This window comes from Plectonema cf. radiosum LEGE 06105 (assembly GCF_015207665.1).
GTDB lineage: Bacteria > Cyanobacteriota > Cyanobacteriia > Cyanobacteriales > Nostocaceae > Rivularia > Rivularia radiosa_A.
In genome coordinates this window covers 1-51,823 of sequence record NZ_JADEWL010000033.1, presented here as the reverse complement: position 1 = coordinate 51,823, position 51,823 = coordinate 1, and the positions used below count along the sequence as shown (strand labels likewise).

Annotated in this window: 44 protein-coding genes; 30 read left to right on the top strand and 14 right to left on the bottom strand. The window is 39.0% G+C overall.

Going from position 1 to position 51,823, the window contains the following annotated elements; all coding sequences use genetic code 11:
• Positions 1-134: 134 nt before the first annotated feature.
• From hflX to gshB, 3 genes are all read left to right on the top strand, one after another.
• Positions 135-1,886, top strand: a complete 1,752-nt coding sequence (gene hflX / locus IQ247_RS12545) for a GTPase HflX (RefSeq protein ID WP_193920413.1) — start codon at positions 135-137, stop codon at positions 1,884-1,886.
• 482 nt (positions 1,887-2,368) lie between these two features.
• Positions 2,369-2,626 carry a glutaredoxin 3 gene (gene grxC, locus IQ247_RS12540; protein WP_193920411.1) on the top strand — a complete coding sequence of 86 codons (258 nt, stop codon included), beginning with the start codon at positions 2,369-2,371 and terminating at the stop codon, positions 2,624-2,626.
• Positions 2,627-2,884: 258 nt separating this feature from the next.
• Entirely contained in the window at positions 2,885-3,859 is a 975-nt protein-coding gene (gene gshB / locus IQ247_RS12535) for a glutathione synthase (RefSeq protein WP_193920409.1), read from the top strand.
• 407 nt (positions 3,860-4,266) lie between these two features.
• On the opposite strand, the gene ftsZ is transcribed toward gshB, so the two are convergent.
• Together ftsZ and IQ247_RS12525 are read right to left on the bottom strand one after the other, a co-directional pair.
• Positions 4,267-5,571 (bottom strand): cell division protein FtsZ, encoded by a 1,305-nt coding sequence (gene ftsZ, locus IQ247_RS12530; protein ID WP_193920407.1) that lies wholly within the window; start codon positions 5,569-5,571, stop codon positions 4,267-4,269.
• 896 nt (positions 5,572-6,467) lie between these two features.
• Positions 6,468-7,307, bottom strand: a complete 840-nt coding sequence (locus IQ247_RS12525; protein ID WP_193920405.1) for a cell division protein FtsQ/DivIB — start codon at positions 7,305-7,307, stop codon at positions 6,468-6,470.
• A gap of 707 nt (positions 7,308-8,014) precedes the next feature.
• Here IQ247_RS12525 and IQ247_RS12520 point away from each other — a divergent pair.
• Together IQ247_RS12520 and IQ247_RS12515 are read left to right on the top strand one after the other, a co-directional pair.
• Positions 8,015-9,370 (top strand): ATP-binding protein, encoded by a 1,356-nt coding sequence (locus IQ247_RS12520; RefSeq protein ID WP_193920403.1) that lies wholly within the window; start codon positions 8,015-8,017, stop codon positions 9,368-9,370.
• Between the two features lie 128 nt (positions 9,371-9,498).
• The gene (locus IQ247_RS12515; protein WP_193920401.1) at positions 9,499-14,658 is read left to right on the top strand and encodes a WD40 domain-containing protein; all 5,160 of its coding nucleotides are present in this window, start codon (positions 9,499-9,501) and stop codon (positions 14,656-14,658) included.
• Between the two features lie 230 nt (positions 14,659-14,888).
• Here IQ247_RS12515 and IQ247_RS12510 read toward each other — a convergent pair whose 3' ends face one another.
• Positions 14,889-15,200, bottom strand: a complete 312-nt coding sequence (locus IQ247_RS12510) for a hypothetical protein (protein WP_193920399.1) — start codon at positions 15,198-15,200, stop codon at positions 14,889-14,891.
• An 861-nt stretch (positions 15,201-16,061) separates the two neighbouring features.
• Here IQ247_RS12510 and IQ247_RS12505 point away from each other — a divergent pair.
• From IQ247_RS12505 to psaI, 6 genes are all read left to right on the top strand, one after another.
• Positions 16,062-16,901 (top strand): photosystem II manganese-stabilizing polypeptide, encoded by an 840-nt coding sequence (locus tag IQ247_RS12505; RefSeq protein ID WP_193920397.1) that lies wholly within the window; start codon positions 16,062-16,064, stop codon positions 16,899-16,901.
• Positions 16,902-17,975: 1,074 nt separating this feature from the next.
• Positions 17,976-18,755 carry an RNA polymerase sigma factor SigF gene (locus tag IQ247_RS12500; protein ID WP_193920396.1) on the top strand — a complete coding sequence of 260 codons (780 nt, stop codon included), beginning with the start codon at positions 17,976-17,978 and terminating at the stop codon, positions 18,753-18,755.
• A 173-nt stretch (positions 18,756-18,928) separates the two neighbouring features.
• On the top strand, positions 18,929-19,894 hold the full coding sequence (locus IQ247_RS12495) for a hypothetical protein (RefSeq protein ID WP_193920394.1): 966 nt from the start codon (positions 18,929-18,931) through the stop codon (positions 19,892-19,894).
• Between the two features lie 3 nt (positions 19,895-19,897).
• A complete protein-coding gene (locus IQ247_RS12490; RefSeq protein ID WP_193920392.1) occupies positions 19,898-20,143 on the top strand; it encodes a hypothetical protein in 246 nt (81 codons plus the stop codon).
• 235 nt (positions 20,144-20,378) lie between these two features.
• Positions 20,379-23,099: a hypothetical protein gene (locus IQ247_RS12485; RefSeq protein ID WP_193920390.1), complete on the top strand. Its 2,721-nt coding sequence runs from the start codon at positions 20,379-20,381 to the stop codon at positions 23,097-23,099.
• 145 nt (positions 23,100-23,244) lie between these two features.
• On the top strand, positions 23,245-23,355 hold the full coding sequence (gene psaI / locus IQ247_RS12480) for a photosystem I reaction center subunit VIII (protein WP_193920388.1): 111 nt from the start codon (positions 23,245-23,247) through the stop codon (positions 23,353-23,355).
• Positions 23,356-23,726: 371 nt separating this feature from the next.
• On the opposite strand, the gene IQ247_RS12475 is transcribed toward psaI, so the two are convergent.
• The 6 genes from IQ247_RS12475 to IQ247_RS12450 form a co-directional block, all read right to left on the bottom strand.
• Complete coding sequence (locus IQ247_RS12475; RefSeq protein WP_193920386.1) at positions 23,727-23,846, bottom strand: photosystem II reaction center protein J; 120 nt, start codon at positions 23,844-23,846, stop codon at positions 23,727-23,729.
• A gap of 81 nt (positions 23,847-23,927) precedes the next feature.
• Complete coding sequence (psbL, locus tag IQ247_RS12470; protein WP_193920384.1) at positions 23,928-24,047, bottom strand: photosystem II reaction center protein PsbL; 120 nt, start codon at positions 24,045-24,047, stop codon at positions 23,928-23,930.
• A gap of 9 nt (positions 24,048-24,056) precedes the next feature.
• The gene (gene psbF / locus IQ247_RS12465; protein WP_193920382.1) at positions 24,057-24,194 is read right to left on the bottom strand and encodes a cytochrome b559 subunit beta; all 138 of its coding nucleotides are present in this window, start codon (positions 24,192-24,194) and stop codon (positions 24,057-24,059) included.
• A gap of 9 nt (positions 24,195-24,203) precedes the next feature.
• A complete protein-coding gene (psbE, locus tag IQ247_RS12460; protein WP_193920380.1) occupies positions 24,204-24,452 on the bottom strand; it encodes a cytochrome b559 subunit alpha in 249 nt (82 codons plus the stop codon).
• 143 nt (positions 24,453-24,595) lie between these two features.
• Complete coding sequence (locus IQ247_RS12455; protein WP_193920378.1) at positions 24,596-25,618, bottom strand: photosynthesis system II assembly factor Ycf48; 1,023 nt, start codon at positions 25,616-25,618, stop codon at positions 24,596-24,598.
• A 107-nt stretch (positions 25,619-25,725) separates the two neighbouring features.
• Entirely contained in the window at positions 25,726-26,061 is a 336-nt protein-coding gene (locus IQ247_RS12450; RefSeq protein WP_193920376.1) for a rubredoxin, read from the bottom strand.
• A gap of 189 nt (positions 26,062-26,250) precedes the next feature.
• Between IQ247_RS12450 and ndhC the strand changes: the two genes are divergently transcribed.
• From ndhC to IQ247_RS12435, 3 genes are read left to right on the top strand one after another with little or no spacing between them, the layout of a single operon-like run.
• Entirely contained in the window at positions 26,251-26,613 is a 363-nt protein-coding gene (ndhC, locus tag IQ247_RS12445; protein ID WP_193920417.1) for a photosynthetic/respiratory NAD(P)H-quinone oxidoreductase subunit C, read from the top strand.
• Entirely contained in the window at positions 26,604-27,341 is a 738-nt protein-coding gene (locus tag IQ247_RS12440; protein ID WP_193920374.1) for an NADH dehydrogenase subunit K, read from the top strand. The genes ndhC and IQ247_RS12440 overlap by 10 nt, the downstream gene beginning before the upstream one ends.
• Positions 27,334-27,858, top strand: a complete 525-nt coding sequence (locus IQ247_RS12435; protein WP_193920372.1) for an NAD(P)H-quinone oxidoreductase subunit J — start codon at positions 27,334-27,336, stop codon at positions 27,856-27,858. Before IQ247_RS12440 ends, IQ247_RS12435 begins: the two co-directional genes overlap by 8 nt.
• Positions 27,859-28,432: 574 nt before the next feature.
• Here IQ247_RS12435 and IQ247_RS12430 read toward each other — a convergent pair.
• Positions 28,433-29,344: a slr1353 family protein gene (locus IQ247_RS12430; protein ID WP_193920370.1), complete on the bottom strand. Its 912-nt coding sequence runs from the start codon at positions 29,342-29,344 to the stop codon at positions 28,433-28,435.
• 1,186 nt (positions 29,345-30,530) lie between these two features.
• On the opposite strand from IQ247_RS12430, the gene IQ247_RS12425 reads away from it, so the two are divergent.
• From IQ247_RS12425 to IQ247_RS12415, 3 genes are all read left to right on the top strand, one after another.
• The gene (locus IQ247_RS12425; RefSeq protein WP_193920368.1) at positions 30,531-32,858 is read left to right on the top strand and encodes a ribonuclease R family protein; all 2,328 of its coding nucleotides are present in this window, start codon (positions 30,531-30,533) and stop codon (positions 32,856-32,858) included.
• 238 nt (positions 32,859-33,096) lie between these two features.
• The gene (locus IQ247_RS12420) at positions 33,097-33,714 is read left to right on the top strand and encodes a flavin prenyltransferase UbiX (protein ID WP_193920366.1); all 618 of its coding nucleotides are present in this window, start codon (positions 33,097-33,099) and stop codon (positions 33,712-33,714) included.
• 218 nt (positions 33,715-33,932) lie between these two features.
• Positions 33,933-34,613, top strand: coding sequence for a hypothetical protein (locus tag IQ247_RS12415; protein ID WP_228059692.1), 681 nt, complete (start codon positions 33,933-33,935; stop codon positions 34,611-34,613).
• Between the two features lie 45 nt (positions 34,614-34,658).
• Here the strand turns inward: IQ247_RS12415 and IQ247_RS12410 are convergent, their stop codons facing one another.
• Positions 34,659-34,853 carry a hypothetical protein gene (locus IQ247_RS12410; RefSeq protein ID WP_193920362.1) on the bottom strand — a complete coding sequence of 65 codons (195 nt, stop codon included), beginning with the start codon at positions 34,851-34,853 and terminating at the stop codon, positions 34,659-34,661.
• Positions 34,854-35,267: 414 nt separating this feature from the next.
• On the opposite strand from IQ247_RS12410, the gene IQ247_RS12405 reads away from it, so the two are divergent.
• The 3 genes from IQ247_RS12405 (at position 35,268) to argB (ending at position 38,471) form a co-directional block, all read left to right on the top strand.
• Positions 35,268-36,878 (top strand): NB-ARC domain-containing protein, encoded by a 1,611-nt coding sequence (locus IQ247_RS12405; RefSeq protein WP_193920360.1) that lies wholly within the window; start codon positions 35,268-35,270, stop codon positions 36,876-36,878.
• A gap of 56 nt (positions 36,879-36,934) precedes the next feature.
• Complete coding sequence (locus tag IQ247_RS12400) at positions 36,935-37,486, top strand: shikimate kinase (RefSeq protein ID WP_193920358.1); 552 nt, start codon at positions 36,935-36,937, stop codon at positions 37,484-37,486.
• 94 nt (positions 37,487-37,580) lie between these two features.
• The gene (argB, locus tag IQ247_RS12395) at positions 37,581-38,471 is read left to right on the top strand and encodes an acetylglutamate kinase (RefSeq protein ID WP_228059693.1); all 891 of its coding nucleotides are present in this window, start codon (positions 37,581-37,583) and stop codon (positions 38,469-38,471) included.
• 147 nt (positions 38,472-38,618) lie between these two features.
• Here the strand turns inward: argB and IQ247_RS12390 are convergent, their stop codons facing one another.
• A complete protein-coding gene (locus tag IQ247_RS12390) occupies positions 38,619-39,038 on the bottom strand; it encodes a hypothetical protein (protein ID WP_193920354.1) in 420 nt (139 codons plus the stop codon).
• A gap of 192 nt (positions 39,039-39,230) precedes the next feature.
• Here IQ247_RS12390 and IQ247_RS12385 point away from each other — a divergent pair, with 192 nt between their 5' ends.
• From IQ247_RS12385 to IQ247_RS33130, 5 genes are all read left to right on the top strand, one after another.
• Positions 39,231-39,752: a tetratricopeptide repeat protein gene (locus IQ247_RS12385; protein WP_193920352.1), complete on the top strand. Its 522-nt coding sequence runs from the start codon at positions 39,231-39,233 to the stop codon at positions 39,750-39,752.
• A 75-nt stretch (positions 39,753-39,827) separates the two neighbouring features.
• Positions 39,828-40,673, top strand: coding sequence for a DUF3153 domain-containing protein (locus IQ247_RS12380; RefSeq protein ID WP_193920350.1), 846 nt, complete (start codon positions 39,828-39,830; stop codon positions 40,671-40,673).
• Positions 40,674-40,873: 200 nt separating this feature from the next.
• On the top strand, positions 40,874-42,505 hold the full coding sequence (locus tag IQ247_RS12375; protein ID WP_193920348.1) for a tetratricopeptide repeat protein: 1,632 nt from the start codon (positions 40,874-40,876) through the stop codon (positions 42,503-42,505).
• A gap of 37 nt (positions 42,506-42,542) precedes the next feature.
• Positions 42,543-42,887 carry a hypothetical protein gene (locus tag IQ247_RS12370; RefSeq protein WP_193920346.1) on the top strand — a complete coding sequence of 115 codons (345 nt, stop codon included), beginning with the start codon at positions 42,543-42,545 and terminating at the stop codon, positions 42,885-42,887.
• 366 nt (positions 42,888-43,253) lie between these two features.
• The gene (locus IQ247_RS33130) at positions 43,254-43,382 is read left to right on the top strand and encodes a hypothetical protein (protein WP_265579683.1); all 129 of its coding nucleotides are present in this window, start codon (positions 43,254-43,256) and stop codon (positions 43,380-43,382) included.
• A 303-nt stretch (positions 43,383-43,685) separates the two neighbouring features.
• On the opposite strand, the gene pdxH is transcribed toward IQ247_RS33130, so the two are convergent.
• Positions 43,686-44,330: a pyridoxamine 5'-phosphate oxidase gene (pdxH, locus tag IQ247_RS12365; protein ID WP_193920344.1), complete on the bottom strand. Its 645-nt coding sequence runs from the start codon at positions 44,328-44,330 to the stop codon at positions 43,686-43,688.
• A gap of 51 nt (positions 44,331-44,381) precedes the next feature.
• On the opposite strand from pdxH, the gene IQ247_RS12360 reads away from it, so the two are divergent.
• The 4 genes from IQ247_RS12360 to IQ247_RS12345 all read left to right on the top strand — a co-directional run bounded on the left by IQ247_RS12360 (position 44,382) and on the right by IQ247_RS12345 (position 48,776).
• Positions 44,382-45,422 carry an AI-2E family transporter gene (locus IQ247_RS12360; RefSeq protein WP_228059690.1) on the top strand — a complete coding sequence of 347 codons (1,041 nt, stop codon included), beginning with the start codon at positions 44,382-44,384 and terminating at the stop codon, positions 45,420-45,422.
• A gap of 520 nt (positions 45,423-45,942) precedes the next feature.
• The gene (locus tag IQ247_RS12355) at positions 45,943-46,299 is read left to right on the top strand and encodes a lipopolysaccharide assembly protein LapA domain-containing protein (protein ID WP_193920342.1); all 357 of its coding nucleotides are present in this window, start codon (positions 45,943-45,945) and stop codon (positions 46,297-46,299) included.
• Positions 46,300-46,458: 159 nt separating this feature from the next.
• Positions 46,459-47,289 carry a segregation/condensation protein A gene (locus IQ247_RS12350; RefSeq protein WP_193920340.1) on the top strand — a complete coding sequence of 277 codons (831 nt, stop codon included), beginning with the start codon at positions 46,459-46,461 and terminating at the stop codon, positions 47,287-47,289.
• Between the two features lie 317 nt (positions 47,290-47,606).
• Positions 47,607-48,776: a nucleotidyltransferase family protein gene (locus IQ247_RS12345; RefSeq protein ID WP_193920339.1), complete on the top strand. Its 1,170-nt coding sequence runs from the start codon at positions 47,607-47,609 to the stop codon at positions 48,774-48,776.
• Positions 48,777-49,000: 224 nt separating this feature from the next.
• Here IQ247_RS12345 and speA read toward each other — a convergent pair whose 3' ends face one another.
• Entirely contained in the window at positions 49,001-51,028 is a 2,028-nt protein-coding gene (gene speA / locus IQ247_RS12340) for a biosynthetic arginine decarboxylase (RefSeq protein ID WP_193920338.1), read from the bottom strand.
• Positions 51,029-51,335: 307 nt separating this feature from the next.
• On the opposite strand from speA, the gene ndk reads away from it, so the two are divergent.
• Positions 51,336-51,812 carry a nucleoside-diphosphate kinase gene (ndk, locus tag IQ247_RS12335; RefSeq protein WP_193920337.1) on the top strand — a complete coding sequence of 159 codons (477 nt, stop codon included), beginning with the start codon at positions 51,336-51,338 and terminating at the stop codon, positions 51,810-51,812.
• Positions 51,813-51,823 lie beyond the last annotated feature (11 nt).

Sequence of the window (51,823 nt, the reverse complement as noted above, 5' to 3'; positions counted from 1 at the left end):
GAATTATAACCTTTAACCTTTAACCTTTAACCTTTAACCTTAACAACACATCTACTAAAAGAAAGAGTTTGCTTGAAAAAGCCTAGTGTAAAATAAATATAGATGTATATGGGGGACTAGTTTACTGGTCATTGATGCCTATAGAGACTATTTATGGTAATCTCCAGGGTCTGAAACACAGCCAACAAAAGCAATTGCAGCGGCTGTACCACCAGCGCATACCGGGTGATAGCTTGACAACTCCGGAATTCGCTCAAAGACTGGCGGCAATTAGTAGTGAAATAAATCAGCCAGTATGTGCCTATCTCAACCGTCGTGGACAAGTGATTCGGGTTGGGGTAGGCACTCCGGGTAAGACCCAAATTCCGCCCACAGAACTGCCGCGTTATGGTGCGGAACGACTTAGCGGTATTCGTTGTATTGCAACTCATCTAAAGCCAGAACAGCCGAATGATGAGGCTTTAACGGCTATGGCATTACAAAGATTAGATGCTTTAATTGTACTTAATATTACAGGAACGGGATTTCAACGCCGGGGCGGTGGTGCTACTGGATATGTTAAGGAAGCTTATTTGGCACACTTAGCATCCCAAGATGCTCGCGCTCTAATTAATAATTCTACTTCTCAATTAGCAACCAGCGATTATACTTCTCCTAGCTGGAGGGTTTCACCGCCGATGAGTCTGGATGCATTGAGCAAACAAGACTTTCTCGATTTGGTTGAAGGGCTTGAAGAAGAATTCCAACGGGAATTTGTTGCCAAAGAAGTAGATAGCGATCGCGATCGCGTAGTAATTGTTGGGGTTTTAACTCAAGATAAAACATCTCATCAACAATTCCACGATACTTTGGCAGAAATAAGTCGGTTGGTGGATACCGCTGGGGGGCAGGTATTGCTGACGATGCAACAAAAGCGATCGCGAATTCATCCTCAAACGGTAGTCGGTGAAGGTAAAGTACAAGAAATTGCTTTGAGTGTCCAAACTTTGGGTGGGAATCTTGTAGTTTTTGACCGGGATTTATCACCAGCACAAGTAAGAAATCTAGAACTTCAAATCGGAGTTAGAGTAGTTGATCGTACCGAACTAATTCTAGACATCTTTGCTCAGCGCGCTCGTTCCGGTGCTGGTAAGCTGCAAGTAGAATTGGCGCAGTTAGAGTATATGTTACCGCGACTAACTGGCAGAGGTCAGGCAATGTCGCGACTTGGGGGTGGTATCGGTACAAGAGGTCCCGGTGAAACCAAACTGGAAACCGAACGTCGTGCGATTAGTCGGCGAATTACTCGCTTGCAAAAAGAAGTAAACCAATTACAAGCACATCGAGAACGGTTAAGACAACGACGACAACATCAAGAAGTACCCACAATTGCAATAGTCGGCTACACCAATGCCGGTAAATCTACTTTGATCAACGCTTTAACTAATGCCTCTGTTTACACCGCAGACCAGTTGTTTGCGACTCTTGACCCGACAACGCGCCGCTTGGTAATTCCTCACGGTGAAACTGAAGAAACCCAAGAAATTCTAGTTACGGATACGGTAGGGTTTATACATAAATTACCGGGGGCGTTAATGGATGCCTTTCGCGCTACTTTAGAAGAAGTAACTGAAGCAGATGCCTTAGTACATTTGGTCGATTTATCTCATCCGGCTTGGCTAAGTCACATTCGCTCAGTCAGGGACATCCTAGCGCAAATGCCGATAACACCAGGTCCAGCCCTGGTAGTTTTCAACAAAATTGACCAAGCTAACAGCGAAACCTTAGCCTTAGCTAGGGAAGAATACCCAATGGCAGTGTTTATTTCCGCATATCAGCGGCTTGGCTTAGAAACTTTAAGAGAACGTTTGGGGCAGCTAATTCGATACGCTAACGCGACCGGATAAACACTTAGAAGATAAAACTTAAATAAATTTACACTCCTGGAGAATTTTTCTTCAGGAGTAATTTTATATGGCGGTTTTAGTTAAGTATATACAACTACATAAATTTTATTTCATCCCATACTCCAATTTTATTTATGCGGAAAACACTAGGTATTTTTATTTTCAATGCTCAACAAAGCAGTGTAAATACTGAGGTGTACTGTATTTAAACTCAATATGATAAATTTGTTACGCACCTGGATTAAAACCAACGCAATTGAGTCTGCTGTTGCTCCTGATAGTAGACTCATTCGCACTTACTTCCGTATAAAAACACTCTTAATTAACACTTAAAAAAATAGTTAAAAGTGCTTTTTTAGACTTTTTGAAAATAAAAAAACAATTTTGATATGTATCAAAAGTATCTTGTTTTACTTTTAACCCATTAACAGCTATTTATAACGTTCTAGAATTAAGAATTGCTGAATCAATATGAGGACGTTATGGCTGCCAAAGTAGAAATTTACACTTGGAGTACTTGCCCGTTTTGTATACGCGCTAAAAGCTTGCTAAAAAGAAAGGAGATTGACTTTATCGAATACAGCGTTGATGGAGACGAAGAAGCACGGGAAAAGATGGCTCATAGAGGAGATGGAAGACGTTCCGTACCCCAAATTTTTATTAATGATGTGCATATTGGTGGTTGCGACGATATTTATGCTCTAGAGTCTCAAGGCAAATTGGACGAGCTATTGGCTTAACAATATAAAAAGCTGATACTTAGAGATTGCTTGAAACTGATTCCCACCCGGATGCACGGGTGGGTTTTTGAATTTTGGATTTTAGATTTTGGATTTTGGATTGAGAGTAAAGAGTGAAGAGTTTTTGACCTTTAACCTTTAACCTTTGACCTTTGACCTTTAACCTTTGACCTTAAACCTTTAACCTTATTACACAAAAGGAGGATAATTTTAAAGGAATCACCGCAATATGAATTAACGGTAAATTGAGGCAATCCCGTGAAACTGGCTTTTATTATCGATCCTATCCAAAATTTAGACCCCTGTCATGATACGAGCGTTGCCATCATGGAAGCAGCGTGTGTTTTGGGACATGAAGTGTGGATAACCCAAGCTTGGGAGTTGAGCGTTGTAGATAGTGCTGCTTGGGCTGATCTGCAAAGAGTCGAAATTATCCCCGTTGAATTGCAAGAGCAAGGCTATAAAGCCCCAAATCCCTGGTACAAATTAAGCGATAAAACTAATATCTGTTTGAACACAATGGATGCTGTTTTCATGCGGACAGATCCACCAGTAAATGTTGCTTATCTTTATGCTACTTACATTCTCGACTATATCGACCAAAGCAAAACCTTAGTTGTTAACAGTCCCAAAGGTATCCGAGATGCTAACGAAAAAATGTATGCTCTCCAGTTTACCGAAGCCATTCCCGAAACAATTGTCAGTGCTGATAAACATCTAATTCGCAAGTTTGTTGAAGACAAAGGAGCAGCAGTTCTCAAACCCCTGGGGAACAAAGCAGGAGAAGGAATTTTATTCTTAGACAAAAGCGATCGCAATTTTAATTCCATAGTGGAACTGAGTACACTACAAGGACGAGTACCAGTTATGTTACAAACCTTTTTACCAGAAGCCAAACTTGGAGATAAAAGGATTATCTTACTTGATGGCGAACCAGTAGGAGCGCTAAATCGTCTTTCCGCTCCTGGAGAATTTCGCAATAATATGGCAGCCGGTGGTACGGTTGCTCAAACCGAAATTACTTCCAGAGAACGGGAAATTTGTACTCAATTAGCCAAAACTCTACAAAAAGATGGCTTAATATTTGTCGGTATCGATGTAATCGGCGGTTATTTGACCGAAGTTAACGTTACCAGTCCTACAGGTATTCGCGAAATTGATCGGTTTAGCAATACAAACCTGGGTCAAAAAGTTATTCAATGGGTAGAGCGGGCTACTAAAAACCACAAGTAATAATTAAATCCGTATTTAAGCAATCTTTGTAGTTATTAAACTCATGAAAAATCAGCCTTTGTCAATTAATGGGGAACTTACAAGTTTGAAATAAAAGTAAAATAATGCACCAAATAAAAACTGTTAGTACAGATGAAATACCCAAAGATTATTACCAAAAAATTAGGCATTACACAAAGTATCGCCAATTGTTAATGTCGCTGTTGCGACAGGCAATAAAACTAAAAATTTTCCCAATAACGCGATCAGTTTTTGCGAGATTGTGGGAGGCAATGAATGAATTTAATCGAGACCCCTGCACCCCCGTTTTCCCGTTCAAAACTAAGTCAAACATTAATCTACCCGGATGCACAAGATGCCAACCCATTTAATATCGGCTGCTTTGAGATATTAGCTGGCACATTGAGTTAGTTATTCGGATTACGTCGTTTTTGAAGAAACGGAGGAATTTCCAATCCAGGTTTTTGTTTGGGTTCAACTGGCTTTTGAGAATTAGAACTAGCACTTGTTGATGATGGTTGGGGCATTGTCCGTCGCTGCTGTCCTGGAGGTGGAGCTACTCGACTATTCGGGGTAACGCTTTGCTGTTGCTGGGATTGGACTTCACCTGTAAACCCGGTCGCAATTACGGTAATTCTGACTTCTCCTTCGAGTCTGTCATCAATCACCGCTCCAAAAATAATATTGGCATTGGGGTCTACCACTTCATAAATTGCTTCAGCAGCTGCATTCACTTCATGTAAAGTCAGGTCGCTACCGCCAGTGATATTAAATACCACACCTCTAGCACCTTCAATCGAACATTCCAGCAAAGGTGAAGAAATTGCCGCGATCGCCGCTTCTCGAGAGCGTGATTTACCCGAACCAATACCGATTCCCATCAAAGCTGAACCCGCATCTGCCATCACTGCTCGCACGTCGGCAAAGTCAACGTTTACCAAACCGGGAATAGTGATGATATCGGATATACCTTGTACACCTTGACGCAATACGTCATCCGCGTAACGGAAAGCTTCCTGGACGGGTGTTTGCTCTGGGATCACTTCCAAAAGTTTATTGTTGGGGATGATAATCAAGGTATCAACCCGACTTTTCAAAGCCTCAACACCTTGCTCGGCTTGACTAGTACGACGGCGACCTTCAAACACAAACGGACGGGTAACTACACCAACAGTCAAAGCACCGATTTCCTTGGCGACTTCAGCCACAACCGAAGCTGCACCAGTACCAGTACCACCCCCCATCCCAGCGGTGATAAATACTAAATCGGCTCCTTCTAAAGCCGCTGCAATTTCATCTCTCGATTCCTCTGCTGCTTTTTGACCGATTGCAGGATTACCACCCGCACCCAAACCCCGCGTTAGCTTTTGTCCAATTTGCAGACGACAAGGAGCCGCAGCCATGGTTAAAGCTTGAGCATCGGTGTTAATCGACCAAAATTCTACTCCACTCAAATCAGAAGCAATCATCCGGTTGACAGCATTTCCACCACCACCACCAACACCAATTACTTTGATATTGGCAACCCTACCGGGAACGATATCCCCAATCGGATTTTCTTCGGGAGCATGGTTGTTATTGCTGTTTTGTCCTAAACTCAGCCCAGAATGACCAAAAGGGTTATTGGTACTGATTCCTGCTAGGGAGATTCCTTGCTGTCCGGGAGACTGCGAGTTTTTATAGGTAAGCCCTTGGTTATTATCAAGTGTCATTGGATTTACGTGCATTCAGATAAACGACTTTTAGGGGTGTTATTTACCCGCTCGCGTCAACTCTAGATAAACACTGCCTAAAACAAAAAGTTACGGCAATGTTTTTTCTGTACTCTGGCTCTTCAACAGCGATGCAGGTTGGAGAACGCTAACTTTCTTTAGTTGGCGATCGCTAATATTTCACGATGGACAACTAATTCAAGAGTTGTAAACTTAAATGTTTACTAAAAAAAAAGAACTCTATAGGTTCAACCGATTTTACTATTTTTACTTGTTATTGCCTTCATATATGCTCGGCAACTCCTGATTATTGTTGTTAATCGATATTGGTCATCAATTTTACAACTAATGGTGTAGTGTTTGTGATTTTGGCTTATCCTCAGAAATACTGATTTAATCAAAAAAATGAACACAGTTAAAAATTTAATACACTTAATCTAAGCATGGAGATGATGGCGTTAAAATTCGTTTACCAATATATATTGCGAGTCATGAGGACATAAATTATCTTTATCTAAAATAAATGTTTGACTCCTCAATTCGGGTTCCTACTCCTATGATTTGTAAAGATGCGTTTTAACACGTCTTTTCGGGTAATACGCTCACCACCGCAATCCTGGTTAAATAGATGCATTATGTTTCCAACCCCCCAAACCCGATCATCATAGATTGTCTGACATCTTGCACCCTTGGATTTAAGCGTAACTACAATAAAGGGAAGATTTATACTCCCTAATGGTAGGTTTTTTGTAATTTTGCCAAACTTTTAGAGGACACAGCCATGTTAATTGTGGTGTAGGTTACTCCAAAAACAACAATCATTAATATATATTTATCAGCATAAAACTTATTTACAAACCAGGAGTGTTTTATACATTTGTTACCAGAGGAATTTTTTAAGGAGTTTGAGAGTTAATCTTCACTGTTTTATGGTTCAATTGTACTAAAATACTTTCCGGATTTGTTAAATCTATAAACTCAATTTGGCTCATATTTTCTTGATCTGGTAGACGGCGAATTTTTGCTAACAATTGGATTTTTTCCGCTAATTGAAAAGTTGGATTTCCAATATGTACTCTTCCGAGTTCTGTTTTTAAAATTAAATTAGTAGGGTTTTGACAATTAATTTCCATTACCTTTACTAAACTGTTAGTTACTTGTTGATAAAGCTGTTTCCAGAAGGGACGACACTGCTGTAAATCACCAATTAGTTTGAGACTGGGTAATTTATTCGCGGGAATTGATTTGAAGTTTTCCGTCGTCACTTCAACACCATTGATATCCACTAATCCCTCTACTGGTTTTTGATTTTTAGAATTAGTATCCTCAAGACTAGGAGTTTGAGTAATCGCTACAGGCAATATTTCGGATACTTTGACTATCAGTCCCGGTGGAAATAGACGACGAGTTACAGTTGCTTCGGTTATACCTGGTTGCTGCTTTAAAGACGCACTTAAACGACTTGGTTCAACTCGCCATAAAGACTGGGGATAGGATAATGGAATTTTTGACTGTAACACTTCATCGGAGAATAACTGATTTCCAGAAACAGTAATATCTTTCTTGCTTTTAATTACCCATATTGGTTGAATCAAAAACCATAGCAAGCCACCCGCTAACCCTGTAATTGCCAAGGTTCGCCAGATTTTGCTAATAATGTTTATCTGTCTGTTGCGACGGAGTTTTTCGCGACGACCTGCCAATTCTGTGGAGGAAACTGATAATATTTCCGGCATTTAAACCTCGAAATGCATTTTTTTTCAAGTTATTGTATGAAGATGAATAAGTTAGTTTCAGGCAAACCTGTTAAGGTCAGTAATTTATTTGACAAGCATTTTTCTCTAATTTATCCCATAACAATATGCTAAAAAAAGACCAAAATCATTGGCGTGTATTTTTGCTCTAATGTAGCCTTTTTACTTGAGAGTGACATTTATTTGCAAGCCAAATCGCTACAAATAATCCGAGAAAATCACCATCGCTGTTACAGATATCTTGTTCTGAAACATTAATCGCCCTTTGTTATTCGCTCAACAATTAAATTTCACATTATACACACTCAACGCTTACTACATGAAAAACTAATACTAATTTATTCCTTTTTGGCAAAAAAAACCCACATCGAATCTAGTTGACTTGACGTATTTTCAAAAAAATGATATGCATGGTTTGCAACAATTAATACTTAAGTAAAAATTAAGGAGTTATACAAATTATTTTTTTTATACCAAAAACCAATTAAGCGATTCAATACAAACGAGTCGGCGGGCAGAAAGGCGGTCAGGGTTCCCCGGTTATAGTTGAAACTACGTTTTTTTTGGCAAAATTCTGCCTAATCCGGGATAAAAAGGCAAATACGAGCTAGGAACATCAGGGAAAGGAAAAATCAGCCATACCTAGAAAGTAGGGGTTGATAGTAATTATTTATATCAAGTGCATCTACATGAAAACTACATTAAATTTGTCAAGGTTTTTTAAAACCTGTAATCCGAGCAGAACCTTGGTGATGGGTGATGATTCCGATAGAAGATACTATATAGATTTTTCTGAGGTACGGGGTTGCAAAATAGTCGAGGAATTGAAGCGAACGATTGTCCGTATTTCTCCTGATGAACCAACTTGTCAATTATTTACAGGTCATATTGGCTGTGGTAAATCAACTGAGTTACAACGTTTGAAAGCAGAATTAGAAGAAGCGGGATTTCACGTAGTTTATTTTGAATCCAGCCAAGATTTAGATATGGCGGATATAGATGTCAGCGATATTTTGCTGAGTGTAGCTCGTCAAGTCAGCGTCAGTTTAGAAGCGATCGACATTAGACTCAAGCCTGGTTATTTTGCAAATTTATTTCGAGAAATTGGCGATTTTTTGCAAACTCCCATAGATTTATCCGCAGAAGCCGAGTTTTCCTTGGGTATTGCCAAAATTAGCGCTAAAACAAAAGATAGCCCCCAATTACGTTGTCAACTCAGGCAATATCTAGAACCCCGTACAAATAGCATTTTGCAAGCGATTAACGAAGAAGTATTAGATAAAGCTAGCAAACAGCTACAAATGAGGGGACAAAAAGGAATAGTTGTAATCATTGACAATCTAGATAGAGTTGATATGCGCCCGATGCCATCAGGGCGATCGCAACCGGAATATCTGTTTATTGACAGAGGTGAACAGTTACGTCGGCTGAAATGTCATGTAGTTTACACAATACCTTTGGCGTTGATTTTTTCTGGTGAGTATGAAACGCTGAAAAATCGTTTGGGGGGTGGTATTGCTCCTAAAGTTTTGCCGATGGTACTAGTACGTCAAAGAGATGGTGGTGATTCTGAAGCGGGAATGTCTCTGTTACGTCAGTTGGTTTTAGCAAGGGCATTTCCCGAAGTTTCTGCCGATATTAGATTGAAATTGATTCCGGAAATATTCGATAGTTGCGAAACATTAGACCGTTTGTGCCGCATCAGCGGCGGTCATATCCGCAATTTATTAGGGTTACTTTACAGTTGTTTGCAGCGACAAGATCCCCCCTTCGAGCGTTCTTGTTTGGAAGCTGTAATCAAAGATTATCGCGACGATTTACTTTTGGCTATTGACGATGAAGAATGGCAATTACTTTATGAAGTTGTTAATCAGCAGACAGTCAAAGGTGAATCTGAATATCAAAGATTGTTGCGGAGTATGTTTGTTTTTGAATACCGAGATGTTAGAGGAAGGTGGTTTGGCATTAGTCCGGCATTAGCAGAAACCGAAAAAGTCCTCGGTTGGGAAAATTCCGAATACAAGATTCCGGCAACTTTTCCTTAATAGAAAAAACATCAATTCTTTGCTGTTATTTGTATCTTTGTAAAAAGAAACAAGTAAAGCTCTTTACTGCTGACTGATAACTGATAACTGTTAACTGATAACTGTTAACTGATAACTGATAACTGATTATGAGTGAAAATACAAGTCTTACGGACATCGCAATTTCCAATCAACACACTCTGCGTAGACTGATTCGGGCAATTGGGCTTTCGGGTGGTCAATTTTCTCTAATTCTAGTACGGTGCAATTACAGCGAATTGTGCAAACAAGTATTAGACAATATTCGCTCCCAAACCAAAGACGTAAATTTGCGAGAAGTATTTTTATCTCCCTCAACCACAGCTTTACACAGCACCATAGTCTCAGAACTATTTTTGAATATACCCGCAGTCAAGACAGATTCTTTACCAACTGCCGTCATGGTATTTGGATTAGAGTCAGTGACAAACTTAGAAGACTTACTCAGCGGTGTTAATCAAGCAAGAGACATCTACGCCGATACCTTTGCTTTTCCGATAGTTTTGTGGCTCAAAGATGAAGTAGGAACATCACTTTCGCGGTTTGCACCCGATTTTAAAAGTTGGGCAGCAACGACAATTAAATTTGAAATGGCTGCGGATGATTTAGTTAATTTGATCCAACAGCAAACACAATCCTTATTTGACAAAGTTATAGATGCAGGAGCGCAAAAATTTTTATCAAATGCGGCTTTACTTTTAGATCCCAAATCTCAGCAGCGTCGAGAAATTGAATCAGCACGTAACGATTTACTTCGTCTTTACAACATCAAGCTAAAACCACAATTAGAAGCAAGTCTGGAATTTGTACTTGGGCGCGATAACTATGTTAACGACAACATTGACGAAGCACTATTTCATTATCAACGCAGCTTAGAACTTTGGGAAGAAGAAATTAAAACCAACTCTCCCCCCCCCTCCTTGTCTCCCCATCCTCTAATCCACCAAGCAGTAGTGATGTTCCATTTAGGATTATGTTACCGACGCTTAGCGGATTTACAACCTGCTGCCAATATTAGCTTCTGGCAAAATGCTTTAAATTGGTTTAAGCAATGTTTGGATATATTTGAAACAAAAAACAGAAAAGATTTAAGCGCTAAATTTATTTTTCCTGCTTGTGAAATGCTGCAATTTTTGCAACAGTGGGACGAATTATCACAACTAGCAACATACTCGCTGGAATTACACCAATCATTTGGAAATAAAACATTAATTGCTCAAGGTTACGGATTTCTTTGTGTTGTGGCTGCTTCCAAATTGGATTGGTTACAAGCTCATGAATTGGCAAATATAGCTCTGTCGATCGCTGAAGAAGTGCCAGAAGTGTCTCGTCAACAAGAAAGTTGGTATCTTTTATTGCTTGGACGCGCTTTACGAAATTTGGGTGAATGGGACGAAGCTGTTAACACTTTAGAATGGGCAAAAGTGGTTTGTGAAGCTCAATACGAACCATGTTTGTATCTAGAAATTGTTGAAGAATTACGCTCTCTTTATTTTTGTGAACGTCACAATTACTTAGAAGCGTTTAAACTCAAAAGAGAAAAGATTCAGATTGAGCATCAGTATGGTTTTCGTGCTTTTATCGGTGCGAGTCAATTACAACCGCAGCGTTACAGAGTCAACCCAGTTTTACAACCGCAAAAAATCTCATCAATTCCCGAACAAGTTGCCCAAGAGATTGCAGCTTCGGGAAGACAGCAGGATGTCTATCGTCTTCTAGAAAAAATGACTCGCGCTGACTGTAAATTGACGGTGGTTCATGGGCCGTCAGGAGTTGGTAAAAGCTCAATTATCAAAGCGGGTTTAGTTCCAGTATTAAAACAAAATTTTATTGGGGAACGCATCGCTTTACCAATTGTTTTATCTGTTTATACCGATTGGGTAACAGCTTTAGGACGCAGTTTAAACCAAGTTATTGCTCAAACTTCTATCTCTTTGGCAATAGAAATTACAGTTGAAATTATTTTAGAAAAACTCAGATTGTTAGCAGATAATAATTATACAGTTATTTTAATTTTTGACCAGCTAGAAGAATTTTTCTTTGTCAAGCATGATGCTAGCGAAAGAGTCGAATTTTATAAATTTTTTACTCAATGTCTCAATATTCCTTTTGTAAAAATTCTGATTTCTTTACGGGAAGATTATCTACATTATCTCTTAGAGTTTGAGAGATTAAGCTATTTAACTAAGGAAGATTACTATGATTTGGGAGTAATTAATCGAAATATTCTCGATAAAAATATTCGTTACTATTTAGGTAATTTTTCCCCTACAGATGCCACTAGTATTATCCAAAGTCTAATTAAACGTTCTCATTATCAATTAAGCGACGAACTAATTAATAAATTGGTAGAAGATTTAGCTGGAGAAACTCACCAAGTACATCCAATAGAATTACAAATTGTCGGCGCTCAATTAGAAACAGAAAATATTACTACACTCGCAGAATATCAACGTAGCGGTGGTTCGGAAAAATTAGTGCAGCATTGGTTAGAAAAAGTTATATTTGATTGCGGTCAAGAAAACGAACAATTAAGCTGGAAATTACTGTTTGAATTAACTGATGAAAAAGGTACGCGACCGTTAAAAACTAAAGCTGAATTAGTTACCATCATTTTTCGTCAACAAGAGGCTTGTTTAGAAGAGCGGGAAATTTCTCAAGTAGATGTTTTATCTGTAGTAAATCAAAGGGTAAATTCTACTTTTTCTCAATTGTTTAAACAACCCAAAGAAATAGCTTCTATATTAAGTCAGCAATCTATGGGTAGCGATGGAGAAAGTCTAGAGATAATCCCAGAAGAATATCATGGCTTGATGCATTCTTACAATCTTAGTACCCTAGAATTAATTTTAGAAATCCTCGTTGGAAACGGTTTGGTATTGCGAGTACTCCAAGAGTCAGGAGAACGTTATCAGTTAGTTCATGATTATTTAGTCAAACCAATTCGCGATCGCAATGATTATGGAATTACTGTCGAATTAGAAAAAGTCCGCTTTGAGAAGACTATTGCAGAAGTTGCTCAAAAGCGCTCGCAGGCAAAGCTAAATTCTATACTTCAACGCCGGCTGCGAGAAGCACGTTTAGCAGGTTTTGCTTTAGCGGTGATGTCAGCTAGTATTGGGGGATTATGGTGGCAAGCTGACTTACAAAAGAAAGCTGCAATTAGTCAAAGTTTACGAGCAGAACGTAGCGAAACGAACCTACAAATTAGTGCTTTGACTGCCGCTTCTGAAGCTTTATTTGCCTCTAACAAAGAATTTGATGCTTTAGTCGAAAGTTTACGTGCTTGGAGAAAGCTCAAACGCGGATACGGAATTAAGCCAGATACCCGAATGCGAGTCGTCACGGCTTTACAGCAAGCGGTTTATGGAGTAACGGAAGTCAACCGTTTAGAAGGACATGGTGATATTGTTTGGGATGTAATTTTCAGTCCTGATGGTGAGTTATTAGCGTCGGGAAGTCGCGATAAAACTGTAAAAATTTGGCACACTGATGGTAAATTATTACAAACCTTACAAGGTCACGAAGAAAGTATTACCAGTTTAGCTTTTAGTCCCGATGGCGGTTTGCTTGCTTCTGCAAGTCGAGATAAAACCGTAAAAATTTGGCGCAAAAATCCCGCTACACAAGAATTTGATTGGCAACCATTCAAAACTCTCGGTCACGGAGATTGGGTAGATAAGGTTAGCTTTAGTCCTGATGGTAAATTATTGGCTACCGGAAGTAAAGATGAAACGGTGAAAATTTGGAGCAGTGACGGTAAATTAATCAAAATTCTCCGGGGACATCAAGGTTGGATCAATTGGGTAGTTTTCAGCCCCGATGGTCGATTTATTGCTTCAGCTAGCGATGATAACACAGTGAAAATATGGGGAATTGATGGCAGTTTATTAACTACTTTACAAGGTCATCAGGAAGGGGTAACTGTTGCTAATTTTAGTCCTGACGGTGGAATATTAGCTTCGGCCGATCGCAATGGTACGATCAAATTTTGGCGAAGCGAACAAAAAGACGGTGTAAACAGCTTCATATACCGTGCTTATCGCAATTTAGAGCAGCATAGCGGTACAATTTGGAGTCTAAATTTTGATTCATCAGGTGAAAAGCTCGCTTCCGCTGGAGATGACAAGACGATCAATTTGATTGATGTTAACAATGGTAAATTGCTGAAAACTTTTAAAGGTCATAGCGATGCTGTAGCTAGTGTTTCATTCAGCCCCGATCAGAAATTTTTGGCATCGGCAAGTTATGACAAAACTGTCAAACTTTGGAGCTTAAATCCTCCTAAGTTACCAGTTTTAGAAGGACATGAAGACCGGGTACTAAGTGTTGCTTGGAGTCCTAATGGTAAAATTTTAGCTTCTAGCAGTCGCGATAATACGGTTAAACTTTGGCAGCGACAATCTCCCAGCGCTGGGTTTGAAACTCGTCTTTACAAAACTTTGTTGGGACATTCCGATCGAGTCACAAGTGTGAGTTTTCATCCCAACAGCGAAATCTTAGCATCAGCAGGCTATGACAAAACTATCAAACTTTGGCAACGAGACGGTCAACTACTCAAGACACTTGGCGGACATCACGACAGCGTAACCAGTATCAGTTTTAGCCCTGATGGACAATTATTGGCATCTGCTAGTACCGATAAAACGGTAAAACTATGGAATCAACAAGGTAAATTGCTCAAAACTTTAAAGGGACATCAAGCAAGGGTAAATAGTGTCCGTTTTAGCACTGATTCTCAAGTTTTAGCTTCTGGTTCTGACGACCAAACTGTAAAATTATGGCGACGAGATGGTACCTTATTAAAAACGTTTTTACCTCATTCTGGCTGGGTGTTAGGTGTCAGTTTTAGTCCTAGTAATAACTTGCTTGCTTCTGCTAGCTGGGATAATACTGTGAGGCTATGGCGTTGGGATGGTACTTTATTAAAAACTTTATTGAAAGGTTATGGAGATAGCGTTAGTGCTGTGACTTTTAGTCCTAATGGTGAAACTCTCGCTGCTGCTAGCTGGGATAGTACTGTCAAACTCTGGAGTAGTGAAGGTAAGTTAATTAAAAGCCTCAGCGAACATCAAGCCCCAGTATTAGATGTTAGCTTTAGCCCCGACGGTCAAACTTTAGCATCCGCCAGCGATGATCGTACAATCATCCTATGGAATTTAGATTTGGAGAATCTACTAGTACGCGGTTGTCACTGGGTGGGTGATTATCTCCAATACAACCGCAATGTCGATGCTGGCGATCGCCAACTTTGTCAAGGTATTAGCTAACTGATGTCTTATACGTTACGCATAATTAACTAGATAATAAAAAATATCAATAAAAATATTACTAACATCAAAATGTAATATTTTAGTCCATTTTAATGGACTTGCGCTATCAGACTGGGACTTGCAGTCCCAGGCGGTTAAAAACGATGTCAAACTACTAGTAATTATTTTGACTATGGGTTTCTATCATGCAAGATATAGGTATGGTATTAACCAAAAAATTCAAATTTTCAGCTATCTTCTTCGGCAATAGTTTCTAAATTAATCATCAAGGCTTGAATCCTCATCCGCTCAATATAAGGCCAGCCTCCTTCTGCTTCAATGTCTTTTAACAGTGAGTATAATGCCTGACGATTTGATGGTAAACTTTCTTGAAAAATACCGTCTCTAATTTCTCGATGCAATTTTTCTAACTGTCTAAGCAATCCTAAAATTTCTAAAATATCCCCTTGACAAACCGTCGAGTATTCGTGTATGTAATCCGCAATTTCTTGCAATTTGTAAGGCAGCTGATCGCGATCGGGATTTTTATTTTTGCTCATAGTATTATCCGCTAATTATAATTACCCTAATATTCGTGACGAAAGACAAAGCATAACTTTGGATAACTATAGCAATTCGAGGCTGAATCCTAAAGTTAAAAAACACTTTTTTAAAAATACCAAGCCTATTTATCTCAACTTGTGATGTCTTTAGCTACTACTGCAAAACTCTTAATATTTTGCAACATTTTTTCGATCAAAAAAGATAGAAACATATTTTTTAGGAGTATATAAATGTTATTTTGTCAAGCCTGAATTTAAAGATTAATCAATACAATGCAAATTTTCAGCAGATTTTCTCAATGTTAAGAAATGTATAAATCAGCGAGAGATAAATACATCGAGGTGATATGTGTGATGTGCAATCAAATAGGGATTGTTGAACATCGGCACTGAGAAGCTATTTATTTGCAAAATAAAACTTTAATAAGGATATAATTTTGGATATAAATTTTTCTGGTAGTACAAAATTGTAGGAGAATGAGATTAACTCAATCAATACCAAATTTGATAATCAACGTTGTTAAAGGAGAACTATAAAAACTTGCCATCATAACATAACTATAAAAAACATCTAGTTTGTGTTGGCTGTTGGCAGATTGCTGAGCTAACTACAGAGAATAAAGCCACAAAAGTCCTTTATTTACTTGTTACAAGCATCTGACTAAGATGGTAGTCGAGATGTTATGTAAAAATTAGGTTGCTTTGGGATTTGATAAAAAGCAATTACGAACAGGATAATTTAGCATATCCTAATTAAAGTTGATGATGTGCTTAGTAGCTAAAGTAAAAACTTTGGGTACATCTAACTTTTTTTGGTTTAACAACTGAAAATATTAATTTTTGACATTGAGGTTAACCATGAGGTATCGCGCTTTAATAGTTGGATTAATGGCTGTAGTGTTGGGCTTATTAACAGCTTGCAGCCAATCAGATATAGCTAGTGGTAGTAATCCTAGAGAATTACTTACCTATGAACAGATTAGAGGTACTGGCTTAGCGAACAAATGTCCTTTACTTTCAGAGACAAGCCGTGGTTCTGTCGCCATCGATCCAAACCAGTCTTACGTGATCAAAGAACTTTGCATGGAACCTACCAGTTTCTTTGTTAAAGAAGAACCAGTTAACAAAAGACAAGAAGCTGAATTTGTTGGTGCGAAAATGTTGACTCGTAAAACTTCATCTCTCGACCAAATTCAAGGTGATTTGAAAGTTAATCCAGATGGTAGCTTGACTTTTGAGGAAAAAGATGGTCTTGACTTTCAAGCCATTACCGTACTGCTTCCAGGTGGAGAACAAGTTCCGTTCTTATTTACTGTGAAAAATTTGGTTGCTCAAAGCCAGCCTAATTTAACCAGCATTAATACCTCAACCGATTTTGAAGGAACTTTTAAAGTTCCTTCTTACCGTGGTGCAACTTTCTTAGATCCTAAAGGTCGCGGTGTTGCAAGTGGTTATGATAATGCAATTGCCCTACCTTCCCAAGCAGATAAAGAAGAACTCAGACGTGCCAACGTTAAGAGTGTTGAAGGTGGTAGCGGTAAGATTTCTTTGAATGTAGCCAAAGTTGATAGTGAAAGTGGTGAAATTGCTGGTACTTTTGTCAGCGAACAGCCTTCAGATACTGACTTGGGTGCTGGTGAACCCTTGGAAGTGAAAGTTCGCGGCTTATTTTACGCTCGCGTTGAACCAGTATCATAGTATGTTTGAATCTGCTGTATTAGTTGATTAAACTCAACTGATGTGAATCACTGATTTATTGAATTAATCTTCAATTAATTTAGAGGGCTTATAGCCCTTTTTTTATGGATTGATAGAGCTAGTTTTACATTTATTAGGACTTACGCAACAGTAACGTAATCCTGTCATTACGAGCATAGCGACGTATATGTCCTATCGGACACGCTCCGCTAACGCAGAATCTATGGGTGAATGCTTCCCTACACGTAGTGACCGTCGTAATGACAAATGGTGTTTGCGTAAGTCCTGATTTATGTCAAATACACATTTCCATGGGCAAGTCTTGACTATCTACATATTCACATATTTACTTACTACTCAGTTATATAACAGTTATATGATTGTTCCCTATTCTCCCCAATTCTAATCAGACGAAATGTTTAATTAAATGGTGGTACAAGTACTTAAATAAAGAATTTAATCTCTTTTTTAATTGCTAGCCTGATAAAAATTTTATATCTAATTATTTGATTTGTTTAAGAAAACTTTTACCATCGGTATTTTCTCTGAAAGGCTATATTTTTTTAGTTACTTGATTGTTTTGTAATATTTTTTGATCGACAATTTAGCTAATTTTTCAAAACTTGAATTAAGTAATAATTCGGTTACATTATTTCGCATTTTTTGTATAATTTTATATATGTAGCACCTCCAGCTACAAAATTGAAAAGTTAAAAAATTGCTTTTCTTATGGACTAATAAGTTTTAGATAGATTGAATTTTTAATCAACTATTAATCGATGACTTGCACCAAAATGCATTATCTGCGTAATGGAAACTTTTGGGTTATTCAGACTGAACCTTCTCTAATATTCCAAACAAATTAGCTGTTGGTCAAGTTGCTCCCATCTAAACAGTATGCAGCTTAAAAAGTAAGCCGCCTTAACCTTCTGAGCCTTCCCGTTCATAGTCTCATAGTCATCCGTTATTCATACTCGATAACGGAAGAATATGTTTGTCTGAATTTTACGTATAAGTACTTACATAAGTGCATTACCAGGAACAATAGTCCCTTTTACCCATCATCAAGGTGCCATGCCTACTACCTTACTTAATAAAGAACTGAAGCACGAAATTTGGCAGTTATTGCGAGAATACGAGCAATCTCAGTCTGCTGATGTTCGCAATCAACTGGTAAAACTTAATTTTGGACTTGTCAGAAAGGAGGCTTACTATTGGATAAACCAATGCCACGAAAGTTATGACGATTTACTTCAGGTCGGTTTTTTGGGTTTAATTCGTGCTATTGAAAGATTTGACATTTCTAAAGGTCATGCCTTTAGTTCTTTTGCTATTCCTTATATTCGTGGTGAAATTCAGCATTATCTGCGAGATAAAGGTGTAACTGTTCGGATTCCTCGACGTTGGTTGGCAATTCAGCAACAAGCGATTGGTGTTTCTCGTTCTTTGCGGGAGCAGTATAATCGTCAACCGACGGATTCTGAAGTTGCCGCAGCCTTGTCTATTTCCCTGGAAGAATGGCAGGAAATCAAACTAGCTTGGGTAAATCGCGCTCCTTTGAGCTTAGATGTACCTGTATATGATGGTGACGAAGATTCGGCAAGTTTAGCGGAAATGGTTCCCGATCATCGTTATCGGAGTTTTCAACTAGCCCAAGAAGATCAGTTACGCTTACAACAAGCATTGCTTCAGTTAGAAAATCGTACCCGTCAAGTTTTGGAATTTGTGTTTTTACAGGATTTAACCCAAAAACAAGTAGCCGAAAAACTTGGTATTAGCGTAGTCACAGTTTCTCGTCGAGTCAAAAAAGGGCTTAATTCCCTCAAGCACCTGATGGTTGCGGCAGAAGATTAGCAAGTCCCGTAATTTTTCAAATCTTTCTATAAAAAATACAGGTAATCTATCTAACAATCATTGACATGAAAAAAATTAGGTTATAACTGGAACAGATTTCACTTTTGATACACATTTCAAAAGCTAGATTTCAAATATTCCAAATTTTTCCAATAGCTCCATGAGTTTGGCTAATGGGTAGACATTTAACAATCACAATTGCATCTATATTAGCTTTGGCGATCGCCGGATGTTCTGGTGAAGAGGAACAACAAACTGTTGAACCGACCCCCACCACAACAACAGAAAACGACCAAAGCGAGAAACCGAAACCTTTTGAAGACCCTGTGGTGCCTGGGAAAACAGATAGAGTTATTGCTCAGGCTCCTTCGACTTTAATCCAAACCACTAATCCTACAGAACGAGTAGGAATAGTCGCCAAAGGACGTACCGACCCCTTTGACGATATTATTTCTCCTGTAATTACTCGTACAAATACAGCTAGTAATAATACTGAGAATAACAATCAACAAAGAACTGTTCCGGCGTTGCCTCCTTTACGAACATCCAGTAGAAATACTGCATCAAGAGCCAGGAGAAGTGCGGTGATTTCCGCGACTGCTCAAGGAAGCCGAAGCCGTAATTATGCAGCTACTCAGGGAAGGAATACTAAGGTAAATTCTAATTCAGCCAGGGTAAATTCAACACAAATACCGAAACAAGCGGCTAAGAAACCCAATTCTGGGGGTACTATAACTCCAACTGGGGTTATACCTAGAGTAATGCCTGGGGTGATACCACAACCAGACCTTGCATCTGTATTACCACCACCACCGCAACCAACATTAGCTCAAGCCGTTTTGGTTTCAGGGGTAATTCAAGTCGGGAGTCAACCCCAAGCCATCATTAAAGTACCTACAGAACCTACTAGCCGGTATGTTCAAGCAGGACAAAGATTAGCGAGTGGACTACTTGTTAAAAGAATTGAAATGAATGAAGGTTCCGAACCGATTGTTATTCTGGAACAATATGGTATTGAAGTAGCGAGAATGGTAGGAGAAGCAGCTATGGGAGCAGTCGAACCAACTACGGCTTCTACGTCCAATCCTGTTTCGACATTACCATCGTTACCAAAACCTGCATCTGTCGGAGCTTCTTAAGATATGGAAACAAGGGAAAAGATTGTTATACCAGGCTTATCTTTGACGGTTTACCGCGAAATTGCCGCTCATTTGCGTTCTGTACAAGGAATAGAAGTGGGATTAATCGAACAAACTTCCCAAGAGTTTGATTACAACCAAAGCCAAGTCGGTGGTTTATGGATTGATTACACATCAAACTCTAGTTCGCAAGCTAGACAATGGGCAAAACAAATCCTAGCTTATTATCAACATCGCTATGATGTTTGATCGTAAACAGCTTTTCCCAGTTAATTAAAGCTTATTTGTAACCCCTCTTCTATTTCAGGAGAGGGGATTTTAATTTTAAGGTGGACAATTACAGAAGTCGGGTTTTTATAAAAAAATTGTATTTTAATCAAAATAACAATTTATATGATGCAATTGCAAATTTAGTGCGGTAAACTTGCAAGCAAGATAATGCAAATAATACTAAGGCTGCTAGGGGTTTTAGTCATCAATCACAATGGAACAGTGGCAATTTCTGATACAAAAAGAAGGTTCGCGTACTTGGCATCCTTTACTGAAGCCAAGGATAGAGGTTATGTCTGGTCGCTATCGAGTCGTCGCTCGTTCTCACCGTACTAATACGGATGTTGAGGTCAAGGTCACTCACACTTCCTTATCCGAGCTTCCACCCAAACAACGTATTCACAAACGCAGACGACGCACTAATTCAGAAGGCTTAACGGCTGTAATTCCTTTTACTTATCTCCAGTCGGGAATTTGGGAATTACAATGTTCTGGGGATATAATCTCAGAACTTCTTGGTGCATCTTGGCAATATACTGTCACTTTGGTGGTTGTACCTTCTCCTGTTGATCAAAAAACAGTTTCACCACAAAATCCTTCTCAAAGCGTTGAGAAGCAGTATAAACTTAGTCAGGAAGAGATACCGACAAATCAAGTTAAATCAAAACTAAAAAATCTTCAATCTAGCTCTTCTTCGTCTAAGAATTTGATCGCTTCTATTTCTGTAGAACCTGTTAAAAATCAAAATCTTAATCCTAGTAGTCGTCAAGCAATCTCAACTCCTCCCAAAACTGTTGAATCTTCGGATCAAGTCCCTAGGGATAAACCTACTCAAAAAATACCAGAGTCCCTCAAAGCTGCTTCAGATAAACAAAAAACTGCGAGTAAAACCGTTACGCGAAAACTACGAGATTCTATTAAAGCAGCACCACATAAAGTTACTAATACTTCATCCGTTCCCAAAACAACACAAAAGCCCAAATCCTCAGAACAATCATTAACTACACAAAATAAAGATGTTACGGAAAAATCTGCTCAAAAAGAAAATTTAGCAATCATCGAGCAAACTAACAGTCCACTCAGAGTTAAGGGAGATACAGCAGAACAGATATTACACAACTTGATAGAGTTAGCTTTACCTGCTCCAGAAACTCTCCTTCCTGATGAAACTGGTGAAGATATTACAATCGCACCACCTTTACCATTATTGCTAAATCTAGATCAAACCAATTACGTTGCACCTTGGGGAGAAAGTATTCATATTCAAGGGCTTGTTCAGCTCAAACAAACAAACCAGCAAATTAAACAAATAACCCATCCCGAAGTCAGAATTGAATTGCGATCGCCACAAAATTCTGAGTTATTACAATCTAGTTGTCAACCCAATTCTAATCAAACCCTACCATTTGCCATCGCATCTTCAATTGAGATTCCTTCAATTTCTTCTAAGTTAATTCTCGGAGAAGTTAAATTATATGGCGCACTTACAAGTGACGGGGTTATCGAATTACTAGCGAGTCAGTCATTTACAATTACGGCAGATATTACGGAATTATTAGCAATTACGGTAGCTAATCCCACAGGTGAATTAGCTCTTTACAGTAATTCCACAGAGGAATTATCTCAAGTAAATAATCCGTCTCAAACCTTAGAATCGGGGATGTCTCTGGATTTAGAACTGTTCAATTTGGTAAAAACCGCCAAACCAAAACAATCTGCGATCAGTGTACCATCAAAGAAAAAATCTTTACCACCCCTTATAGAACTTCGTAAATCTCGCAAACGAGTTGTAACCCATTGGCTTAAATTACCAAATGTCCCTGGTTATCAAGAAAAAATTGATCAGTATATAAATAACGGTTATATCGAAACTGTCTCTGGTTCAACTATTACAGGTACTAGTTTTCCTTATTTACGCAAATCAAAACCAATACCTTCCTCTAATGAGCAAGTAGAATCTGAGGTTTCTGTTGTTGAACAATTAACATACGTTGATGTTACCGACAATCAAAATACAGTTGAAAGCTTAGTTCAAGCTGACAGTAGTAATTTAGCTGAATTGCTCGTCCAACCACAAAAAAACGATAATTCCTTTGAGTTTGAAGAACCAGTTACACCCCGCAGATCGGAATATATTGCAGCGGAAATCTCTAACACATCTCCTTTAATTAGACAATGGATGCTTTCTCAAGGATATGCTCTACCTGAGCCAATTAATGTAGAATACGAAGACTACGAGATTGAAACGAACAACAATCAAAACATACCCGATCAACAGACTTCAACAGTTAAAACTGATAATCAAGCTCAAAAGGTAACTACAAATGTTTCTTCCTCAATAAATATACACTCAACACCATCGCCTTATTTTTCTATTTCATCTGGTTCTGGATGGGAAATCAGTCAAATTGCTACGCCACCAACTCAAATAGCTCAGGAAATTGTAGTAGATGATACAGATGTTTTCACAGATAGTATCTCCGATGCACAGAATTTACCGATAGAGCAACCGATAGATCAAATCAAAAAATCTTCAGCCTTCTCCCTTACCATAAATACCCAAAAAATAGAAGAGTTACCGATTCCTCAACTGTACGTACCACAAGGTGAACTGATTTCGGGTAAATTCCTTAACGTGCGAGTACGTCTACCGCAGGGGAACTCCCATCTTGCCGTAAAATTATGGTTAGAAGATTGTCAAACCAGGCATTTGCTTGACGGTCCTCATTTACTAACCAATTTAACACCTAATAAAAACGGAGAATTGGAAGTAATAACTAAATTAAATATTCCTTTTGGCTGCATAGAAATTCGCTTAGAAGCGATCGCGATCAATACAACTACCCAGCAAGAAAGCCATAAATTGACGATTCAGCGTACTGTAATACCTCCGGATTTGCCCAATATTCAAATTGATGCAATTTTGGGAATGTAAAAGCCTCCAACTGTTAACTGTTGGCTGGTAACTGATAACTGTTAAAAGGCTTTGTGTTAAAAATATGTACGATTTTGCTTTAAGACGGTGCAATTTAGAGTAAGCTCGTGTTGAATTGTAATCCGATTTAATAGGAGGTTTAACTATGGCTGCTTCTTTTTTGCCATCCGTTCTCGTTCCTCTAACTGGTCTTGTTTTTCCAGCTGTAGCAATGGCATTTATGTTGTTGTACATGGAACGCGATGATATCGGTTAAATTTCAACGTTAGATAACTAGGCAGGATATTCCATTTGAATACAATAATAATTATTGTATGGGCATCCTGCCCAACACCTGACGTTAATTAAATTAGTGAACAGTGTTAGCGCAGCGTGACGCGGCAGCGTCATACAGTAAACACTCTTAGTATGGTGTTCTATTTAAACCAATACCTCTATACGCGCTCCCACCTTAATACGGCTCCCAACTAGCCCTTTCCCAAGTATAAACGTGACTGATAACTGATAACTGATAACTAAAACCGCCCATCTACAATAATAGACAGGCGGTTTTCAAAAAACAATTTCTAATCAAATATTAGAAAATATTAGAAAATACTCGAAGAAATCGGAATTTTTCTCAATGGTTTAAATCGAAGAACCGAGTCCAGCGTAGGCTCCATAAAAGAAAATACCTAAAACAGTGATTATCCCTAATCCTGCCACTGTAGCAACAATCCACAAGGGAATTCTTCCGCTTCCAGACATAATACTTACCTCCTTAATTGCAATGTTCGGTCAAATTAAATAAACAATGGTGGATTTATAGATTAATCCCAGTTCGGTAACTTAGTTAAAGAAGTAACTAGAAAACAGAATCCCTAAAACAAAAACTAGTAAAAGTCCAAGAAAAAGGGATGTCCGGTTTAACTCTACCGGCTGATTATTGGGATTAGTATTTCTTTCCATGAAAAACTCCTAACGTTGAATAAATTGCATCGCTGCGATGGCACCTAAAAAGAAAACAGTTGGTACTGCTAAAGTATGAACCGCGAGCCATCTAACGGTAAAAATGGGATATTGTACTGGTTGGTTGATGTTATTTGAGCTTGTCATAATTAAAAACTACTTTCCGATAAATTCGTCAACTTGTTTTTTGGCTTCAAAACGATTGTTTACAAGTGGCACTTCTTGTCTTTCTTGGGTGTAGTAAGTATCTGGACGGGGAGTCCCAAATGCATCGTATGCTAATCCGGTGCTAACAAACAACCACCCGGCGATAAACAATGCTGGAATGGTGATACTGTGAATTACCCAGTAACGGATGCTAGTAATAATGTCTGAAAACGGACGTTCTCCGGTAGTTCCACTCATTTGTCTACTTACCTATCAAAAATACGGCTAAATGACTGATGTGTCTATTATCCTACAAAGTTAAGAAAGAGTTACAACTTGCAACATATTCTCATAATTGAGGATAAATATTTTTAAGCTGAATTTACCAGCAAAAAATTATTTTAAGCTTTAGATGATTCCGTAGATGGTGCAATATCAGGCTGATACTTCAATAAAAAACCACGGTCTCCGATCACAAATCCTTTCTCTGGGGATAAGAAAACTATTTTGTAAAAATTTGTTGCAACATCTTCGACATCGCGGTCTTTTTCCCAGGTTTGCCCTCCGTCAGTGCTGCGGAGTAAATTAGCGCTACCACCACTAACCCAAATTTCTGATGGAGTCCGGTAAGCTAAATCGAGCAACCCCCAACTTGTGGACAATTCTGGATATTGAGCTTCCAGCCATTGTTCCGAATTATTCGGTTCACTAAATTGTATTTGTCCACCCCGTGCTAACATCCACATTTGTCCATTTTGAGCAAAGCCCATGTTTTCTACTTTGCGAGAACTATTGCGGTTGTGCTGCACCCAAGCATTTTGTCCGGGTTCCCAAGTGGAATAAAAGTTACCTTTACCAGAAACTGCTATATATCTACCATCCTCGGAACGTTCAATATTACGTACAACTCCAACAGATTCGGCGACTTGGGCTTTCCAGTTTTTACCCCCATCGGTAGTTTTGTATATTGCTCCGACATCCGTAGCCATTTCGGCGCTATTTTCACCCAAAGCCACAATCGAAACGGGATTACCGGGTAATTTTTCGCTCAAAGGAATGCTTGACCAAGTTTTACCTTCATCATTAGTGTGTAGCAATGTAGAAGGTTCCACAGCTATCCAGCCTTCATTCCCGGCAAAATCAATTGCATTAAAACGGTAGTTTTCATCACCCAACTGCAAAGCGATCGGTTTCCATGTTTCACCACCATCTTGGGTTTCTAAAAGAGCAGCCTTACCACCAACGATAAAACCGTGATTGGGGTTGTCGGTAAAAGCAATATCAAATAGTTTGGCATCAGTTGGTATAGAAATTGGCTCCCAAGGGTTGTAACTCATGGAAGGAACATTACTACAACCGACACACATGAGGGCGATCGCCAACAATGCCACTATTTTTTTGCTAATTTTCAAAGTTGATAACATTTTTATCAGTTCTATCAGTTAACTTTTTGTTAATTTTCTTAATTTTTGTATTGAAAGCTTTAGTGATTGTAGGTGGGTTATGTGCCCACCATTACAAACATGGCTCCTTATTTTAAGCCATAGAGACTGATAAAAAACAAGAAACCAAGAGCCAAAGCACCAAAAATCAAGATATTTTTTTGACCGGGTGTCAATTTATTAACGCCAAATCCATAACCAAGATTTTCCGAAAAGCCGGAAGCAGTCCCGGCAGGACCAACATTTTCAAAAGCTTTCTTTTTTGCCGTACAAACCGGACAGCGCCAGGTTATGGGCAAATCCGCAAAAGCAGTACCTGCGGGAATGTTATGGCTATCATCCCCTTTTTCTGGTTCGTAGACGTAACCGCAGGCACGGCACTCATAGCGGTCTAGCTCAGTATTTTCAACAACTTGTTCGCTCATGATGCCAGACAAGGCAAAGCTTAAATATACGTTAAAAATTATGACACAATTGTCAGATATTTCTATGAAAAGCGAAAAGTAATCAAATCCCTATCGGTGTCCATTTCACAGGTTTTAAAACGCTCAAATCGATATAATGTAAAAGAAAATTACGATGTTTATTTCGTCAATAACGGATTTGTACTTATTGTGTTTGTCCTCTCCGGTTACGAATATCTTTTAGGCTTTTTAATAGTGTGCAGCTTGGTGCCTGCACTAGCTTTATCTGCTTCCAAACTTTTGCGACCGAGCAGTCGCAACCCGGAACGGCGCACCACTTACGAATCTGGCATGGAACCCATTGGTGGAGCCTGGATTCAGTTCAATATCCGCTACTATATGTTTGCGCTGGTCTTCGTAGTCTTTGATGTTGAGACCGTATTCTTATATCCTTGGGCAGTTGCCTTCCATCGTCTGGGTTTACTTGCATTTATTGAAGCGCTTGTTTTTATAGGAATTCTCGTAGTTGCCCTAGTCTACGCATGGCGTAAAGGAGCTTTGGAATGGTCTTAGATAATACAAAACCCATAGCACAGAATCAAGAGCGTATTCTCAATCCGATACAGCGCCCCAGTGTGACTCAAGAACTATCGGAAAATGTCATTTTAACTACCGTTGATGACCTTTACAACTGGGCGCGACTTTCTAGTTTGTGGCCTTTATTATTCGGTACTGCTTGCTGCTTTATTGAATTTGCGGCTTTAATCGGCTCTCGGTTTGATTTTGACCGTTTTGGCTTAATCCCTCGTTCTAGCCCCCGTCAAGCGGATTTAATCATCACAGCCGGTACAATCACCATGAAGATGGCACCCCAGTTAGTACGTCTTTACGAACAAATGCCAGACCCCAAGTATGTAATTGCCATGGGGGCTTGCACTATTACCGGTGGAATGTTCAGTGTGGATTCTCCTACCGCAGTCCGGGGAGTTGATAAACTGATTCCGGTAGATGTTTATTTACCCGGTTGTCCTCCACGTCCGGAAGCGATTATTGACGCAATTATCAAGTTGCGGAAAAAGATTGCTGATGATTCTATGCAGGAGCGGGGTTTAATCAAGCAAACTCACCGCTATTACAGCACAACTCACAATATGAAGCCTGTGGAACAAATTCTCACAGGACAATATTTACGCTCGGAAACTCGCATCGCTCCACCCAAGGAGTTAACTGAAAGCATTGGTATGCCTGTACCGCCTGCTATATTAGCTTCACAAAAGCAAGAGGAGGTCGAAGGTGGCTGAAGAATCAAAACCAGTACCGGCTGAGGAACAGTCCCCTGTAGAAGCGGGGAAAGTGTCGAAGTGGTTAACTGAAAACGACTTTGCTCATGAGACTTTAGAAGCCGACCATAGTGGAGTAGAAGTAATTAAGGTAGAGTCGGATTTTCTTCTACCCATTTGTACCGCTTTGTACGCTTATGGATTTAATTATCTTCAGTGTCAGTGTGGTATAGATTTAGGACCCGGAGAACAGTTAGTCTCCATGTATCATTTGGTAAAAGTCAGTGATAACGCTGATAGACCAGAAGAAGTACGTGTAAAAGTATTCTTGTCTCGTGAAAATCCAACAGTACCTTCAGTGTATTGGATTTGGAAAACAGCAGATTGGCAAGAGCGCGAGTCCTACGATATGTTCGGCATTATCTATGAAGGACACCCAAATTTAAAACGGATTTTAATGCCGGAAGATTGGGTAGGATTTCCTTTGCGTAAGGATTATGTTTCGCCAGATTTTTATGAATTGCAAGACGCTTATTAATGCAATTTGTAAATTAAGTAAATTAAAAGTAATAATATTACCCCACGAGTCAAATCGGGGGTATTTTTTTTAATTGGGAATTGGTAATTGGTAATTGGTAATTGGGAATTGGTAATGGGTAATGGGTAATGGGTAATTGGTAATTGGGAATTGGTAATTGGGAATTGGGAATTGGGAATTGGGAATTGGTAATTGAAGTTAAGATTTGAAAGTATTAGCGTAGCGTGTCCATCAAAATTAATTATTTCCCGCATTACTAGTGGTCTTTTTCATTTATTCTGACGGGTTCATTTATCCCCCAAACTATGTAGAGACGCGAAATTTCGCGTCTCTACAACCCCGCATAACTAATGAAATAGAGTACTAGTACTCCACCACATTAATTTTGCGGGGTAACCCGCTCGTAGTGTCCGGGTCTCGCTCCCTCGTTACAACCAGCGAGCTAGAAGTATGCCCCTCCGGGGCAGGCTACGCCAACGCACTACTTTAACCCATCAGAACTAATGCAATCAACTATTACCCATTACCCATTACCCATTACCCATTACCCATTACCCATTACCATCTCACAACTTTAAAATCCCGCCAGGGGATCTGTTTCCAACAAGTTTGTTTGTGCGGGTAGAGATTCTAGATAATTGAGAAAATCGAGTAATTCTTCTTCGGTGAGTAAAGTTCTTCCTCGTTTACCGTAAGTGTTGATCAAATATTCTCTTCCTTCCTGTGGTGTCCAACCGAGACGCTCAAGCTCAACGTCGGTTTTGGCAATTACGTCAGATAAATCAACGGGTTCGGTCTTTTTCTTTCTTTTGGTTGTGCTTGTTTTTGGTGTTTTTTGAGTGGAATTAGTTTCAGCGCTTCGATTAATGGGGGTAACATTACTCGGAGTAGAATTTTCTTCCGCTTCCGATTGGTAATCGGACATAATATCCCTATCTTCTATTGGTGTATCAAAATCCGGTTCGTCATATGTGGGAATAGGCAACGGTTTATCTAAATCTTGATCGTAAATATCACTGCGATCATTTGCTAAGAATGCTTCTGGACTGTTGGATGGGGCAGATTGTGGCACTTCAATAGAATTACTTGGTGAAGTTATGGGAGTTTGGGAGGCTATAGTTTGGGTTGCCTCAGTAAAGTTTGGGTTGGTATTGGTATACTCAACAGCTTGATCCGCCCGAACACTCAAAGAACGATTTGAAAATAACTGTAAATTAGGTTGTGGAGAAGTTATAACTTCTTTTTGTTCAATTACTTGTTGCTGTACTTGTGCTTGGGGTTCATCCTTAGTTACTAAAACCATTAATGCCCGAATTCTAGCTCGATCTTCTGCTTCTTCAATGGTTTCGGCTGCTGCCATTCCTGTGGCGCGGGTTACGCCTTCAATTTGCACGCTAGAGCGGACAATATATTTACCGTTGTAAATTTGTACTAATTCTGAGATGAGGCTACCTGTAGGATACAAGCTCTGAAATTGAGCCAACATAATATTTCTACCAATTTAAGTCTGCTTTAATGTGGATGGTTGCCGATCAAAATTTAAGTTTAAGTAGTTTAAGTCTTGATTTCAACTGCAACCAGAAAACTGAAATCTGTTTCTGACTTGAATTAATTAAGCAAGAATTTGGACTGAGAAAAATTTTTCCTGCTTGATGTATAGTCCAATGGTGTATCAAAAAACTTGTTACAAGCTTTTGATGTGTTATGGTGTTTACCGACGGTGCCGACACAGGCTGTCTTAGATATTTTTCTGCAAAGAAAAATAGTTAAAGGTTGCACCGCAAACTAACCTAACACATATAAGGCTATGGTCGGGGTAATTTTATATATGTTTCTCCATAATTTAATTATGGCAATTGTGGCGTTGCATTACGTCCTAACTACCAGATGGCTGTAGTTTTATTTTGGTTAGAGTATCTGTCTTGCTGTAACGAAGTCGGTTAAGTGTTTCGGTTGTAGCGAATCTTGGAGTCGGTAATCGGTACGGGAGCCGTGAAACGACGCAGCCTGTGATGACCGGCGTTCCCCGGTCATTTTTTGACTGAGTAGTGAGTAATTTTTAGTGGTGTTACTATAAATGCTATACTAATTACCCAAATTGCTATCCAGAAAATAGTTCTGGAAGTACGCTCCTTATCTACAATAATGAAGTAATGGTTCCACCTCACTGCGCGGTTTCGTTGCTGACCTGATTGTTACCGATTCTACATAAGGGGCAGTTCGGTAAGGGGCAGTTTTTCCGAGTACATTCTCAGAGTTTGGCGGCACTTAAGCACCCGAACGTGGCGAACAATTGAACATCAACTAGTCATCGTTACTCCACCGTGAAACGACGGAGCCTGCGATGACCGGGCTTCTCCGGTTAACCGCAAACCGATAAACGAAAAACTAGTCAGGTGCCTTGATTGTTGGCTTGTTACCTTTTAAAGCTCCGCTACTCGTAATTGGTTCGGGCGGGGTGGGTAATAATTATTTATTTCAGGCGTGCTTTGTCAGATTGGGAATGATGTTGGAACTTTTTGTCAAACAAACTCTGAGATAATTGTGCAATACCTTCCTGCGGGGGCGGGTAATTCGTTTCTGACATGACTTCTTTTTTGTGGTGAGGGTATACGCAATCGGGCGAACCAATTAAAAAAAAACGATGTTTTGACTAAAGGTCGGTTCAGTGCATGGAATTTTCAATCGCTACACTCCTTGCCAATTTTACTGATGATAAATTGGTAGCTCGCAAACTTCTGGAGAAAAAACTTGGTTGTGAAGATGATGAGAGTATACAAAAACTGGAAATTGCCTTAGAAATTTTAGAAAAAATCGGAATTTTGGCAAAAGAACGAGGTAAGTACCGACGTATTTCGGAAGATTCCTTGATTGAAGCTAAACTTCGATGTTCTTCTAAAGGCTTTTGTTTTGCAATTCAAGATGTAGAAGCTGCTGAAGATATTTACATCCGGGAAAGTCATTTGAGCAATGCTTGGAATGGCGATCGCGTTTTGGTGAGAATTCTCAAAGAAGGTAGCCGCAGACGTTCTCCAGAAGGGGAAGTCAAGTTGGTTTTGGAACGTTCTAATCACACTTTGTTAGCGCGAATTAAGCAGATAGAAGGAGGTTTTCGCGCCGTACCTTTAGATGATCGGCTGCTGTTTGAACTCAAATTGCAAGAAAATAAGATTAAGTTAGAAAATGCAATCGACCATCTGGCTCATGTACAAGTACTGCGCTATCCCCTCGCTCAGTACCCACCTCTGGGTAAAGTGGTGCAAATCCTCGGTAGCGATGCGGAAGCCGCAGCCGATATTGATTTAGTTACCTGCAAACACGACCTTTCCCGTACTTTTCCGGCTAATATCGAAGACGCAGCCGCTAAATTACCTAAACGGATACTGAAAGCAGACCGCAAAAATCGCCTGGATTTAACAGAAAAGTTTACTATTAGCATTGGCTTTAATGCTGATTCGGTAATAGTTAGGGAAAATGCCATATCCCTAGAAGAAACCGAGGAAGGCAATTGGTTACTGGGTTTTCATATCGCTGATGTTTCCCATTATGTACAGCCAGATGAAGCCTTAGACCGCGAAGCTTTAAGGCGAGGAAGAACTGTTTACTTAGGGGATTTGGTATTGCAAATGCTACCCGATGGTGTAGCGGCAAGAAGTTCTTTGGTTACAGGAAGCGACCGTTTGGCGATTTCTTTTCTGATTACTTTGGATGGGGAAACCGGAGTTGTTCTGGAATGGGAAATTCAACCGAGTGTGATTAATGTTGACAAACATTTAAACCAAAAGCAAGCTTTGGGAGTTCTGGTGAATGATACTAAAGAATCTCCGGAAGTGATAGAAATGTTGCAACAATTGCAAGCTTTAGCAACAGTTCTTAAAGAACAACGTTTGGCTAGGGGCAGCTTACAGTTAAATCTGCCTTGCAAACAAAACCCCTTTTATGATGAAGGTGCGAGCGGGTGCGTAACCGAAACCGATTCCCCGGTTAGTTGTCTGTTAACGGAATTAGTACTGTTAACAAATAAATTAATGGCAAATCATTTAAATGCTTTGGGCGTTCCTGCGGTGTGGCGGGTTCAGGGCGCACCCGATCCGGAAGACGTTCAGGAAATGCTCAAGCTGGCAATTAATTTAGGTGTAGAACTGGCGCTCCCGGATGACATTGAGATTCAACCCTTGGATTATCAACACTTAACTAAAGTGTTTGCAGAATCTGCTTCGGAACAAGTTTTGACTTATTTGTTGCAAGATACTCTCAAACCACCTGTTTACACGACTAATCAAGGAGGACATTTTGGTTTAGCGCTGCCAGACGGTTACGTTCATTGTACTGCTCCCTTACGGCGTTATCCCGATTTACTCATGCAAAGGGTATTTTATGCCTTAATTGAAAACGGACGCGATCGCCGTAATACTCGTGTCAAAGAACGGGTGAATCTCCGTTCGAGTAATTCTCACGGTGAAATTAACTGGAATGTCTTAGCTCCGGAGCTACACCAGGAATTACAAATCGATTTAGCAAGGGTGATTACCCAAATCAACGATAGAGAAAAGGAAGTCCAAGAAGCTGAAGCTGATTTGGAAGGGCTCAAAAGAGCGGCTTTAATGAAACAGCGGATTGGCGAGGTCTTCAGTGGCGTAATTACTGGTGTTCAATCATACGGCTTTTTTGTAGAAATTGAGGTGCCGCAGCCAGAATCGGAAGAAATTAATCACGTGCCTTTACGGGTGGAAGGGCTGGTACACGTTAGTTCTCTTAAAGACGATTGGTATGAATATCGCGCTCGGCAGCAAGCATTATTCGGTCGTAAAAATCGGGCATCCTATCGATTGGGCGACCGTGTATCTGTCCAGGTGAAAAGTGTAGATTATTACCGTCAGCAGATTGATTTGGTAACTGTTGGTAGCGATGGTTCCCCAGGCGATCGCGATGAACCAACGGGCTACTATGTACCGCATAATTACGAATCGGACGATTTAGATGATTATGAAAATGAATAGATAGTAAGTTTTGAGTTAGGAGTTAGGAGTTAAGAATTGTAGAGACGTAGCAATGCTACGTCTGTACGGGAGTTAGGAGTTAGGGGTTAGGGGTTAGGAGTTAGGGGTTAGGAGTTAGGGGTTAGGAGTTAGGAGTTAGGAGTTTTTCAAAAAAAAAGATTTTCCTTACTCCTAATTTTATCAAGTGAATTCTCAGCTTTAGTTTTAGAAGTTTCAGATAATTACCACAAACAACCAAGTGTCCAACAACGTCAAGCCATTAATATTAGGTGTCTCAGGTGCATCAGGTTTAATTTACGCCGTTCGCGCTCTCAAATTTTTGTTAGAAGCAGAATATACTATTGAATTAGTAGCATCCAAATCCAGCTTTATGGTTTGGCAGTCGGAACAAGGTACCCCTATGCCGTCGGAACCCAAAGCACAAGAGCAATTTTGGCGACAGCAAGCGGGAGTGGAACTAGGTGGTAAATTGCACTGTCATCCTTGGGCTGATGTCGGAGCAAACATTGCTAGCGGTTCCTTTCGTACTTTGGGAATGATAATTATGCCGTGTAGTATGAGTACTGTAGCCAAATTAGCTGGTGGCTTAAGTTCTGATTTATTAGAAAGGGCTGCCGACGTTCAACTTAAAGAAGGGCGAAAATTGATTATCGTACCCCGTGAAACACCTTTTAGTTTGATTCACTTGCGTAATCTAGTTAGTTTAGCAGAAGCGGGAGCCAGAATAGTTCCGGCAATCCCTGCTTGGTATCACCATCCCCAAACAGTTGAGGATTTGGTTGATTTTGTTGTGGCTCGTAGTTTAGATCAACTTGATATTGATTGTGTTCCGATTAAACGCTGGAAAGGGCGTTGACAGTGGACAGTTGACAGTGGACAGTGGACAGTTGACAGTTGTTTTGAATTATTAAATTTCTCCCCATCTCCCCATCCCCTTGTCTCCTCCTTCGAGTTCACGAATTACGAATTACGAATTACGAATTACGAATTACGAATTATACTTACCCTCTTATCTTAGTTCCTATTATGACTGTAATTCGCTTAATTCTCTTGGTCGCAGTACTGGGAGGACTTATGCTATTGCTAGCACAAAACTGGTCTCCTGCAATACCGTTAGTTTTTTTAGGCTTGCGAACTCAACCACTTTCGTTAGCAATGTGGATGTTGTTTAGCTCTGCTGCTGGTGCTTTCACTTCTTTACTAATCAGCGGCTTGCTTCAATTATTATCAAGCCGTTATACAACACAGCAGCCTCAAACTGCATCATATTCGACTTCGACGGAGGATTCACCCCGCGTTAATCAACGTTCACAACCAAAGGAATATTACCAGAGAAAATCAACTCCACCACCAGCAAGTACACCACAACCACCGGATGAGTTTGAGAATAACCAGGATGATGATTGGGATTTAGATAAAAATCCTAATGATGATTGGGAGTTTGAAGAAAGATTTGACTCCAGAGAATACCAATCAAGTGATTCTCGTTCGAGCTATACAAAAATTCAAGATGACGACGACTATGAAGATTCTCAGGAAGCAGATTCTTCTTATTCCTATAACAAACGCGATTTAAAAAATTCTAATGCAGGAAAAACAGAATCAATATATGATGCCGATTATCGAGTAATTATACCGCCTCCCAATCCATCCGTGACTTCAAAGACTTCTGATGATGCGGACAATAATGATGATGATTGGGGTTTGTTTGATGAGGATTTTGACGATGATGATAAACCTTCACCACGTCGATAAGTACTAGTAAGTCAGTAAATATGGCATCTAAATTTTTGGTTTTTTCTACTTAATCCCACAACGTTCGCGGGATTCTTGCTTGACTCTACCATTCATCGCTGCTTCTTGGAGAACCACAAAAGCGTTAAAGTCTTCACAGTCATACTGAGTTGTCAGTAATTGACGCAGTTGATTTTCTGCTTCTACACTCAGATAACCAGTTGCTAATGCTTGTTGGACTACATCACGAATTCTAGTCATTACTAAAACCTCAAACTACTACGTTTATTTGTTCGAGCTTTCTCAGATAAAATATGCAGCGGTTAAAAGTTTTGCAGATATTAGGATAAATCAAGCTCTTTTTTTTGAGATAGCAGAAGGTTTGAATCATTTAAAACACCATTAAAATTTGATAACTGTAAAATTAAATCGCTATTCTGAAGTCAGGCAGAATTAGCCATAATTATTGACTTACATTAATTCAATAAAGTTTCCAAGAATTTTTATTAAGTTTCTATTAAGTTTAAACATAGCGAAGTTTACACCGAGAAGTCACCTAACAAGCGTTATCAAATTCGTTATATATTTATTTTTATTTATGGGGACTTTAAATAAAAATACCTAGAAACTGGTTAAGATAAGCCGTATTCGAGTTTAAGTAAACCAGTAAAAATAATGAATTTAAGTAATCAACGACAGATAGAAGAGGATTTTATTGAAGCTAAAAATAATTGGGATTTAGAAAAGTTATACATTGATTTGGCATCTGCGAAAGGGAAAGCCCTAACACCTGTAGAGAAAAAGTTTCTTCGGGGTTTGCTGTGCGGTTTGAGTCCAGCGGAAATTGCTAGTAAGGTTTACAAAACCCGTAGTAGTAGCACTGTTAGAGTCTATCTTTCTAACGGATTGTATAAATATATAGAAGAAATGTTAACTAAGCAAGACTCGGAATTGATTAAGGTAAAAAATTGGAGTCGTGTGATTCAACTGCTAGAAAAAGCAGGTTATAAGAAAATTTGGCTGCAAATGCAATCGACAACCCGTAGCACAAACTCTACCAGAAAAAAAATCACAGAAATTGATCAGATGAAATCTACTTCTACACAAGATTGGGGAGAAGCCATCGATACAAGCATATTTTATGGAAGAACAAGTGAATTAGCTCAACTCAAAAAGTCGATTTTGCAAGAGCAAGCACGTTTAATCGTACTTTTAGGTATGGCTGGAATTGGTAAAACTGCTTTGTCGGTAAAGTTGGCTCAACAAGTTCAAGATAATTTTGATTATATTATTTGGCGTTCTTTGCGTTTTGCTCCATCTCCAGAGGTATTTTTTAATCAACTTTTGGAAACTGTCTCGTTACAAACCCCGAAAAATGGACAAAGTGTTTCTTACTGTATTTCTGAATTGATAGATTGTTTGCGTTCTTCTCGATGTTTTATTGTCTTAGACCATGTAGATTCAATTTTATACAGTAATTCTGCTTACAACACGGTTTTATATTCGGGGATATTAGCTAATGATGGTAACGCGATCGCCAATTCTTCAAATATAGATTTACCGCAAATTGAATATATTCCCGGTTATGAAGTGTTTGGGGAATTTATTCAACGCTTAGGAGAGTCTCAACATCAAAGTTGTTTGCTGTTAACAAGTAGGGAGAAACCCCAAGAAATAGCTGCTCTTGAAGGAGAAACTCTACCTGTTCGTTGTTTAAAGTTAACGGGGTTGGATCAAGTAGAGAGCGCACATATATTAGAATCAAAAGGATTTGCTAAAGTTAAACCAGAAGAATCTCAACAAATAACCCAGCAGTATGCGGGAAATCCTTTATTTATCAAGTTAGTTGCTACTGCTATTCAGGAATTATTTGCGGGAAATATCGACGAATTTCTTCAGCAGGAAACGGTAGTTTTTGGGGATATTCGCTGTTGTTTGGACGAGCAATTTAACCGTTTATCTGTTTTAGAAAAGCAGATTATGTACTTACTAGCTCTCAATCAAAATTTTGATCTCCAGAAATTGCAAAAAAAACTGATGCTGAGGGTATCGCAACGATTAATCCTCGAAGCTGTAGAATTATTACAAAGGCGATCGCTAATTGATAGAGTTGCATCTGGTTTTTCTCAAACCCCTGTATTAAGGGAATATATAATTGAAAAGCTGATCGATGAAAATTTAAAATTTTGTCAAGATGATGCAAATTCGCTGCTATTCACCCATAAAATTTTTGAAAAGCAACTGAAAAAACATCTGAAAGTAAGTCGCTTAAATGTCGAAATTTAAAGTAGAGTCAGCGTTTCGCGTTCAGAAATTAACAAACTTCTTTCGTGTTAACTCTCGTGAATAATTTATTACAAGGAATTAACCTTTACTTAATTGGGATGATGGGCGCTGGTAAAACTACTGTAGGACGTTTGTTAGCGAACGAACTACAGTACGGGTTTGTAGATACCGATGAAGTAATTACCGCATCTGCAAAACAAAGTATCAATCAAATATTTGCTGTTGAAGGAGAAACGGCATTTCGACAATTAGAAACTGATGTACTCTCCCAAGTTAGTGCTTATACAAAGTTAACTGTAGCTACTGGGGGAGGTATTATATTAAAGCGAGAAAACTGGAGTTATCTGCATCACGGTTTGATTGTCTGGTTGGATGCATCAGCAGAATTACTATACAACCGTTTAAAAGAAGATACTACAAGACCTTTGTTACAAGATAGTAATCCGTTATTAAAATTACGCAGTCTTTTACAAGAAAGAGAACCACTTTATGCTTTAGCCGATTTACGAATCACTCTTAAAGAAGGGGAAACACCAGAAGAAATTGCTCAACGAGTCTTAACAGAAATTCCCAGTGTTTTGAAAAATCCTCTAGCTTTTAGGGGATAGGGAGTTGGGAGTTGGGAAAATCAGTTATTGTGTAGCAGCACCAAACTCTTTTAAACTATCAGGATTCGGATTTAATAAAAAAACATTGCTTATGATGGTCAACGATACTGAATATATTCGTCAGGATGCAGCTACTCGCGTAAAAGTACTCAGCGAAGCACTACCTTATATACAAGAATTTGCAGGTCGTACCGTGGTGGTAAAATATGGCGGTGCGGCAATGAAAGATAGTAATCTTAAGGATAAAGTTATAAGGGATGTTGTATTTTTATCCTGTGTTGGTTTACGACCGATTTTAGTACATGGTGGTGGACCAGAAATAAATACTTGGCTGGAAAAAATTGGCATTGAACCCCAGTTCAAAGATGGTTTGCGAGTGACTGATGCTCCTACGATGGATGTGGTAGAAATGGTGTTAGTCGGTAGAGTTAATAAAGAAATAGTTGCTCTTATAAACCAAGCTGGTGGAAAAGCGGTGGGTTTATGCGGTAAGGATGGTAACTTAATTAAAGCCCGTCACCAAGGTGAGGATGGCATTGGTTTTGTGGGAGAAGTTAGCTCTGTAAATACCGAAATTTTAAAAACTTTGGCGGAAAATGGTTATATTCCTGTAGTATCCAGCGTCGCGGCTGACGATACGGGACAAGCTTATAATATTAATGCTGATACCGTTGCTGGAGAAATAGCCGCTGCATTAGGTGCAGAAAAATTAATTTTGCTTACCGATACACGGGGTATCTTGGAAAATTATCAAGATCCTTCGACGTTGATTGCGAAAGTAGATATTAAAGAAGCTCGTGACTTAATTTCCAAGGGTATAGTTGCCGGAGGTATGATACCTAAAGTTACTTGTTGTGTGCGTTCCCTTGCTCAGGGAGTACGAGCAGCTCATATTATTGATGGTCGCATTCCCCATGCTCTTTTGTTAGAAATATTTACCGATGGTGGGATTGGGACAATGATTCTTGGTTCTCAGTTTGGTTAAAAACCATTTAGAAGTCGGGTTTTTTGGTTTAACAACAACGCCAAAACCCGACATATACCCCATGAAAAATTAAGGTTTTACAGCTTTTTTTCATAGGGATTCACTAATCAAGGATTAGCCATCGAACTCACGAGAGAACCCTGACGTTTATTTAGAATAGATGATAATCCGCGAAGCTGGTTGATGATAACGTCGTTGTCGATAATTGCGATCGCGAATGCTAAGGCTTGGCTTATTACGTCTTGGATAATTTTTGATAATCCTGGGATTAACTAAAATTGGATTAATAAAAGTGGAGTTATAAATTTTCCTTTTTATATGGGGTTGAGAGAAATACCTTTGTGTCGGTATATGCCCCGTTGCGGGATTTACGGGTACGGGTGTAGGAATAGGACTACCATAAATAAAATTACCGACAGTTGGATGTTGATTTCGTTCGTAGTAACGATTTCCACCATTAATGATGATGACAGATTGAGCGGAAACTGGTGCAGCTACAGCACCGAGTAAAGCAGCAGCAATTCCCAAACCCAAAAAATACGGTTGCGCTTTTACGTTCTTAAACATAATACTTGTCCTGACTAACCACAAGCGGGTTAATATCGGCGAATCTACCTATATTTATTTTAAATATTAAAATTTTATTTGAGAAAAAATTTTCTAATCTACATCCCAGAAAATACTTACCTTCATAAAAATTTTTCAAAATGCTCCTAGAAACGGCAAAATGAAAATATTGGGTTGTTTATATCGTTCAAAGTGAGTTCCGAAAGTTTAGAAATAGCCAAACAGCGTTATCGTAACGGAAAAGCTGCTTTTGAAAATGGAAAATACCGTCAAGCAGTTGAGGAATTAGAAAAAGCTTGTGCTTTGCTTGCACGTAACACTCGTCTTGGAGGTGAGGTACAAATTTGGTTAGCAACAGCTTATGAAGCTGCTGGGCGCAATCAAGAAGCCATCGATCTTTGCGAACAGTTGAAACGTCATCCTTATCCAGATACCAGTAAAGAAGCTAAGCGATTGCAGTATATTCTCAAAGCACCCAAATTAGAACGTCCCAAAGAATGGATGACTGAAATACCAGATTTGGGAACCTTATCTGATAATGACAGCAAAATGCGTTTAGCTGCATCTGTGAAAAAATCTTCTGCACCGAAACAGCCATTAGAACCGGAATTTATTGATTTAAGTCAGGTAAATACCCAAGATAATCGCTTTATCTGGCTGACTTTAATCATTATTGTTGTGACTTTGGGTAGTTTAATTTGGTTAAGTTTTTGAACAATTAACCTTGATAGTGCCACAAACGATCGCAAAATCGGAAAGTCTATTGAAAGTTTATCTAATTCTGTAATTATGTCACGATTAAGTTATCAAAATTATTCTGCTCCTAGGATTTTAAACCGATTAGTTAAAAGCTTTTTGAAACGCATCCGGTTTATATGCATTTTACTGTTAGCATCGCTGTTACTTTCTGGTTGTGTAGACTATGATTTGGGAGTAAATTTCAACAACGCTAATTACGGAGAATTCGTACAACAGATTAAATTGGGAGAAAAACTGACAAGCTTTAGCGGTGATTCGGTTTATGAATGGTTGGATAGTATCGAAAGACGAGCTAAAGAATTAGAAGGCAAAGCCAAACGAATTTCCCAAGAACAAATAATTGTAACCATACCTTTCAGTAATGGTAAGGAATTACAACAAAAATACAACACATTTTTTAACTCCAAAAATAATTCTAAATCCCGCTCCAACAAAGCCGAATCAGCATCAGAGCTACCAAAAATAGAATCAAACTTACAATTATCCCAGAGTAATTTTTTATTGTTAGTACGAAATCGGTTGATTTACGATTTAGATTTGCGTTCCTTGGCTTTAATTTCTACTAAAGGTAACGTTTTAACTAACACTGATTCAATTCTCGATTTAGAATTTAGCTTAAAGGCTCCTTGGGGTGCTAACAGTATCAAAACAACTGAAGATTCCATCGAACCATTAAAAAATAAAAAACAACTTTCATGGCAACTCAAACCCGGACAACTAAATCATATTGAAGCGGTTTTTTGGCTTCCCAGTCCAGTTGGTATTGGTACTTTATTAATTGTGCTGTTTGTCATACTCGGATTTTACCTGAGATACAGCTTTATGCCAGACCCGAAAGTTCAGTTTGCCAGTGAGCAGTTGACAGTTGATGGTTGATGGTGGTTAGTTGATGGTTGATGGTTGATAGTGGTTAGTTGATAGTTGATAGTTAACCTTTGACCTTTGACCTTAAACCTTAAACCTTTAATCTCCCCATCCTCCTCTGTTGCCAATTACAAAAATTCGTGTTAATAATACGTCACTTATGATACACAGGTAAAATCTGTTATCAAAAAAACCATTCAATTGCAGCGGTTGTGAAAAAAAGGCTTGTATTAGTATTTACCTTTGTGGCTATTAACTTGGGTTCCGGATGTTCGCAAGTACCAACATCTAATTCGGCGCAAGTAGATACACCAATAATTCTTGCTAAACCAGAGTTAGAACCAGAAAAACCAAATAATTCCTTGGAGGAAGGGTTAGAAAACCTAGATAAGTTAGATAAAAGCTTTAATAGCATAGTTTTTTTACTGGCTAAAGTTGCGATTATTTTACTGAGTCTGATTTTGGTTCAGAGAATTATTCTACTGATTGCTTTTCGTACATCTCAATTAGTAATTGATAATTTTACCAATGCTTCTGGTGCGGAAGGAATGGATTTTGTTTTACCAGGTTTGAGTCAGTTGGGACGAGAAAGATTGGTACGGGAAATGAAGGGCGTTCACCAACGTTTAAGGGAGCATATTCGTGTGAGCGGTTTGCGGACTTATCGTCCTCCCGATAAGTTATCATTACCACAATCAACTCCCGATGAAAGACTTTCTAGTTTAGTCGCTTCCCTAAACGAGTTTACACCAGATCAAATTGACCCTTTAGTGAGTCTGCTGAAAATTTTATTCCCAGCTTATGGAACCAAAGTCACGAGCATTTTACAAAGCCAAGGTGAAGATTATCGCAGATTGGGAATAACTTTTGAAATTACGGATATTGAAGGTCGTATGGCTTCTAGACTTTATACTATTTGGGAAGAAACCGAAACTCAGACAGTAATTAAAACAGTACCTAAAAAGGAATCTAAAGCAGTAACTGATGAAGAAATTGAAGTTCAATTACCCGTAATTGAATCATATCCAGAACTTAAAGACCGCTACCGTGGTTTATTAAAACCTGCAACTCGATGGTTAGCTCTAGAACTTTCTAGAAGAGAAATGCTAGCTAATGTACCTTGGTATTATTTGGGTAACTGGTGCAAACGCTATCAAGCACAAATACATAACTTTTTTGGTGTAATTAATTATGCCAGCGCTCCGACACACGGCAGTTTTTTTTACCAATTAGCAATTGACGATTTAGAAGCAGCAATAGAACTCGATCCTAATTGGTATCAACCTTACGAAAATTTAGGTGATACTTACAGCACTCAAGGAAGAGAATTTCAAGAAACCGCAAAAATTAATCGTCAGCGACAAGGGATTTTGCAATACGAAAAAGCACTTGCTAGATGTGAAGATGAAACTGTAAGAAGAAGAATTAAAGTTGGTAAAGCAATGGCGCAATTACTAACAAAAGATCAAATTCTTGTTAAAGAAGCTCAAACAGAAATACAGCTACTAGAGAAGCAGTGGAATGCCAAATCTGAGCTAAGTCCTCGATTTTTGTACAACTTAGCTTCTTGGTATGCAATCTTTACCGCTCAAAATAACGGCGACGAACAAACCAAGCAAAAAGCCCGTCATTATTTAGTTTACGCCTTATTACGAGATAGCGATCGCAATTTGTGGGATTGGGCTAGTAAAGATCCAGATTTTCAAGCGGTACGTGAAAGGTTTACTGATTTCCAATTTGTGCTGATGAAGAAATTAAATGAGGCTCCTGAATTACCCGAAATCACCGGAGATAAATTTGGCAAACACGCAGAAGATATCCTCAATCAAATGAGTTGGATTTGATCAAATACATAAAATACATAAATATAGGAATGATGCGATGTCTGAAGAAAAGGACAAAAAATTACCGATCAAAATCAAAAAATCCAGTTGTAAATCCCAGGAAGAAAACCTTAGTCAACCTAGGGAATCTGAAAATCAGTTAGAAGAAAGAAAAGTTCGTAAAACCATAATTACAACCGAAATTTCTAGCCGTCCAAAAATTGTTGGAGCAATACCACCGTGGGACGATGACGATGATTCGCAGCAGGATGATCAAATTAAACCTCCAACCATCACCACAGAAATACCTACTGAGCCGGAAAAATTTAATGAAGAATTTAATATTACACCCAGAGCTACAGGGGAAATTCCTCCTTGGGATGAAGAAGAAGAAACCAAGTAGTAATTAATTATGGATTCCTCAAATAAACTTATCGGGACACAGTTAACGCTGTGTCTTTTGTTTTATCGGTCAAAATTTCTGGGTTTGGTAGAGAATCCGAATATCTCGGTTTTCCCAACGAATGAAGCTGATTAACAAATCAATTTCTGATCACCTTAACCGAACCTTATTGTTTGATAGGTCATTACTAAGCGCGATCGCCTTTTCTCAAAAATATAATCAACTTTTCCGGAGTAGTAATTGACACTCGTGAAGTTACTTCATGAGCGTATTTAGATACTCAACTTGTTTGACTCAATATTTGTGCAGTATCTAAAAAAATTTTCAAACAGAATAACTAATTAAATTAATTACAGTGAGATTAATATGAGTAAAGAAAAAGACAACATCAAAAAAAGCTCTCAACCCAATTCTAAAAAAGGAAAGAGCGTTCCAGATTACGGTAGACCTAAACGTCGAGAAATCGGATGGAATGAAGATAAAGACAAACTATAAAAAACCATCCCATAATAATACATTTATTTAACCCACGTAGGTGGGTTTTGCTTGTGTAGAAGCGGTTTGAACCGCCAGATAAATGCCAAATTCCGATCCATCTGGTGCAAAGGCGGTTTGAACCGCCAGATAAATGCCAAATTCCGATCATCTGGTGCAAATGGGGATTCAACCGCCAGATAAATGCAAATTCCGATCCATCTGGTGCAAAGGCGGTTTGAACCGCCAGATAAATGCAAATCCCGATCCATCTGGTGCAAATGGGGATTCAACTGCCGGAATCGTAAAATCAAACTGCTTTAACTAAGGAGATAAACGCTCAATCTTCCAACTATTATCTTCTTTTCTTCTATAAACCAAACGGTCGTGAAGACGGCTAGAACGTCCTTGCCAAAATTCGATTTCTGTTGGTATAACTCGAATTCCTCCCCAATGTGGGGGACGGGGTACATCTTGATTTTGATATTTTTCTGTTAATTCTTGCAAATGTTTTTCCAGCACTTCTCGACTTTCGATAACTTCGCTTTGATTTGAAGCCCAAGCACCCAAACGACTGTTAAAAGGGCGACTGTAGAAATATTTATCGGACTCCGCATCGTCCAATTTTTCTACCCATCCGCAAATCCGGACTTGACGTTGGAGTTCAGCCCACCAAAACACCAAAGCAGCCTGGGGATTTTCCGCTAACTCCTGGGCTTTTTGGCTATTGTAGTTGGTGTAAAATACAAAACCGCGATCGTCAAAATCTTTCAACAACACCATTCTTGCTGAAGGTACACCTTGTGTTGTAGTGGTAGCAATAGTCATAGCATTTGGTTCTAGAATATTGGCACTCAAGGCTTGGTCGAACCATTCCTTGAATTGTACAAAAGGATTAGAATTAACCTCGGTTTCGCTTAAGTCCTCCAAGGTGTAGTCTTGACGAAGGTCAGCTATAGTTTTATCCATTACAATTATTTGATTGCAAAATTATATAAATAACAGAGATCGACAATATTTATGCGGATGCGCCGTTGGGCTTCCCTAAAAAATTTATTAGTATATGGTTTGAGCGCCCCGATTATAGCCCTTAATGTTGGATTGCTGTCTTTACTTTTTCATTACTTTCGGCATCCACTGACCATTTTAAGTATTGCAGCAATACTCGCTTTTTTACTTAACTATCCAGTTCAATTTTTAGAACGCGCTCGTATTTCGCGCCAATGGGCGGTAACTATAGTCTTGCTCCTGACTTTAACCCTACTGATTCTTATCGGTATTACCTTGGTTCCGCTAGTCATAAATCAAACCATCCAACTTTCTGATAAAATTCCCGATTGGTTAAACAGTTTTCAAGACCAACTAGAACAATTAGAAGCTGTAGCGACAAAAAGACGCTTTCCGTTAATAAACTTGAAAATACTAGCAAATCAAACTAATGCTAGTATCGAAAACTTGCTCAAAGAATTACCATTTGGGGCTGTGGGATTTGCGGGAACCCTGGTATCAACTTTAGTTAATACAGTATTAATAGTAGTGTTAGCATTTTATATGCTTTTATATGGCGATCGCGTTTGGTATGGCTTACTAAATCTCTTACCTGAAAAAATCCGAGTTCCTTTAGACAAATCCTTACAACTTAATTTCCACTACTTTTTTCTCAGTCAATTATTATTAGCATTATTCATGGTAGCGAGTCTGACACCAATTTTTTTGGTTATTGGTATCCCATTTGCTTTTTTATTTGCTATGGTCATCGGGATATCTCAACTGATACCCTTTATTGGAGCGACTTTAGGAATTGGGTTAGTAACCATACTGCTACTACTCCAAAATTGGTGGTTAGCAACTCAACTAGCATTCTTTTCATTTTTGATGCAGCAAGTCAAAGATAATCTCTTAGCCCCAAAATTGCTGGGAAATTTTACTGGACTAAATCCCATTTGGATTTTCGTTGCTATTTTAGTCGGGTTTGAGATTGCAGGATTATTAGGAACATTGGTTGCGATTCCTATCGCTGGAACCATTAAAGGCACCTTTGATGCTCTTCAAAAAGGTTAGAAGTCTGCATGTCAAAGGTTAGAAGTCAAAGGTCTGCATGTCAAAATCAACTTGGTGAGAGTGCAAAATTTTATATTTAACTGAAAATTAGTAGTCTTTAATACTGGTTATTAAAATTAATTATGAGTAGTGTGAAGGGGGATATATTTTGCCGAATCAAAAATATACGCGATAGAAAACGCTAGGGCAGAAAAGTTAAGAATAAATTAATTAATTTCTCATTAATTTAATTTAATTTGATTAAAATTAATTAAAAACTATGCTTTTGACTGTGATGTAGCAGTTTTCAACCTTTGTCCAGGATAAAAATCACAATTAAAGTGTGATTTTTGAATAGGAAAAGGTATAAAAATATCGTGATATACTTTCGAGGGTGAATTTTATTCTTATACTCTATTACTCCTAGTCATCGTAGATGTATAACTAGTGGATTGCTAAAAATGCTTTTTTCTCAGAGTTACACTACGGAAAGACCGGAGAAACAATAACCACAATTAATTAATTAAATTGATAGTTTCCAATGAGACAAGTAAATTTTGTAATAATTTTTATTTTTTGTTTAGCTTTTGCTTTATTCAGCATCGAAAATACTGAATTAGGGATCATTCATTTAATTCCAGGAGTGGAAGTACAAGCACCAATTTCAATTGAGTTACTTATAGCATTGGGGTTAGGTGGAGTTTTGGCTTGGTTATTTAGCGTTTGGACTCATTTAGAAAGACTAGTGTGGTCAGGTCAAAAAGTTCGTCAAAAAAATGCTCGCATTCAGGAATTAGAATGCAAGATTGAAGAGTACCAAACTCAAATTCAATCCTTACAACCTTCTCTACCACCAGCTGGTGATTCAATCACACAAGAAGCACCAGCAAATGCTTGATGGGACAGTTATCAGTTAACAGTTAACAGTTATCAGTTAACAGTTAATTGAGTGATAGGTAATGGTCGCATTCCCTTAGACCTTAGACCTCTAACCTTTGACCTTTGACCTTTGACCTCTAACCTTTGACCTTTAACCTTGTAATTCTAGTACTTGTCGATGGATGCTTCTGAGCTTTTAGAAATGATCGCACAACTTATTCATCAAGCCGAACAAGGTGAAATTGACCCTTGGGATGTGCAGGTAGTTGAGGTGATAGACCGTTATATAGAACTCATGGCACCTGAGAAAAGCACGAAGGGTTATGAAGCAGATTTGTCTCAGTCAGGACAAGCGTTTTTATCAGCATCAATGTTGGTGTTATTTAAAGCCAATACGTTGATGAAGTTACAATCGGCAGAAGATGAAATAGACGCTTATGCAGAAGACGAATTTTTGCTTGATGGTGAAGATGGTTTAAACGAGCGTATAGCTAGACTACCTTTAGAAAAACAGTTGCGACGACGGCGTTCTGCCATGCCTCCACCGGCACGTCGCGTCAGTTTACAAGAGTTAATCGACCAGTTGCAGGTGATGGCAAACCAACTGCAACTAGTACAAAAAACTAGTAACCCTTTGGCGAAAAAACGTCAACCGGGTGTTAAAACTCTCAAAGCAGCACTAGAATTAGCACACCAAGAAAATCTCACAGAAGTAGCTGGGGAGTTAGAACAAGTTTTACAAACCAAAGCTGCGGAACTGCATTTGGGAGAAAGTTGGATGAATTTAGAACAGTTAGTAGAATGGTGGTCTCAAAGTAAATCCCTATCTGCTAAAGGTAAAAACCATCCTCATGGTGAAAACGCTCATACAGTCAGTGTATTTTGGGCTTTACTACTGCTTTCGGCTCAATCAAAGGTAGAGTTGTATCAAGAGGAGTTTTATCAGGAAGTAAAAATCCGCTTGCTTGCAGAGTCTACTAATAGCTCGATGTCTCAAGCAGCAAGTTAATTAAACGAAATAGCTAATGTCACTTTAGCCTTGCTTCCTGTGGGAATTATTTGTTATTGACTGCGGAAAAGGAAAACACTCTTTTGCTGAGTTCATGTTTACATCAGACTTGTATGCAAGATTTGGGTTAGATAATTAATTATGAGTAAATTTAAATATTGCCAACTTAGTATCATTTAAGATGCTAACAGGGGCTTAAAAAATGCACTATGAGTTCATTCTCCGTGCTTTTTGGGATGACTTCAACTAAATTAAAACAGATGATGAAGTATTGCTTGATCGACGTAAACTCGTTTGTGGTTGAGAAATAAATATTTATGAAAGCTATGATTTTGGCTGCGGGTAAGGGTACCCGTGTTCGTCCGATTACCTACACAACTCCTAAACCGATGATTCCCATCCTGCAAAAACCAGTGATGGAATTTTTAATTGAATTGTTACGTCAGCATGGCTTTGACCAAATTATGGTCAATGTGAGTCATTTGGCTGAGGAAATCGAAAGCTATTTTCGAGACGGTCAGCGGTTCGGTGTCGAAATTGGTTATTCTTTTGAAGGTAGTATTGACGATAACGGTAAATTAGTCGGAAAAGCCATCGGTTCTGCTGGTGGAATGAAGAGAATTCAGGACTTCAAACCATTTTTCGACGATACTTTTATTGTTATGTGCGGCGATGCTTTAATTGATTTGGATTTAACAGCCGCTGTGAAATGGCATCGAGAAAAAGGTTCTATTGCTACAATTATTACTAAAACCGTACCTCGCGAAGAAGTTTCTAGTTACGGTATTGTTGTTACCGACTCGGATTGTCGAATTAAGGAATTTCAAGAAAAACCGACTGTAGAAGAAGCTAAAAGTACCAATATCAGTACAGGTATTTATATTTTTGAACCAGAAATATTTGAACATATTCCCTCTGAAGTCGAGTATGACATTGGTGGCGACTTATTCCCCAAACTTGTAGAAATGGGTGCTAATTTCTACGCTAAACCAATGGACTTTGAATGGGTTGATATTGGTAAAGTACCCGATTATTGGCGAGCAATTCGCGGTGTACTTTTAGGGGAAATCAAAAATGTCCAAATCCCTGGCAATCAAGTACGAGAGGGAATCTACACTGGTTTAAATGTGTCTGTAAATTGGGACAAGGTTGATATCACTGGTCCAGTTTACATTGGTGCGATGACCAAAATAGAGGATGGAGCCAAAATCGTTGGTCCTGTTTACATTGGTCCTTCTTGCTGCGTTTGTAGCGGTGCTACCGTAGAAAATAGCGTGATTTTTGAATATTCTCGACTTGGACCGGGAGTAAGATTAGTTGATAAATTAGTATTCGGTCGTTATTGCGTAGATAAGGATGGAGCATCAATTGACCTCCAAGCTACTGCTTTGGACTGGTTGATTACCGATGCTCGTCAAACTCCACCTTCTCATAACCCCGCAGAACGTCAAGCGATCGCCGAGTTATTAGAGACAAATTCTAATTGAAAAAGGGAATTGGTAATGGGTAATGGGTAATGGGTAATGGGTAATGGGTGATGGGTGATGGGTGATGGGTGATGGGTGATGGGTAATGGGTAATGGGTGATATACCAATTCCCAATCCTAATCACGGATTAAAAAAGATTACACGGATTTTTATTACCAATTACCAATTACCAATTACCTATTCCCAATTACCAATTCCCAATTACCTATTCCCTACTACTAAATCAAGAAGACAGATAAGTATACCGACTTAAACTTTGTTCGTAGGTTTGTAACAGTCGCTGAGATTGAGCGATGGTAATATGGTTTGCTTCCAAAGCTTGCTCGCAACGCTGACGGATTCTTTCTATCATGTCTTCGGCATCGTACTGTACATAACCTAATACCTCACTCATCGTATCCCCTTTAACTACGTGCTTGATTTGATAGCCTTTGGGTGTCAGTTGAATATGAACTGTATTAGTATCGCCAAAAAGGTTGTGTAAGTTACCCATAATTTCTTGATAGGCTCCATTGAGGAACATACCTAAGTAATAAGGTTCTCCCGGTTGGAAAGAATGTAGTTCCAAAACTGACTTCACGTCTCGTAAGTCGATAAACCGATCTATTTTACCATCGCTATCGCAGGTGAGGTCTGCTAAAATACCCCGTTGCTTAGGTTCTTCATCTAAACGGTGTATAGGCATAATCGGGAATAACTGGTCGATCGCCCAGCAGTCTGGTGCCGATTGAAACACCGAAAGATTTATATAATAGATGGAAGACATAATTAACTCCAAGTCTTCCATGTCATCGGGTACGTATTCTTGCTGCTTAGTGATGTGAAGAATTTTATAGCAACAAGCCCAATATAACTGTTCTGCCTTGGCTCGTTCTCTTAAGGATAAAATTCCCAAATTGAAACGACTAATGGCTTCTTCTTTGAACTGGGCTGCGTCGTGATAAAACTCTTGATAATTCTCTTCGTTGATGGATTGATAAGTTTCCCATAAATAGGAAATAATATGGGATTCACCTTCTTGAACGGGTTCGGGTGGTTCGCAAGGTACTTCGCTGGTACTAAGTACATCAAAAATCAGTACTGATTGGTGGGAAGCAACAGCTCGTCCGCTTTCGCTGATCAGTGTTGGTACAGGAATATCTTTTTCTCTACAAGCATCTTTTAACTCTGCCACAATATCGTTAGCATAGTTTTGCATATTGTAGTTTTTAGAAGCGTAGAAGTTGGTTTGAGAACCGTCGTAATCAACACCCAAACCGCCACCAACGTCAAGATATTTCATATTTGCCCCCAAGATAGCTAACTCAACATAGATACGGCTAGCTTCTTGGATGGCATCTTTGATGACATTAATCGCCGAAATTTGCGAACCGACATGGAAGTGCAAAAGTTGTAAAGAATCCAACAAATTAGCATCCCGTAACTTGTCAACGGCACGAATAATTTCCGGAATATTCAAACCGAATTTAGCGCGATCGCCACTAGAACCTCCCCAACGTCCCATACCTTGAGTGCTAAGTTTGGCACGGACTCCCAAGATTGGTTTAATTTCTAATTGACGACTAACTTCAATGACTAAATCGACTTCTTCAATTTGTTCTAAAACGATAATTGGAGTTTGTCCGAGTCTTTGAGCTAACATTGCCGCTTCAATATATTCACGGTCTTTGTAACCGTTACAAATTAACAAAGCTCCGTTGGTATCAAGCAGCGCTAAAGCAATCATTAATTCCGGCTTGGAACCTGCTTCTAAGCCAAATTGATGGGGTTTACCAAACCGGACTAAATCTTCAATTAAATGCCGTTGCTGATTACATTTAACTGGAAATACACCCTGATAAACGCCTCCGTAGTTGTAGCGGGCTATGGCTTTAGCGAAACAAGCATTAAGCCGCTCGATTCTATCTTCTAAAATATCTGAAAAGCGAATTAGCAAAGGTAAACCCAAATTACGCAATTTGAGGGATTTAACCAATTCGTACAAATCCAGAGAACCACCCCGCTCACCTTTTGGAGAAACAGTAACATGACCTGCCGCATTAATCGAAAAATAGGGCTGTCCCCAACCTTCAATGCGATACAGAGCTTCGCTATCTTCGATCCTCCAATGACTCCGAGGTGAATTTGGAATTTTACTCGGTGGCAAAAGTTTCTGTTCTTTGTGATTGTTGCTTAATTTAGCTTTAACTTTTTTGCCATTCAATGATAATCTTCCTGTTTCAGCCGATGTCGCACTTGACTCAACACCCATTTATCAGTCACCTTCGTACTTCACCCATGAGTTTATAATTTAGCGCATTCATGTCGTAGGGGGAATATACGTAAGATATATTTTTGGAACAATGAGTGGACAGTTGACAGTGGACAGTTGACAGTTGGCAGTTGACAGTTGGCAGTTGACAGTTGATGGTTGACCTCTGACCTTTGACCTCTGACCTCTGACCTTTGACCTTTGACCTTTAACCTTTAACCTCTAACCTTTGACTTGCCTGTTGACAAAAAGCTAATGAAGACGGACAAATAACAGTGATAGATTCATTAATTTATAGGAGATAGTAATGGAGCGTACATTTTTAGCAATCAAGCCGGATGGAGTACAGCGGGGATTGGTTGGTGAAATAATTCGTCGCTATGAAACCAAAGGTTTTACTTTAGTTGGTTTGAAATTTATGAAAGTCAGTCGGGAATTGGCGGAATCCCATTACGATGTTCATAAAGAAAGACCTTTTTTTGCTGGCTTAGTAGATTTTATTACTTCTGGTCCGGTTGTAGCGATGGTTTGGGAAGGTGAAGGTGTTGTTGCTGCTGCTCGCAAGATGATTGGTGCAACTAATCCCCTCACAGCAGAACCTGGAACTATCCGTGGTGATTTTGGAATTGATATTGGTCGTAATATCATCCACGGTTCTGATGCCATTGAAACCGCACAAAGAGAAATTTCTTTATGGTTTAGCAATGATGAATTGGTAAATTGGCACCCCCAAATTATGCCTTGGTTGAATGAGAAATTTTCTAAAGAGCTAGCAGCGAAGTAGTTTATTTAGGG

Bases quoted from the DNA above. Each gene is read 5' to 3' on its own strand.
- hflX (WP_193920413.1), top strand. From the start codon at position 135: ATGCCTATAGAGACTATTTATGGTAATCTCCAGGGTCTGAAACACAGC.
- grxC (WP_193920411.1), top strand. From the start codon at position 2,369: ATGGCTGCCAAAGTAGAAATTTACACTTGGAGTACTTGCCCGTTTTGT.
- ftsZ (WP_193920407.1), bottom strand. From the start codon at position 5,571: ATGACACTTGATAATAACCAAGGGCTTACCTATAAAAACTCGCAGTCT.
- IQ247_RS12525 (WP_193920405.1), bottom strand. From the start codon at position 7,307: ATGCCGGAAATATTATCAGTTTCCTCCACAGAATTGGCAGGTCGTCGC.
- IQ247_RS12520 (WP_193920403.1), top strand. From the start codon at position 8,015: ATGAAAACTACATTAAATTTGTCAAGGTTTTTTAAAACCTGTAATCCG.
- IQ247_RS12515 (WP_193920401.1), top strand. From the start codon at position 9,499: ATGAGTGAAAATACAAGTCTTACGGACATCGCAATTTCCAATCAACAC.
- IQ247_RS12510 (WP_193920399.1), bottom strand. From the start codon at position 15,200: ATGAGCAAAAATAAAAATCCCGATCGCGATCAGCTGCCTTACAAATTG.
- IQ247_RS12505 (WP_193920397.1), top strand. From the start codon at position 16,062: ATGAGGTATCGCGCTTTAATAGTTGGATTAATGGCTGTAGTGTTGGGC.
- IQ247_RS12500 (WP_193920396.1), top strand. From the start codon at position 17,976: ATGCCTACTACCTTACTTAATAAAGAACTGAAGCACGAAATTTGGCAG.
- IQ247_RS12495 (WP_193920394.1), top strand. From the start codon at position 18,929: ATGGGTAGACATTTAACAATCACAATTGCATCTATATTAGCTTTGGCG.
- IQ247_RS12490 (WP_193920392.1), top strand. From the start codon at position 19,898: ATGGAAACAAGGGAAAAGATTGTTATACCAGGCTTATCTTTGACGGTT.
- IQ247_RS12485 (WP_193920390.1), top strand. From the start codon at position 20,379: ATGGAACAGTGGCAATTTCTGATACAAAAAGAAGGTTCGCGTACTTGG.
- psaI (WP_193920388.1), top strand. From the start codon at position 23,245: ATGGCTGCTTCTTTTTTGCCATCCGTTCTCGTTCCTCTAACTGGTCTT.
- IQ247_RS12475 (WP_193920386.1), bottom strand. From the start codon at position 23,846: ATGTCTGGAAGCGGAAGAATTCCCTTGTGGATTGTTGCTACAGTGGCA.
- psbL (WP_193920384.1), bottom strand. From the start codon at position 24,047: ATGGAAAGAAATACTAATCCCAATAATCAGCCGGTAGAGTTAAACCGG.
- psbF (WP_193920382.1), bottom strand. From the start codon at position 24,194: ATGACAAGCTCAAATAACATCAACCAACCAGTACAATATCCCATTTTT.
- psbE (WP_193920380.1), bottom strand. From the start codon at position 24,452: ATGAGTGGAACTACCGGAGAACGTCCGTTTTCAGACATTATTACTAGC.
- IQ247_RS12455 (WP_193920378.1), bottom strand. From the start codon at position 25,618: ATGTTATCAACTTTGAAAATTAGCAAAAAAATAGTGGCATTGTTGGCG.
- IQ247_RS12450 (WP_193920376.1), bottom strand. From the start codon at position 26,061: ATGAGCGAACAAGTTGTTGAAAATACTGAGCTAGACCGCTATGAGTGC.
- IQ247_RS12440 (WP_193920374.1), top strand. From the start codon at position 26,604: ATGGTCTTAGATAATACAAAACCCATAGCACAGAATCAAGAGCGTATT.
- IQ247_RS12430 (WP_193920370.1), bottom strand. From the start codon at position 29,344: ATGTTGGCTCAATTTCAGAGCTTGTATCCTACAGGTAGCCTCATCTCA.
- IQ247_RS12425 (WP_193920368.1), top strand. From the start codon at position 30,531: ATGGAATTTTCAATCGCTACACTCCTTGCCAATTTTACTGATGATAAA.
- IQ247_RS12415 (WP_228059692.1), top strand. From the start codon at position 33,933: ATGCTATTGCTAGCACAAAACTGGTCTCCTGCAATACCGTTAGTTTTT.
- IQ247_RS12410 (WP_193920362.1), bottom strand. From the start codon at position 34,853: ATGACTAGAATTCGTGATGTAGTCCAACAAGCATTAGCAACTGGTTAT.
- IQ247_RS12405 (WP_193920360.1), top strand. From the start codon at position 35,268: ATGAATTTAAGTAATCAACGACAGATAGAAGAGGATTTTATTGAAGCT.
- argB (WP_228059693.1), top strand. From the start codon at position 37,581: ATGGTCAACGATACTGAATATATTCGTCAGGATGCAGCTACTCGCGTA.
- IQ247_RS12390 (WP_193920354.1), bottom strand. From the start codon at position 39,038: ATGTTTAAGAACGTAAAAGCGCAACCGTATTTTTTGGGTTTGGGAATT.
- IQ247_RS12380 (WP_193920350.1), top strand. From the start codon at position 39,828: ATGTCACGATTAAGTTATCAAAATTATTCTGCTCCTAGGATTTTAAAC.
- IQ247_RS12370 (WP_193920346.1), top strand. From the start codon at position 42,543: ATGTCTGAAGAAAAGGACAAAAAATTACCGATCAAAATCAAAAAATCC.
- IQ247_RS33130 (WP_265579683.1), top strand. From the start codon at position 43,254: ATGAGTAAAGAAAAAGACAACATCAAAAAAAGCTCTCAACCCAATTCT.
- pdxH (WP_193920344.1), bottom strand. From the start codon at position 44,330: ATGGATAAAACTATAGCTGACCTTCGTCAAGACTACACCTTGGAGGAC.
- IQ247_RS12360 (WP_228059690.1), top strand. From the start codon at position 44,382: ATGCGGATGCGCCGTTGGGCTTCCCTAAAAAATTTATTAGTATATGGT.
- IQ247_RS12355 (WP_193920342.1), top strand. From the start codon at position 45,943: ATGAGACAAGTAAATTTTGTAATAATTTTTATTTTTTGTTTAGCTTTT.
- IQ247_RS12350 (WP_193920340.1), top strand. From the start codon at position 46,459: ATGGATGCTTCTGAGCTTTTAGAAATGATCGCACAACTTATTCATCAA.
- IQ247_RS12345 (WP_193920339.1), top strand. From the start codon at position 47,607: ATGAAAGCTATGATTTTGGCTGCGGGTAAGGGTACCCGTGTTCGTCCG.
- speA (WP_193920338.1), bottom strand. From the start codon at position 51,028: ATGGGTGTTGAGTCAAGTGCGACATCGGCTGAAACAGGAAGATTATCA.
- ndk (WP_193920337.1), top strand. From the start codon at position 51,336: ATGGAGCGTACATTTTTAGCAATCAAGCCGGATGGAGTACAGCGGGGA.